Origin of the sequence: Paraburkholderia tropica (genome assembly GCF_900109265.1) — a bacterium.
Lineage (GTDB): Bacteria > Pseudomonadota > Gammaproteobacteria > Burkholderiales > Burkholderiaceae > Paraburkholderia > Paraburkholderia tropica.
On sequence record NZ_FNZM01000019.1, the window covers coordinates 57,672 to 115,342 of the forward strand.

Genomic DNA, 57,671 nt, shown 5'->3' on the forward strand with positions numbered 1-57,671 from the left:
CAGATGATCGACCACGACCACACGCGCATGCCTGAGCACGTCGTCGATATAAAAATCGACCGACGCGTTCTGGCGCAGATAGGTGACGTTCGCGAGCCGCACGCCCGGAAAACCTTCGGGCAGGCGCGGCACGACGCTCGCCAGCAGCGCGAGCGTGGTGTCCGCCGAACTCAGTACGACGATCTCGGCGGGCTGTTGATCGATGCGGATCACGCCCTGCGTGTCGTCGACGAAACCGCCCGGCGTGGTGCGCAGCAAATGCATGGGTGTCGCTCGTTGAACTGCGTGCTCGGTGTTATTGCGCGGATGCGGTTTGCGCCGCGGCCAGCGCCGCGTCGAACGCGCCTTGCAGCGCGGCGGCGTCGAGCTCCTCGCCGATCAGCACGAAGCGGCTCGCGAGTGGCTGCGCCGCGCTTTCCTGCACGTTCCAGCGGCGATCGAAATAGCTGTCGAAGCGGCGGCCCACGCCCTGAATCACGAGGCGCATCGGCGCGCCCGGCAGCGCGGCGAAACCCTTCACGCGATAGATCGTGTGCGTATCGACGAGCGTTTGCAGCGCCGCGACCGCCGCGTCGCGCGACGACACCTGCGCCTCGACCACGACGGAATCGAACTCGTCGTGATGATGATCGGCGTCGTCGGCGGAACCGTGGTGATCGTGGCGCAGATGAATGCTTTCCTCCGACGCGGCTTCGAGACCGAGCAGCGTGTGCAGGTCGAGCTTGCCGTGCTGCGCGCGCACGATCTTCACCTGCGGCGGCAGTTCTTCGCGCAGCTCCTCGATGAGCGCGTCCTGCGCGGCGGCGTCGATCAGATCGGTCTTGTTCAGGATGACGAGATCGGCGGCCGACAGCTGGTCTTCGAACAGTTCGTGCAGCGGCGATTCGTGATCGAGATTCGGATCGGCCTTGCGCTGCGCATCGACGGCTTGCGGGTTGTCCGCGAACTGGCCGCTCGCGGCGGCGGGACCGTCGACCACCGTCACGACCGCGTCGACGGTGAAGGCGTTGCGGATCGACGGCCAGTTGAACGCCTGCACGAGCGGCTTGGGCAGCGCGAGGCCCGAGGTTTCGATCAGCACGTGGTCGATGTCGGCGCGGCGTTCGAGCAGTTGCTCCATCACCGGGAAGAATTCTTCCTGCACGGTGCAGCAGAGGCAGCCGTTGGCGAGTTCGTAGAGCTGGCCTTCCGTTTCGTTGCCGTTCTCGTCGCAACCGATGCCGCAGCCGCGCAGGATTTCGCCGTCGATACCCAGTTCGCCGAATTCGTTGACGATGACCGCGACGCGCAGGCCGCCTGCGTGCTGAAGAATGTGGCGCAACAGCGTGGTTTTGCCGCTGCCGAGGAAGCCCGTGACGATGGTGACGGGGATTTTGCGCATCTGCATGAGGAAGCTCCTTCGGCGCATGGGCCGCAGGTGAGGTGCGCCGCGCCGTGCGCGTCGCGCGTGAGCGTCCTGGCGGGTGGGTCGTCGCGTGGCGTGCATGACGGCACATGCAATCAGCGTAGTTCGCGACGTGCGCGAAGCACAGGATCGCGGCGCGCTGCATGACGCCATCGGTAACGATACGGACGATACAACCGGTCTGGACGCGCCACGGGCGAGGCCCGGCATGACGCAGAAATCATGGACGCGGCGCCGCAACCCCGCAGCGCGCGTCCCGCGTATCTGGCCGGTATCCGGACTGACGAGTCACGCCGCTTCGCCTTCCCGCGCGGCGCGCCATTCAGGCGCGCGTCGCACAGTGGCCATGCATGCGGCGCATGCGATGAAGCGGCTTGCATCGACCTTGCGGACGATGCGCTCGTTGTACCGTTGCGGGTGCAGTTCAGGTTGGCCGTGCCCGTGGCGGGATGGCTCCCTGATTCCCGTTTAACTGCGTGCGAAACGTACGCGCACGCGAGCACCAGAGTGCGTGCGAGTGTAGGCGCGGGTGCGCTGCGCGTCAACCTGGACGGGCGACGGGCGCGGGCCGTTGCGGCGATGGGCGGTGTCCGTGCGGTGTCCTTGTGGCATGCGGGCGGCGCCGGTTCCGAGCGCATTCCGGATCGTTTCGCCCAGGCCGGCTGGAGCCGCGAGGCCGCCTGTCCGAGCCGCGAGGCGCGAAATGCCTGTGCTATCGTATGCGCGAATTTACGCCGTTTTCGGCCGATTTCCGCTTTTTCCACGCATTACGCCCCCGACTTTCCGCGCTCCGTGACTCCCGCCCCGCCCGCCGACTGCTTGCCCGATGCCGCCCCGGCAGCGGACAATGCGGCGCCGCTCGCCCAGGCGATCGCGATCGGCATCGGCTGCCGCCAGGGCGTCTCGGTTGCGCAGATCGAGGCCGCCGTGCAAGCCGCGCTCGGCGCGTGGCCGCTCGCGCACGTGCGCGCCGTGGCGACGCTCGATGCGAAAACCGCCGAGCCCGCGTTGCGCGCGTTTTGCGCGGCGCACGGGCTGCCGTTGCGGGGATTCACGCGCGAGCAGGTGCAGGCGACGGCGCGGCAAGCGGCATCGGCATCGGCATCGGCATCGGCATCGGCATCGGATTCGATGGCGGATTCGGCTCCGAGCGCGGCGGCGCTGGCGCGTTTCGGCGTGCCGGGCGTGTGCGAACCGTGCGCGCGTCTCGCGGCCGATGGCGGCGCGCTGCTACGCGGCAAGCTCGCGCTCGACGGCGTGACGGTGGCGCTCGCCGCCATCGCGCCCGATACACGACGCTGATGCAGGACGCCCGACGCCCGCATCGCAAGAACACGCATCACCCGACACTCATTGCATTCACAACAGGACGCTTCGCGACGATGAAAACCGACCCGGAATCGCACCAACGCATGACCCAGCGCCGCCGCGAAGGCCACGAAAAAAAGCAGGCCGCCGCGACGCACGAAAAAGGCCTCTTGATCGTCAATACCGGCAACGGCAAGGGCAAGAGCACGGCGGCCTTCGGCATGGCCGTGCGCGTGCTCGGCCACGGCATGAAGCTCGGCGTCGTGCAGTTCATCAAGGGCGCGCTGCACACGTCCGAACGCGACTTTCTCGCCAGCGTCGCGCACTGCGACTTCGTCACGATGGGTGACGGCTACACCTGGAACACGCAGAACCGCGACGCCGATATCGCCACCGCGCGCAAGGGCTGGGACGCCGCGAAGCGCATGATCGAGAGCGGCGAATACGGCATGGTGATCCTCGACGAACTGAACACCGTGCTCAAGTACGAATATCTGCCGCTCGACGAAGTGCTCGGCGTGCTGACCGCGCGCGGGCCGATGCAGCACGTCGTCGTCACGGGCCGTCACGCCGCCGACGAAATGATCGAAGCCGCCGACCTCGTCACCGAAATGCGCCTCGTGAAGCATCCGTATCGCGAGCAGGGCGTGAAGGCGCAAAAGGGCGTGGAGTTCTGACGCGATGAACGCGACGGCGACGAAGACGAAGACGGCGGCGCGCGTGGCCTGCCCCGCGCTCTTCATCAGCGCGCCCGCCTCGGGCCAGGGCAAGACCACGCTCACGGCAGGGCTCGCGCGTCTGCACCGGCGTGCCGGGCGACGCGTGCGCGTGTTCAAGACCGGCCCCGACTTTCTCGATCCGATGATTCTCCAGCGCGCGAGCGGCGCGCCCGTGTTCTCGCTCGACCTGTGGATGGTCGGCGAAACGGGCTGCCGCGCGCTGCTCGCGCAGGCCGCGCAGGAAGCCGACCTGATCCTGATCGAAGGCGTGATGGGGCTGTTCGACGGCACGCCCAGCAGCGCCGATCTCGCCGCCACGTTCGGCGTGCCGGTGGCCGCCGCGATCTCCGCGAAGTCGATGGCGCAGACCTTCGGCGCGATTGCGTTCGGCCTCGCGCGCTTTCGCGCCGACGTGCCGTTTCACGGCGTGCTCGCCAATCACGTCGGCTCGCCGCGCCACGCACAGATGTTGCAGGAAGCGCTGCCGGCCGATATCCGCTGGCTCGGCCACGTCGCCAGCGACGCGGCCTTCGCGCTGCCCGAGCGTCATCTGGGCCTGCATCGCGCCGACGAAATCGGCGACCTCGACGCGCGCATCGAACGCGCCGCCGACGCGCTCGAAGCCACCGCGCTCGCCGCCCTGCCGCCCGCCGTCGAATTCGCGCTGCCCGACGTTGCGTCCGACGTTGAATCCGATGCCGACGCCAACGCCGCGTCCGCCCGTGCGCCGCGCCTGCTCGACGGCCTGCACATCGCGATCGCGCGCGACGCCGCGTTTTCGTTCATCTATCCCGCGAATCTCGCGCTGCTCGAAACGCTGGGCGCGCGCCTGAGCTTCTTCTCGCCGCTCGCCGACGAAGCCGCGCCCACCGACGCCGACGCCCTCTATCTGCCCGGCGGCTATCCCGAACTGCACGCGGCCACGCTCGCGGCCAACGCGCGCTGCGCGCAGTCGCTGCGCGCGCACGTCGCCGCGCAGCGACCGCTCGTCGCCGAATGCGGCGGCATGCTTTATCTGCTCGAAACGCTCACGTCCGCCGACGGCGCGTGCACGCCGATGCTCGGCCTGCTGCCCGGCGCGGCGGTCATGCAAAAGCGCTTCGCCGCGCTCGGCATGCAGCGTCTCGACAGCGCGCGCCACGGCACGCTCACGGGCCACACGTTCCACTACTCGCGCGTGAGCACGCCGCTCGACGCCGAGCTGCACGCGCGCCACGCGCACACCGGCGCGGCGGGCGAGCCGGTCTATCGGCACGGCACGATCGTCGCGACTTATATGCACGCCTACTGGCCTTCCAATCCGGCCTTCGCAGCCGCACTTTTCCATGGCACAGCCCTTTGACGAAGCCGAACGCGCGGCGGTCTACCGCGCGATCTACGAACGGCGCGACATGCGCCACTTCGCGCCCGGTCCCGTCGATCCGGCGACGCTGACGCGTCTGCTCGACGCCGCGCATCACGCGCCGAGCGTCGGCTTCATGCAGCCGTGGCGCATCGTGCGCATCACCGACGCGGCCGTGCGCGCGCAGTTGCAGGACGCCGTCGAGCGCGAGCGCCTCGCGACCGCCGACGCGCTCGGCAAGCGTCGCGAAGAGTTCATGAAGCTCAAGGTCGAGGGGATGCGCGAGTGCGGCGAACTGCTCGTCGTCGCGCTGATGGATCGGCGCGAAGCGCATATTTTCGGCCGCCGCACGCTGCCGGAAATGGACCTCGCGTCGGTGGCCTGCGCGATCCAGAACATGTGGCTCGCGGCGCGCGCCGAAGGGCTCGGCATGGGCTGGGTGTCGATCTTCGACGTCGACGAAGTGCACGCGCTGCTCGGCATGCCGCCCGGCGCGAAACCGGTGGCGATTCTTTGCGTCGGCCACGTCGCGGAGTTCTATCCACGGCCGATGCTCGAAATGGAGCGCTGGGCGCAGCGCAAGGCGCTCGGCGAGTGCGTCTACGAAAACCGCTGGCCGGATGCGGCTCAGGCGGGCGACGCGCCCGGCGACTCGCAAAACAAGGGCTAAAGTCCGAAGCAGACCGCCTCGACGTTGTTGTTGTCGGGGGTGATGAGAAAGGCGCCGTCATAATCGGGCGCGGAGTCGCGCCGCAATCCGGGCCGCAATCCGGGCCGGCCGTCGCCGATACCGCACGCTGTCCGTTGCCGCAGCACGCGAAAGCAGATTCGCGTGCGCGGCGGTCTTACGTCACTGCGCTTGTGGCTTTACCGAGATCACGTCGGGCATCGCCTGATTCGCGTGTTGCGCGTCGTTTTGCGCCCCCTCATGCGGTTTCATCGTCACGCGCCATTGCGCCGCGCCCGCATACGGCAGTTGCGCCAGCGCGCTCGCGACGAGATACGGCAGCGCCTGTTGCGCATCGGCGTTACGGTCGCGTTTGACCGCGCTCACCTTGTAGGCTTCGTGACCGTCGGGCAGCGCGAAGAAGCGCAGCGTCAGCGAGTGCACATAAGGATGGCCGAACCACGGGAGCGACGGCGCTTGCGCCGGCACGCAGCCGCCCACGCAATGACCGTCCGCGACGGTGACATCGGCGGGCCGCGACGCCCATGCCGCCGACACCAGATAGTGCGCCGTATCGGACGCACCCGCCTGAACCGGCGGCGCTTCTTTGAAACCGCGCTGCGCCAGCGCCGCGCGCAGCAGCGGCTCGGCGGACAGCGGCGCATCGGCGCCGGATTGCGCGGTCCTGGCCGCCTGCTCGTCTTCAGCGGGCGTGTGCGCGAAACGGTAGCTCGCGCCCGGCGCACCGGTCTCGGCGAGGCCGCCTTGCGCGCGCACGTCGGCGCTCGGGTTCGCGCAACCTGCCAGCGCGCCCGCCATCGTCAGGGCGCAGATCGTCATCGGGATCTTCACGGGACATACTCCATCGGAATCCTGGCCGGCCAACGCCGGCGGCATCTCATCGCATCTCATCGTCCGGACGCGGCGCACGGCGCTGCGTTCCGGCAAAACGCGCGCACATTGCGCGCTCCATCCGGGCTGACTTCCGTGTGACTTCGCGTAACTTCGCTGCTTATTCCGGCGCATCGAGCGCAGGCAGCGACATCGTCAACGTGGTGCCCTTGTCGGGCTCGCTTTCGACGTGGACCTCGCCGCCGTGGCGCGTCACGACCGTCTTCACGAACGCCATGCCCAGCCCCGCGCCGCTCACCTCGGGCCGCTTGCCCGCATGAAAACGCCGGAACGGCTCGAACAGCTTCGCCTGATCTTCGAGCGGAATGCCGTAGCCGTGATCGCGGATCGAGCAGATCACGCGCGGCGGCCGGCTCTGCGCGATCGCGATACTACAGACAATGCGCGTGTCCTGCGGGCTGTACTTCACCGCGTTGTTCAGAATGTTCACGAGCGCGCGCGTCATCAGCGAGCGGTCGGCGTTGATCCAGCCCATTTCGTCGCCCTCGAACGCCGTCTCGATCTGGATGCGCTTCGCCCTCGCCTGCGGCCACACTTCGTCGCTGGCGTCGATCATCAGTTCGGCGAGGCTCGTCGGCTCCAGCGCATAGACCTGCGATTCCGCGCGCGCGAGCTGCACGAAGTCGTCGGCCAGCGTGAGCGAGCGGCGCGCGTAGCGCTCGATGCGGTCCATGACCTCGCGCACCGGCGCGGCCGCCAGCGTGCCGCGCTCGCGCTCGGTTTCGACCAGCGCGACGATCGACGCCTGCGGCGAGCGCATGTCGTGCGAAAGCAGACGCAGCGCATCTTCGCGCTGACGCTCGGCGTCGTGCAGCGCCGTCACGTCGACGAGACCGGCGATCCAGCCTACCGCCTGGCCCTGCGCATTGGTGCAGCTCGCGTAGCGCAGCAGATAGTCGCTGCCGTCGCGCGCGCGCACTTCCACGCCGCGCTCCATCAACTGCGCGAATTCGCCGCGCGCCGGATCGAGCGGCGCGGGCCAGTGCGCATGCGCGAACGCGAGCGTCTCCGGATTCGGATCGATCGGCTTGACGAGCGCGAGGTCGCCGAACACGTCCTGCACCCAGCGCCCCTCGAACGCGCCCACGTTCAGGCGCGCGAAATAGGCACGCGCCGCGTGATTGGCGATCAGCACGATGCCGCGCAGGTCGGCGACCAGCAAGGGCTCCGGCACCGAATCGAGACTGTCCCAGACGAAGCGGCGCATGTCCTGCAAGCGCTGCGCGGCCTGCGCCATCAGGGCCATTTGCTGCGCCAGCGCGTCGCCCGCGTACTCGCGTCCGGGCGCGGGCGCCTCGGGCAGCAGGTAGGGTTCGTCGGCGAGCTGCTGCAACTCCTTGCGCAGATACGACATCGTCATTTCGAGACGCCGCCAGCTCCAGAGCGGATACGCCACGGCCAGCGCGACGATGGCCGGCACGGGCGTGAGCCAGATGCGCGCGCCGTAGAGCAGCGCCGCGCTCGCGGCCAGCGAAAGCAGCGCGAGCAACGGCAGCAGCAGCAGCGTGCGCAGCGGCGCGAACACCAGAAAGCCGGCCAGCAGCAGCGCGAGCGGCAGCAGCGAAGCCAGCACGACGGTCGGCGGTCCGGCCGGTTCGATGGCGGTGCCGTTGAGCAGCGTATCGAGCACGAGCGCGTGGATATCGACGCCCGGCAGCGGCCCGAGCGTGCCCGAGAGCGGCGTGGCGAAGCGGTCGTAGAGCCCCGACGCCGTCACGCCCACGAGCGCCACGCGCCCGCGCAGCAGGCCGGGCGGCACGCGTCCTTCGAGCAGATCGGCGAACGACACCTTGCGGTAGTGCTCGACGCTCGCGCTGAACGGCACGAGGAAACGCGCCTCGCTGTGCGGGCCGCCCGCGTGCAGCAGGCTGGCGTCGCGGCGCGCGGCGTCGGCGGGATAAGCGGCGTGCGCGAGCGTGACCTGGCCGCTGCGCACCGCGCGCCACAGCGGCACCATGAGTTGCGGCCAGCGCTGCCGGGCGTCGCCCTCGAACAGTGCGACGCTGCGCACGATGCCGTCCGTATCGACTTCGAGATTGATGTGGCCGATCCCGGCCGCCGCCTGCGCAAGCTGCGCGACGGGCTGGTCGACCGTGCGGCGGCCGCCGTCGGTCTCGTCGGCGGGCGACAGCAGCACGGGGAGATACGCGGGCCGCTTGCGCAGCGCCTCGCCGAAGCGCACGTCGTCGATCGACGGCTCGGTGAACAGCACGTCGTAGACCACGGCCGCCGCGCCCGCCTGCGCGAGCCGGTCGACCACCTGCGCGTGCACGCTGCGCGGCCAGGGCCAGCGGCCGAGCGCGGCCACGCTCGCATTGTCGATTTCGACGATCACGATGTCGGGCGAAACCGGCCGCTCACGCAGCGTCAGCAGGCGGTCATAGACGAGATGATCGGCGCCCAGCGTCCACTGCCCCAGCACGCTCAGCAGCACGACGAGAATGCCCGCGCACGCCACGCCCGCCCATTCGAACAGAAAGCGCCGCCCGACCGGACGGCCGAGCGGCGTGGGCGGGCTCACGCTCATGCGCGTCTGCGTCACCAGTCGAGCCGGAACGACTGGACCGGACTGGCTTTCTGGTAGTAGCGGCCGCCCTCGAACTGCTCGGCGATCACGGTCCAGTAATAGGTGCCCTTGGGCAGATCGCGCACCACGGCCTCACCGTCCTGGAGATCGGTGCGGTCGACGAGCGGCGCGCGCAGATCTTCCGTTTTCGCCAGCACGAAGCGAAAACGCGTGCTCTGCGCGCCGCGGTCGACGAACCAGCGGAACGCGTAGTCGCGCGAGTCGTCGACGCGGCCAGCCGTGGCGTCGAGCGAGAGGCGGCGGCGCTCGAACGCGTAGGTGGACGGCATGCCTTCGAGGCCGTTCGCGTCGATCGCGGACAGGCGCACGAAATACGTGCCGTCGTCGAGCGCGCCCGCGTCGACGCGCGGCGAGTCGCTGCGCTGATCGCGGATCATGTCGTACAGACCCGCATCGCGGCCGATCTGCACGCGATAGCCGTGTGCGCCGTCGAATGGCGCGATGTCGAAAGCGACGTGGGCCTCGTCCTGCACCCTGGCGGGATTGCGCAGATCCGGCGCGCCGAGCAGCGCGACGGGCGCGCCGGCCGCACCGCCCGCCTGCGTCAGACTGCCGTGACCGGCCGCGACCAGTTGCGTGGACGCGGCGAGCGGCGTGCCCGGCGCAGGCGCGACGGCGGCGGCGTGACCGCGCGCCGAGGCGTCGACGCCCACCGCGCCGTCGAGCACTTCCACCGCCGTCGAGCCCTTGTCGCCGTTGTAGTTCACGCGAAAGCGCGTGCCGCGCACGCCCGCGACCACCGAAGGCGAGCGGATCTGGAAGCGGTCGTCCTTCTTCGTGGCGTGCGTGACTTCGGTATCGACTTCGCCGCCGCGCAGATTGACGACGCGATCGGTCGCGCCCGTCAGCGCGGTCTGGCGCAGCGTGGCGAGGTCGAGCGAGGTGTTGGGCGGCAGGATCAGATGCGAGCCGTCGCCGAGTTCGAGCGTGGCGAAACCTTCGTTGCCCGTCTGCACGCGGTCGCCTTCGACGAGCTTCGTGCCGACCGCGAGCGGCAGCAGCGGCGCCTGGCCGAAAGCGTGGCTCGCGGGGCCGCTGGTCGCGATCACGCGCGCGCTCAAGCCGTCCTGGCGCAGCAGCGCGACCGGCACGCGCAGTTGCACGCCCGCCTGGAGACGGCGCGGCGCGCTCACGCCGTTCAGGCGCGCGAGCTGGCTCCAGTCGGCGGGATCGCGCAGATAACGCGCGGCGATGTCATAGAGCGAGTCGCCGGCACGCGTGACGTAGATGGCCATCGCGACGGGCCGCGGCTGCGCGAGCGGCGCGCCCGGCTGACGCGCCTGCGCGCCGCGCATGACCGGCAGCAGGCTCAGCGCGAGCGCACAGGCGAACAACGGCCGCGCCAGCGCCAGGCTTGCGCCCGCAACGGGGCGACTCGCGCGGGCGCCCCTCACGCGGCGTCCCCCTCGATGCGCTCGAGGCGGTAGCCGTAGCCGTAGATCGGCGTGAGGCGATAGCCGTTTTCGGGACGCAGACCGAGCTTCGAGCGCAGCATCGACACGTGGGTGTCCATGGTGCGCGACGGGATGTCGTCCGATTGCTTCCAGATCACGTCGAGAATGTGCGCGCGCGACAGCGGGCGGCTCAGGTGCTGGAACAGCAGCAGCGCGAGGTCGAATTCCTTCTGCGTGAGCGCGACCGCCTTGCCGGTCACCGTCACCTGACGCGACTTCAGATCGAACTCGTATTCGCCGAAGACTTCCTTCTGCGCGGGCGGTTGCAGTTGATACGCGCGACGCAGCAGCGAGCCGACGCGCGCGAGCAGCACCGGCGCGGACACCGGCTTGACGACGTAGTCGTCGGCGCCGCTGTTGAGCATCAGCGCGATGTCCACCTCGCGGCTGCGGCTCGTCATGAACAGGACGGGCAGACGCGTGGACAGGCTTTGCCGCACCCAATGAAGAACTTCGTCGCCGGCCATGTCCGGCACGTTCCAGTCGAGCACGAGCAGGTCGAAAGTCTGCCGGCGCAGTTGCCGGACCAGTTCGCCGCCCTTGGCGAACGCGTGGCAGACGTGACCTGCCGCCATCAAGGTTTGACAGACGAAGTCGGTCTGTGCCGGATCGTCATCCAGTACTGCAATTCTCATAGTGCCCCGCACCCAGTATCGTTTTTCATGTTCTCGGGATGGATCCACCCTGCGGTCCCGCCAGCGTTGCCGACGGCGCTGGCGAAATCCCTCCCCAACCCCGTTGCGCGCGACCCGCGCCGCGCGCGCAAACCGCCACTTTCGCAGCGTCTCGAAATAAACGGGAGCGGCAAGCGCGCCTCCGGACCGGGGATGCGGAATCCGCTCATGGTAGACGAAAACGCTCGCATCCGACGCGCGGCCTGTGATCGTCCCGATTACCGACTATCTCGGCGCCGGACGCTGGCCCAAAGGCACGAACACATCGTCGGCCGAGGGCGCGCCCGGTTTTGCGTCCGTTTTTGCGTCTGGCTGTGCATCCGTTTGTGCGCGCCGGGCGTGATCGCCGGGCTGGCCGTGGTGTCCCTCATGCTCCGCGGCGGCCGGCGGATCGCCCGACAGCAGCGCGGCCAGATGGATGCGTACGTGCTCCCATGCGGCATGCGCATAGTCGGGCTGCGCGGCGGCGCGCGCCTGCGCAAGCACAAATGCGCGCAGCACAGTCGCGGAACATTGCGTCAACTTGTCCGAACGGCCATAGCGCGACTGACGCAGCGCCTCGCTCAGCCAGGGCAATTCGGCCTCGCACGAATCGGCGTAAGCCTCCATGGCGGCGCGCGCATGGCGGTCGCGGGCGAGGTCCAGCTCGACGCGGTCGAGATCGCGACTGCCACCCGAAGCGTTGACGCGGGAAGCGGGCGGAAACCGGGTGCTGCCGAAGCGGAAAAACATGAAAACCTCGTGTCGCTAACGCTTGTCGCCGACCAACGCCGCCGTTCGCGCACCGCCTGGCCGCTCATCGAAGCCGCCGGCGCTACCGGACGTCGTGTGTCATGTGATGCCAGGGCGCGCCCGTCCCGGACGTACTTGAGCGTGCTCAAGCGTGCGCGCGTGCCTGTTTGAAAGATTGAAAAACGAGTGACGATGGCCGCAGTCGCGCACCGCGTAGTCTCCGGCAGCCCTCGCCCCCGGACCAGGACCACCGGCGCGGGCGCCGACGCCACCTCGACGGCGCGTCGCACGCGGGCGGACATCACCGCCCGACGTCCGCCTGCTGGCCGCAACCGATCTCACTGCATGGCGTCATGCTCACCGCCATCGCCACTCCTACTACCAGGCGCTGTTTCCAGCGTTATGCGGCGAACTCGAGTCCGCTCTGCCTTCCACGCACCGGCGCGTCGCCGTGTCCCGATCGCGCCAGCCCCCGTAGCCGAATTCCGTGTATGTCGTGCGTGACGGGCATGGCGCCCATGCCGTCGTATCGTGCGCGTCGATCCACTCGGGCTCGATGCCGGCCGTCATGCGGATCATGCCCGCGATGACTTGTTGGGCCGCGACGGCCTATTGTCGTCGCAAGCGGAAAAACCTACTGTCAGGGATTGTTAAATCTGTCGGAATCGACGCAGGAAGGCGTAGGGAAAAGACGCAATGAAGCGCGATGGACGGGCGTGGTCGTCGATTGTGGGCGTGAAGGAGGCGAACGTGCTGGACGGGCGCTATTTGGCAGTTCGAACGAGCTTTCCGCGATGATGAAAGCGCACGAAATAGCCGCTTGAAAGTGCGATGGAAAGTCGGATTGAAAGGCCGATTGGAAAGCCGATTGGAAGTCAGAACGGAAAGACAGAAAGCCCGCCGTATAAGACGGCGGGCGCGTGGGCGCATGCGCAGGTCGCCGCGAACTGCGGACACAGGAGCGAATGCGCCGACTTGCTGCGCAGAACTTATCGCGCGGCGGCCTGTGCGCCTGACGACTTGCGCGCGATCGAAAGCTCGACCCGGCGATTGGGCGCAAGACAGGCAATCAAGGCTTCGCGGTCGCGCTCATTGCACTGCACGACCGGGTTCGCCTTGCCGCGGCCCACCGCGCTCATCGCAATATTCGCCTCGCTGCGCTCGCGCAGATACCCGGCGACGGTTTCCGCGCGCTGCCGCGAAAGCCGCATGTTGTAACTGTCGCTGCCCAGCCGGTCGGTATAGCCCTCCGTGCGGACCGCCGTGACATCGCCCGCTGCGGCAAGATCGCGCGCCAATGCATCGAGACTCGCCCGGCCCTGCGGCAACAGACCGTTGAGATCGCCACGATCGAAACGGAACAGCGTGTCGGTCGGCAACGTGATGCTGCTCGGCAGCGGCGGCGGCTCCTTTCGCGGCGGCTGGCAGGCGTTCAGCACGGCGGGAAGATCGGCGATCTTGTGCTGCACTTCGGCAACGCGCTGCGCGCTCGCGTCGAACGAATGTGTCCACGCCTCATGACCGGCGTGCGTCAGTTCAACCTCGGCGCAGGCCACGCGCTCCTGCGCGGGCTGACACGACGCGAACGCCGGCGACGACTTCGCCGCCATCAGCCGCTGCCACAGATCGGGTCGCACGATGGCCGCGGTTCGCAGCTTCGGATTCTCGACGGACGCCTGCCCGCGCCCCTCGAGCGCGCCGATCAACTGGTCGGCCTGATGCGCCGCTTCTTCGACGAATCCCCAATGGTTGTACTGCGCGTGCTCCTCGCGCGCGGCGTAAATCCAGCACTGCGCCTTCGCGCCGAAATAGCCGGCCTGCTTCGCGCCGAGCGCCTGGAGGCGGTGCTGTTCGTCGTCGAGTTGCGCGCGGCCCACGCTGGCCGGATAGGCGCCGACCCAGGCGTCGGTGGCCGCGCCGGCCTGCTCGCTCTGCGACGCTCTGAGCCCCTCTTCGAGCACGGTGGGGTCCTGAATCTGCAAGGAATCGCGCGTCGCCTGCGACGCGCATCCGGCGAGCACGGCGGAAGCCGCGATCGCCATGGCGATGATTTTCATGTTGGTTGTTGCCCATGGAAAGGCCCGCACGGTCCGCCCGTGCGGTTGGAAAGCGCGGGGCGTGCCGCGTGAGGTGCGCGGCCGGCATTGCGCCGGCCGCGCCGCCAGGGTCGCTGCCCGCTGCGTCAACCGCCGAACACGATGCCAAGACCCGCGCGGACGATGGTGCTGTTGCCACCCGCCGACGAGACGCCGAGGTTGTAGTTGACGCTGCCCTTCTCGTTCCAGCGCGAGACGCCGATGCCGAGCGCCGCCTGGCCGCGATACGCCGCGACGCCCGCGTTCATGGTCGTGCGTCCGGGCAAATACGGCGTGACGACGTTGAGCGCCGACGCCGCCGCAATGCCGCGCCGCGCGTCGCGATCGACGTCGTCGATACGGCTGTTGACGCCGCTGAACGCGCTGTTGAGCTGGCCCAGATTCACGGCGTCGGTGGGCGCCGTGCCGTTCGCGACGTTGGTGATCTGCCGCTCGTTGCCGATGCTGCCCACCGACACCGAGTTGGCGCGGTCAGCCACCGAATTTGCGCCGAGCGCCACGGCATTCGTGCCGGTGGCGTGCGCCTGGTCGCCGATCGCCGTCGACGCGGTGCCGCTCGCGACAGCGCCGCCGCCGGCCGCCAGCGTGTTCGAACCGCTGGCCGTTGCCGCGCCGTTCGGCGAGTTGGCGGCCACGTAGATCGAGGCACTCGCGGCCACGTTCTGCACCGCCTGCTCGATGCTCGCGACCTGCATGTTGGTCGCGAAGAGCTGCGAGCCCGTGACCGCGTCGGTACTGCTCGCGCTCAGCACGGCGTCGGCGAGATTGCTGAGCTTCACGGCCTCGCCGGTCCCGCCCAACGTGACCGAGTCATGCGCCGACGAGTCGTACTGCACCGCGTTCGCGACGGAGCCCGCCATGTTGGTGACCGACTTCTGCAGATTCGTGATGTCGGTGGTGTTCTGCGTGACGCGGCCGTCGAGATTGGTCAGCGCCGAGCCGACGTTGTTGAGCGTCGTGCCGCCGATGGTGTAGGACGGCGCGGCAAGCGTGCCGTCTGCGCTCACGCTCGCGCCGCCGCCCAAGGCGGCTGCCGCATGCGCGACGCTGGCGTAGAGTTGCGCGCCGTTGACCGCGTCCGCGCTCGCGGCATTCACCGCGCCCGCCGCCACGCCCGTGAGCGTGCGGTTGCCCGCCGTGCCCGCGAAATTGACGACCGTGCCGTTCGTGCCCGCGCCGACGTTGATCGCACGGCTGGTGGCATCCTGTGTCACCAGGTCGAGGCCCGAATCCGAAATCTTCTGCTGCAGCGAATTCAGGCCGGTGTCGAGCGTATCGAGCGCGCTGCCGACGGTCGTCTGCGTGCCGCCCTGCATGTGATAGCTCGGCGCAAGGATGCTGCCGTCCGACGCGAGGCCCGCGCCGCCGCCGAGCGTGCCGGCGAGTGCGCGCAACTGGCCCGCGTTCACTGCGTCCCCGGACGCGGAGCCCGCGGCGAGATTCGTGATCTTCGTGCCGTTGGCGCCGCCGAGCGTGACCGTGCCGCGCGAGGTGTCGTCGTAAGCGACGAAGCTGTTCGTGGCGTTGCCGTTGCCGTCCACGTCGAGACCCGCCGCCTTCAACTGGCCGAGGTTGACCGCGTCGCGGTCCGCCGTGCCTTTGGCCACGTTCGAGAGCACCGTGCCCGTCTCGCCGCCGTCGAACGTGACGCGCGCGTGCGCTGGCGTGTCGTACTTCACGCCATCTACAGGGCCTGACGCAGCCGTGTTCTCCACCGCCTTGAGCGCGCTGCCGACGTCGGAGTAGGTCGAGCCGCCCAGCACATAGCCGGGGCCGCTCAGGGAGCCGTCTGCGTTGACGCCCGCGCCGCCGCCCAGCGCCTTTGCCGTGCCGCTGGCGACGCCGTAGAGTTGCGCGCCGTTCACGGCGTCGCTGCTGCCCGCCGCCACGTTGCCGGCGACGAGATTCGTGATGCGCGTGCCGCTCGCGCCGCCGAGCGGTCGTAAGCGACGAAGCTGTTCGTGGCGTTGCCGTTGCCGTCCACGTCGAGACCCGCCGCCTTCAACTGGCCGAGGTTGACCGCGTCACGGTCCGCCGTGCCTTTGGCCACGTTCGAGAGCACAGTGCCCGTCTCGCCGCCGTCGAACGTGACGCGCGCGTGCGCTGGCGTGTCGTACTTCACGCCATCTACAGGGCCTGACGCAGCCGTGTTCTCCACCGCCTTGAGCGCGCTGCCGACGTCGGAGTAGGTCGAGCCGCCCAGCACATAGCCGGGGCCGCTCAGGGAGCCGTCTGCGTTGACGCCCGCGCCGCCGCCCAGCGCCTTTGCCGTGCCGCTGGCGACGCCGTAGAGTTGCGCGCCGTTCACGGCGTCGCTGCTGCCCGCCGCCACGTTGCCGGCGACGAGATTCGTGATGCGCGTGCCGCTCGCGCCACCGAGCGTGACCGTGGCGCGCGACGTGTCGTCGTAAGCAACGAAGCTGTTCGTGGCGTTGCCGTTGCCGTCCACGTCGAGGCCCGCCGCCTTCAACTGGCCGAGGTTGATCGCGTCGCGGTCCGCCTTGCCATTGGCGACGTTCGACAACACCGTGCCCGCGTCGGCGCTATCGAACGTAATGCGCGTATGCGCGGACGTGTCGTATTTCACGCCGTCCACCGAACCCGTGATCGCCGTGCTTTCCACCGCCTTCAACGCCGTGCCGACGTCGCCATAGGTCTGGTTGCCCAGCACATAGCTCGGCGCCATGACCGAGCCGTCGCCGCCCACGCCCGCGCCGCCGCCGAGCGCGCTCGTCACGCCCTTGAGCTGCGCGACGTTCACGGCGTCCGTGTCGCCCTGGCCCGCCGCCATGTTCACGATGCGGCGCGTGTTCGCGAGGCTCGGCAGCGTGGTCGCAACATTGTCCGCGTCGTAGACGACGTGCGTTTGCGTACCGTCACTGCCAACCGATACGGTATTGGCCTGATTCGCCACGGAGCCCGCGCCCAGCGCCACCGAATCGTTGCCCATCGCACGCGACTGAATGCCCAGCGCGAGGCTGGCGTTGCCGTCGGATTGCGTGTTCGAGCCCATGGCGATACTGCCTGCGCCATTCGCCCGCGCCATATCGGTTGGCCCCGTCGACCCCGACGCATTGGCAATACCCCTGACCTGCGCGTACCAGGCGGCGGTCCTGAATGCGGTGGTCAGGCCGGTCGTGTCGACGCCGGAATTGGCGGCCGTTGCCATCAGCGAAGCGCCTTGCGGAGCGGCCGCGGCCATTTCGACCGGGCTCGCAGGAGCCGACGACGACGCAGCGGCCAACGCGGCAGCCCCTGTGCCCTGAACGCCCAGCGAGGCGAGCAGCAGGGCGTTCTGCACGTCGCTCGTGCCAGCGGGCGCGAGCGCGCCGAAGTTCGAACTGATGTTCGCGTTCTCGCTCCCCCTCGCGGCCTGCTCGTTCGCCGCCATGCCGAGCAGCGCCGTGGCGCCTTCCGGCTGCGCGTCCGCAGCGTTCGCCGCGAGCGCGATGCCACCCAGCCCGAGCAACGCAACGGCCTGCGCCGCGTTCACCACGCCTGCCTTCACGCCGCCGCTGCCATGACTGCGTGCGTTTTCCTGCACGGCCACCCACGCGCCAGCCGACTCGTTCCAGACAGATCGATAAGCCTTGTTCATACGCTTCCTTGGTCGTTTCAATGGGGCTGACGTGGAACCGCCTCAATCGGGCAACTCCACGCCTCTTTACTTCGGAATCCAAAACGTATAGCTGTGACCTGGCCGCACACGACGAACCGACGTGTGCCAGACACACTCATTCTTGCTTCAACCGACGCGGGAAATCACCTGGCCGAATGGCTAATGTTGCCGACACCCTGAGCACGAACACGCGAACGGCCAATCAGGCTCGACGAGGGAAACGTCGCCGGACAGGCCATTCAACGGTTGCCGGATCAAGCCAGATCAATCCAGATCAATCGCATGCCTAACTGATTTGACTTGAATCCGGACACCGGCGACTTCGTGCACCGCCAGCGTATGAGATAAAAATCACCCGTCTAAGGTATTCGGCCCCAATCGGGCGGGCCACACGAAAACTCTTAAAAAGCATCTCGAACGAGATAAAACGCGCCCCGCCTTGCGCCGATAAAGCAAAACGGGCGCTCACATCGAGCGCCCGTTGCAGGGTGAAAAGCGTTGGCGGATCAGTTCTGCTTGCGTTCGTCGCCGTGTCCGCCGCCCTGGCCGGACGGATGACCGCCTTGCGGCGCTTCGGGCCGGCCGGCGGGCGGACCGGACGGACGGCCCCCGCCCTGCGGCGGACCGCCGGGACCCGGCGCGCGATTGAACGCAGGCTCGGGCGGACGCCCCGCATTGGGCTGCTGCATTTGCGGACGCGGCGGCTCGGCCGGACGCGCTTGCGCGGGACGCGGCGCTTGCGGAGGCATCTGCGGCGCCTGCTGAGGCGCCCGCGGCGCTTCGGTGCGCTCGCCCCCGTTCATGGGCGGACGGCCGGCATTCGGCGGCGGCGCGCCATTCTCCGGCGGGCGCGCATTCCCTGGCGGCGGGCCGCCTTGCGGACGGCCACCGCCCTCGGGCATGCCACCCGGCGGCCTGGCTCCCGGCGGCGGACCGCCGTTGCCGGGCGGACGCCCCCCGCCAGCCTGCGGCGGCGGCAACGGCCGCGCGGGGCCGCCAGGCCAGTTCGGCGCGGGCGGACGCGGACCATAGCCCGGCGGCCGCGCATGCGTCCAGCGATCGCGCTCGCCGTACCACGGACGGTCGCGATAGAAGCTGCCCCAGTACGCGCCAATCGAAAAACTCACGATCGGCAGCCCGATGGCCGCGCCATAACCGGCGAGCGGCACGTAGCTGCCCTGATACGGATATGTCAGATAGCCGCCGTAGACCCAGCCACGCACGCCCTCGGCGCCGATATCGCACCAGGAGTAATCGCTTACGCAGCCGAACACCACGACCGGCTCGCTCGGCCCGACTTCGCTCACGACGGGATAGTCGCCGGACGGTCCCGCGTAGAGATCGACCGGCTCGCTGGTGTAGGCCTGGGACTGCGCCTGGGCGGCGGGCGCCGCGATCGCGAGGCCGGCGGCCACGCACAGCGCCATCTTCATTGGAATGGTGGACATGCTCCCCCCTTTTTGTTTCGACTCATGCCGAGCGGAGAGCATATTCCGTTCCTGAAATTCGTGCCTTACTCGTTTTCTTCGAAGTAATGCCCGAATTTCACCTGCTTCGTGCGGATATAGCGCTCGTTTTCCTCGCGCATCGGAATCGCCAGCGCGACGCGTTCGATCGTCGGAATACCGTGCTTCGAGAGCGTGTCGAACTTGTTCGGATTGTTGCTCATCAGGCGCACCGACTTGACCTTCAGCAGGCGCAGGATCGCCGCCGCCGAATCGTATTCGCGCGCGTCGTCGGGCAGGCCGAGATCGAGGTTCGCTTCCACCGTATCGCGGCCCTGCTGTTGCAGCTGATACGCGCGGATCTTGTTCGACAGGCCGATGCCGCGCCCTTCGTGGCCACGCAGATACAGCAGCACGCCGCGGCCTTCCGCCGCGATGTAGCGCAGCGCGAGATCGAGCTGTTCGCCGCAGTCGCAGCGGTAGGAACCGAACACGTCGCCGGTCAGACATTCGGAATGCAGGCGGGCGAGCACCGGCTCGCCGCTGCCCACGTCGCCCATCACGAGCGCAACGTGCTCGGCGCCGCCATCCTTTACCCGATAGACGTAGGACTCGAAGGTGCCGTAACGGGTCGGCAGGGTCGCGCTCGCGTCAAGCACGACGCATTCGTTGGCGTTATCGCCGTCCGCGCAGGACGGCTCTTGAAGCGTAGGCATGATGTGGAACAGAGGTCTGGCAAAAACCGGCGCGAAGCCGGACTGGAGTTAGGAACCGGAGTGTACCGCCAATTGCGGCGCGCCGCCCCGCATGGCCGCGCCCGCGCCAGTCGGCTGAAGGGCTCGCCTGCGGGCGGCATCCGTGCGTGCGCCGGGCCGTCCGCGCGAACGGAGGCGCGCAAGGCGCCGCAAAACGCTCTGCGCCCTGCCTCAATCCGTCGCGCATCGCCGCCGGGCCGCACGGCGGGCGGGCGCACACTTCGCGCATACCCCGACGGCTCCGCCGCGCCCATCCGCCTATACTGGAATGGCTTTCATGGCTTTCGACGAAGGCACGCACGGCGCAGCTCTCTCGCCTGCGCCGCACCAGGCAATGACCGAAGACAAGAAGGACGAACTGGAGTCGCCCTATGACGAGCGTTGCACAGGTACTCAAATCCAAGCCGGAACAGGTGGTCTACACGATTGCCGCTGACGATTCCGTCTACGACGCCATCCGCCTGATGGCCGACAAGCAGATTGGCGCGCTGGTCGTCACCGACGGCCCCGATATCGTCGGCATCGTCACGGAGCGCGACTACGCGCGCAAGATCGTGCTGATGGACCGCTCGTCAAAGACGACGGCCGTGCGCGACATCATGAGCCCGCACGTGCGATTCGTGGAACTCGATCAGACCACCTACGACTGCATGGCGCTGATGACACAGCGACGCATGCGCCACCTGCCGGTGTTGGCGGACGGCGAGCTCGTGGGCATGGTGTCGATCGGCGACCTCGTGAAGGAGATCATCGCCGAGCAGCAGTTCACCATCGAGCAGCTCGAGCACTACATCACCGGCGGTCCCGGCACCTGACGCCTTACAGCGCTTCACCCCGCCCTTGCGCGCAAACGCACGCAAACGCGCATGCGAACGCGCACGCAAACGCAGGCGAACGCACACCGACGCACGCAGCAAAAAAAGCCCAATCCTTCGCGGGTTGGGCATAAGCCACCTTGCGGCGGCGGAGGTTCCACGCATGAAAAAACGCGCGATCTCTCGCGGGTCGGCGCGGCGGCTTGTTGCGCCGCGCCGGCTCGCCGGATTGGGGTGCTGGACACTTATCCAGTCATACGGCTCGACGCACCACCGCGCGCCGGATCAATCCCGGCGCCGCGGCGTGGCGATCTGAACGGCTTGCGTCGATGAATCGACGTGACTGAGGGGAGGTTTACCGCTCAGTTACAACTCAATTCCCGAAGTAAATCGACTGCGACGGCGCCAGATGGGCCGGTTGACCCGACTGCGTCGAACCCGCGGGCGCGCCGCCATAGCTGGTATCGGCAACCGGCTGCTGAGTCCGGGCCACGTCCTGCTGCTGCGCGACGCGCGCTTCGGCGGCCTGAATGTCACGCGGATAAGTGGCGTCGTTCGACGTCGCCGGGTTATAGCCTGCCTGCTCGATCTGGATGAGTTCCTGACGGACTTCCGCGCGCGTCTTCGACGCGTTGGTCTGGTCTTGAGCGAACGAGAGTGCCGGAGCGGCGAGAAGGGCGGCGATAGCCGCGGCTTGAATGAGCGTACGGGTATTCATGGTTACTAACCTCCGTCACTTGTTTTCAGGTCGGCGTCTAACGGCACATCTCGCGTTCGCCGACCAGTGACTTCAGTTTATTGAGACAGCAGATCAGGGGAAATACCTATTTCCCCAAAATACAGTTTCGCTCCTGACAACAATACAGGCCGCGCAACAATCCTCGAAAACGGGGTGGAATCCTATCTTTCCGGTCCGACTTTCGGATTCCATACGGAACCGCGTCACGCCGGTACAAGCAGCTTGCGCGGCCCGCTCACATACGGGCTGCCGATGGCATAAAAGCGCAGCGGAAGGTGCATCTCGCGCGACAGCCCGATGCGCGTCGTCGCACCGATGGCGAGCGATGCAGCCGCGTGCGCCGCGTCGCGGTCGCGGCCGATCCACAGCCCCTTGCCGCCGCACAGATCGACGCCGTCGAACGCCGCGCCGACGCCGAACGCCTGCGTGAGCCGTCCCGGCCCGCGCGCGAGTTCGCGCAGCGGCGCATCGGCGCGCCGCGCGGCCATCGACGCCAGCCCTTCGAGGGGCTCCACGGCGCGAAACAGCACGCCCGCGCCCACGCCGGCCGCCTCGCTCGACATGTTGAGCATCCACGAGACGCCGTACGTGAGCCGCACGTACGCGTGCCCGCGCGCGAGAAACAGCGACGCGTTCCAGCCGCGCGGACCGATGAACGCGTGCCCCGTCGAATCGCCGACCGGATACGCCTCCACTTCCACGAGCCGTCCGCTCACGCGGCCTTCGGGCAGATCGTGGACCAGATACTTGCCGACCATGAAACGCGCGAGCGCCACGGTATCCACCGGCAGTTCGTCGCGCGCGAGCGCCACGATGGAACGCGCGGGCGGCGCGGCGTCGCTGACACCGCCCGCGCGCCGCGTCACCGCGCCGCCTCGCTCGACTGCGTCGCGCCGCGCAATTTCGCGACATCCGCCGCGCCCACCGCGCCGCGCTTGTTGTTCCAGCCCGCGCGGATAAAGCTCAGCACGTCGGCGATCTGCTGGTCGCTGAGCTGGTCGCGATACGCGGGCATCGGATACGGCGCCGGGATGCCCTGGATCACGAGGTCGCCGGTGCCGTTGAGCGTGACATTGATGAGCGACGACGCGTCCTTTTCCAGCACGTTCGGATTGCCCGCCAGCGGCGCGAACATCGGCGCGAAACCGCGTCCGTCGACGCCGTGGCAGTGCATGCAGAACGCCGTGTAGACGCGCGCGCCCGCATCGTTCGCGGGGCGTCCGAGCGACACCTTCGTCGCCTGCGGATCGTACGCATAGGCGGGCGCGCCGTCGCCGCCCGCGGGCGGCAGCGATTTCAGATACGCGGAGATCGCCTGCACATCCGCGTCGTTCATTGCCTGCGTGCTGTTGTTGATGACGCTCGTCATCGCGCCGAACGCCGACGCGTGCTGGTTCGCGCCCGTCTTGAGGAACTGCGCGAGATCGGCCTCGCTCCAGCGCCCGAGCCCGGTGTTGTGCTCGCCCGTCAGATTCGACGCGTACCAGTTGTCGAGCAGCGCGCCGGTAAGGAACGCGTTGCCGCTCTCGTCGAGCGCCTGCTCGTTGAAGCCGACGCCGCGCGGCGTGTGGCACGAGCCGCAATGGCCGAGCCCTTGCACGAGATACGCGCCGCGATTCCATGCGGCGTCCTTGCCCGGCTTGTCCTGGTACGGGCCCTTCTTGAGGAAGAACACGTTCCAGATCTTGAGCGGCCAGCGCATGTTCATCGGCCACTTGATGTCGCTGTCGCGGTTGTCCTGCTTCACGGGCTGCACGCCGTGCATGAAGTACGCGTAGAGCGCGGCCACGTCGTCGTCGCGCACCTTCGCATAGGACGGATACGGCATCGCCGGATAGAGATTGTGGCCGTCCTTCGCCACGCCCTCGCGCAGCGCGCGCGCGAAATCTTCCTGCGTATAACCGCCGATGCCCGTATCCGGATCGGGCGTGATGTTGGTCGTGTAGATGTGGCCGAGCGGCGTGCTCATCGGCAGGCCGCCCGCGAACGGCTTGCCGTGCGGCGCGGTGTGGCAGGCCGCGCAGTCGCCGGCCGCGGCGAGGTAAGCGCCGCGCTGGATCAGCGCGCTGTCCGCGGACGTTGCGTTGTCCTGCGCATGCGCGAACTGCGGCGCGAGCGTGCAGGCGAGCGCGGCAAAGGCCATGCGCGCGACGGAGCGCACGGTCGAACGGACAGCGGAGCGCACGACGGGCGTCATCGAGGCGGTGTGGATCGTTTTCATCGTCGTCGCCTCCTCAAGCCGTTTTCGTGTTCATGAGCTGACGGCCCACCGGCAGCTTGCGCAGCCGCGTGCCGGTCGCCGCATAGATCGCGTTCGTGACCGCGGGCGCGAGCGCCGCCGTGCCCGGTTCGCCGATCCCGCCCGGCGCTTCCGTGCTCGGCACGATATGCACCTCGATCACGGGCGATTCGTCGATGCGCAGAATCCGGTAGTCGGTGAAATTGGTCTGCGTGACGCGGCCGCGCTCGATCGTGATCTCGCCATACAGCGCCGCCGTGATGCCGAACACGATGCCGCCCTGCACCTGCGCCTCGATCGTGGTCGGGTTCACGACCATGCCGCAATCGACGGCCGCGACCACGCGATTCACGCGCACCTCGCCGTCGGTCACGGTCACGTCGGCGACCATCGCGAAGAAGCTGCCGAACGCGTGCATCACCGAGACGCCGCGCCCTTGCCCCTTCGGCATCGGCGGTCCCCAGTTGGCCGCGCGCGTGGCGACGTCGAGCACGCCCAGCGCGCGCGGCGACTTGCCGAGCAGATTGCGCCGATAGGTCACGGGATCGGTTTTCGCGGCCGCCGCGCATTCGTCGACGAAGCTCTCGACCACGAAGGTGCCGCGCGTCGGGCCAACGCCGCGCCAGAACGCGGTCGGCACCGTATGCGGCTCCTGGCGCACGTATTCGATCAGCTGATTCGGCAGGTCGTACGGCAGATCGACGGCCACTTCCACCGCGTCGGGATCGACGCCGTTCTTGAACGCGGGCGGCGCAAAACGCGCCATGATCGACGAGCCGACGATGCGGTGCTGCCACGCCGCCGGCTTGCCGTTCGCGTCGAGCCCCGCCGAGATGCGGTCGTAGTAATACGGCCGGTACATATCGTGCTGGATGTCCTCCTCGCGCGTCCAGAATACCTTGACCGGCGTGCTCACCTGCTTGCCGACCTTGAGCGCCTGAGTGATCGCATCGACTTCCAGACGCCGCCCGAAACCGCCGCCGAGCAGATAGTTGTGCAGCACGATCTGCTCGGGCTTGAGACCGGTGACGGCCACGCCCGCATCGACCGCGCGCGTGGGCACCTGGGTGCCGACCCAGATCTCGCAGGCATCGGCGCGCACGTGCACGGTGCAGTTGATCGGCTCCATCGTGGCGTGCGCGAGAAACGGCTGCTCGTACACGGCGTCGACGCGCGTTTTCGCGCCGTTGAACGCCTGCTGCACGTCGCCGTCCTTGCGCGCGACCGCGCCCGGCTGCTGCTGCGCCGCGTTCGCCAGATCGCCGACGATCTGCCGCATCGACAGATTCGCCGCCGCGCCTTCGCTCCATTCGATCACGAGCGCCGCCGCGCCGCGCTTGGCGGCCCACGTGTGCGCGCCGATCACGGCCACGCCGTTGTCGATCTTGACGATCTGCGTGACGCCCGGAATCTTGCGCGCGTGCGTGTCGTCCACGCGCACGAGCGTGCCGCCGAACACCGGACAATTGACGATGGCCGCGTAGACCATGCCGGGCAGCCGCACGTCGAGGCCGAACAGCGCCGAGCCGTCCACCTTCTCGGGCGAGTCGAGGCGTCGGGTCGGCTTGCCGATCAGCGTGAAATCCTTCGGGCTCTTGAGCGCCACGTTCTGCGGCGCGGGCAGCTTCGCGGCAGCGTCCACGAGTTCGCCGTAGGCGGCGCGGCGGCCGCTCGCGTCGTGCAGCACCTGGCCGCTCTTCGCGTGGCAACTGGCCGGATCGACCTGCCATTGCTGCGCCGCCGCCGCGATCAGCGCGGCGCGCGCGGTCGCGCCCGCCTGGCGCATCGGCTCCCACGCATAGCGGATCGAGGTCGAGCCGCCGGTGAGCTGACCGCCGAGCAGCGGATCGGTGAACAGTTTCGCGTCGGGCGGCGCGTGATCGAGCGTCACGCTGTCGAGCGGCACTTCGAGTTCTTCGGCGATCAGCATCGGGATCGACGTGTACACGCCCTGCCCCATCTCCACCTTCGGGATGATCAGCGTGACCTTGCCCGCGCGGTCGATCTGGATGAAGGCGTTCGGCTCGAACACGCCCGACTGCGGCGTCTCGTTGCCGTCGCCGCCGACCACCGAGCGGCGCGCGGCGCTATCGCCCTGCGCGCCCGCCGAGAAGCTGAAACCGAGCAGCAAACCGCCGCCCGCCGCCGCGCCGAGCTTGAGAAACGCGCGGCGCGAAACCTGCGATTGAGCGGCGCGCGCGTGCGCCGCGCCGTTTTGCGCGTCGAGAAGACCTTGTGACATCTCAGGCCTCCTTCGCGGCTTGTTTGATCGCCGCGCGGATGCGGCTATAGGTGCCGCAGCGGCAGATGTTGCCGGTCATGGCGGCGTCGATGTCGGCATCGCTCGGGTTGGGATTCGCCGCCAGCAGCGCCGCCGCCGACATCACCTGCCCGGACTGGCAGTAGCCGCACTGCACCACGTCGATCACGCGCCACGCCTTCTGCACTTTCTGGCCCGCGGGCGTCGCGCCCACGGCTTCGATCGTCGTGATCTTGCGGCCTTCGAGCGCCGCGACGGGCAGCACGCACGAGCGCACCGCGACGCCGTCGAGATGCACGGTGCACGCGCCGCATTGCGCGATGCCGCAACCGAACTTCGTGCCGGTCAGGCCGACGATGTCGCGCAGCACCCAGAGCAGCGGCATGTCGGGTGGCGCGTCGATCGTGTGGGTTTCGCCGTTAATGGTTAACGTCGTCATGGGGGCGGCTCTCCGGTGTGGGGATTTGTCGGTTATCGTCGATCAATCGAAGGCCTGGCGCGCGCGTTGTTCCGGTGCGCCGCGCAAATCGCGCGGACGTGGCACCGAATGCACGCCCTGCGGCCTGGCGAGGATTCGCGGAGTGTAGCGCCGACTTTAAAGACCTGCCGACAAGCGTGTCGTCGAGACGTCGGAGCACCGGCGGCCGGCAAGCGTCGGCGCATGCGCGCCGCATCATCACGACACGCAGGCGGCCCTTGCGCTACCATCGATTAATTCAAGATTGCGACGGCGCCTGCGCGCCGTGTCGCCCACTTTCGAAGGAGCCGCCACGATGGACGAAGCCCGCGCGATTCAATTTCTCAACGAGATCCGCAAGCCCCTGCTCACGCTGCACAAGGCCATCCTCGACCACGAGCGCGCCGAGTACGAACGCGAGTTCGGCGCGACCACGCCCGCGGCCTTCTTGCAGGCGCTGATCAACGGGACGGGCTATCGCTGGCTGACGCCGTTCTCCACGGTGATCGCCAACGTGGACGAAACGCTCGACGCCAAGGACGCCAAGCCCGAGGACCGCGTGGGCGCGGTGGAAGGCGTGTCCGGGCTGTTCTCGGGCGAGGAATCGAAGGAGTTCTACGAGCGCTATCAGGCGCTGCTGCAAAAGAGCCCCGAGGTGCTGCATCTGCACGGCGCGGTCGCGCAACTGCTCAACGGCATCAAGAACTGAGGCCGCGCGGCGCGCCTGGGTTGCGCGCGTCAGTTAGCGCACACGATCAGCGCTTCGCGGCCCGCAAGCGCCGCCACAGCGTGGTCTTGCTGATGCCGAGCTGTTCGCACACGCGCTCGCGGTCGCCGTCGCAAGCGTCGAGCGCCGCGCGAATTTCGTCGGCCTGCGCGCTCAGGGTGCGCTCGCGCAGCGTCGGCGGTGCGTCGCCGGATTCAGGCGGCGTATCGATGCCGACGTCGCGCGACGCGTCGCCCGCCGACGCCTCGCGCGGCGCGGCCAACACTTCCGGCGCGATCGCGCGCAACACCTCGGGCGTGATCACGTCCACATCGGAATCCGCGAGTTCCACCACGATCCGCTCGACCACGTTCTGCAACTCGCGCACATTGCCGGGCCACGCATGGCGTTCGAGCGCGCCGCCGATCGGCGCCAGCGCGCGCGCCGCATCGTCCTGGGTGCGGATTCTGAGCGCCACGCGCGGTTCGCGTCGCGCCGATTGCAGCAGCAGTTCGGCGGCGAGCGGCTCGATATCGGCATGCCGTTCGCGCAGCGGCGGAATCGCCAGATTCAGAATGTTCAGCCGATAAAACAGGTCCGCGCGAAACGCGCCGGTCTCGATCTGCTCGGTCAGCGCGCGATGCGTCGCGGCCACCACGCGCACGTCGACGCGCGTCGGTTCCGTCGCGCCCAGCCGCACCACTTCGCGCTCCTGCAACACGCGCAGCAAGCGGCTCTGCAATGGCAACGGCATCTCGCCGATCTCGTCGAGAAACAGCGTGCCGCGATGCGCCGCCTCGATCAGCCCGACCTTGCCGCCGCGCCGCGCGCCCGTGAACGCGCCCTCCTCGTAGCCGAACAGCTCACTCTCCAGCAGCGCCTCCGGAAACGCGCCGCAATTGATCGCGACGAACGGAAAATCGCGCCGCGCGCTTTCGCGATGCAGCCCCTGCGCGACCACCTCCTTGCCGGTGCCGCTTTCGCCGCGGATCAGCACGGTCGCATCCGATTTCGCGTAACGCTGCGCCAGTTGCCGCACGCGCGCGATGCCGGGCGTCGCGCCGCTCAGATCGGCGATGCGCCAGCGCGCCACGAATTGCTGCGTGCGCTGCCGCGAGCGCAGCGTGCGGTCGAGCCGCTCCACCGCGCGCGATTCCTGAAACGTCAGCACCGCGCCCGTGGTCACGCCGTTGTCGACGAGCGGCCCGCGATGCACGACATAGCTCACGCCGCGCACGGTTTCGAGCGATTCGCCGTCGGCGTCGGGCAGCGTGAAGGCGATGTCGGGCGCGAGCGCGGCGAGCGGCTGCCCCGCCGCCGCCGACGGATCGATGCCCAGCACGCCCGCGAGACGCTGATTGATCGCCTCCACGCGGCCGCGCGCGTCGAGCGCGACCACGCCGTCGCGCAGATGCTGCAACACGCTGTCGAGCCGCTGACGCCGCTGCGTCTCGCGCCACGTGGCCTGCACGACTTCGAGCGCGTTATCGAACGCCGCATGCACCGACGAGCGCGAATAGACGAAGAACGGCACCAGCCCGAGCCGCGCCGCGAGATCGTTGACGAGACCCGGCCCGACCACCGCGCCCACGCCGCGGTCACGCAGATCGAGCACGCAGGCCTCGGCGTCCTGCACAGTGCGATACGAGGCGAACACCACGTCGATGCCATAGGCGCTCGCGAAACGCCGCACCTCGCTGGGCGTCTCGCCATACGTGACGAGCGCGACCAGATCGGCCTCGCGGCGCGCGCGGGCGAGCGCCTGCATCACGTCGAAACCGGTGGGTTGCACGAGCACGACGGGCAAATCGACGCGCGACTTCAGATACGTGCCGTTCGAGCCGGCCGCCACCACCACGTCGGGGCGCTGGCCCGGAGCGGCGGCGGCGATCTCGGCAGCGGCCTCCTCGAAGCCGCGCGGCACCACGCGCAGGTCGGCGCGGTCGTCGTATTCGCGCGCGATGTCGCGGAACAGGTCGCGCAGGCGGCTGATACCCATCGCCCAGACGCGCGGGCGGAATTCCGAAGGTGCGGGAAAGCGGTTCATGAGTGGGTTGCGGCGGATTTCACGAGATTCTTTTCATTATTGCGCTTCGATTTCAAATTTGAAATCGACATTTCACTTGCGAAATCGGGGCGTGAGCGACACGCGCGGCGATCCGGCGCAAAATCAACGCGTTAGCGGCAGGCCTTCGCGCTGGCACGGTATCTGCAGTATCTGCGCCCGTTCCCTCGGAGAATCAACACATGAACAGCAAATCCCCCTCGAGCGCCGGCGCGAAATTCCGCGCCGCCGTGGCTACCGAACACCCGCTGCAAGTCGTCGGCGCGATCACCGCCTACGCCGCGAAGCTCGCCGAGCAGACCGGCTTCAAGGCCGTCTATCTGTCCGGCGGCGGCGTGGCCGCGAACTCGCTGGGCGTACCGGACCTCGGCATCAGCACGATGGACGACGTGCTCATCGACGCGCGCCGCATCACCGACGCGGTCGACATTCCGCTGATGGTCGACATCGACACGGGCTGGGGCGGCGCCTTCAACATCGCGCGCACGATCAAGTCGTTCATCAAGGCGGGCGTGGCGGCCGTGCACCTCGAAGACCAGGTGGGCCAGAAGCGCTGCGGTCATCGCCCGGGCAAGGAAGTCGTTTCCACCGACGAAATGGTCGACCGCGTGAAGGCCGCCGTGGACGCGCGCACCGACGACCAGTTCGTGATCATGGCGCGCACCGACGCGGCCGCCGTGGAAGGCATCGACGCCGCGATCGAGCGCGCCATCGCCTACGTGGAAGCGGGCGCGGACATGATCTTCCCCGAAGCGATGAAGACGCTCGACGACTACCGCCGCTTCCGCGCGGCCGTGAAGGTGCCGATCCTCGCGAATTTGACCGAGTTCGGCTCGACGCCGTTTTTCACGACCGACGAGCTCAACAGTGCGAACGTGGACATCGCGCTCTACTGCTGCGGCGCGTATCGTGCGATGAACGCGGCGGCGCTGAACTTCTACGAGACGGTCAAGCGCGACGGCACGCAAAAAGCCGCCGTGTCGACCATGCAGACGCGCGAGGATCTCTATAAGTACCTCGGCTATCACGCTTACGAAGACAAGCTCGACGCGCTGTTCGCGGCGAAGAAGTAAGCGGCGCGCGCCGCCCCCAATCATTCGAGACATCCAGAAAGAGGAAGACATCATGAGCGAAACGGACAACACCACGCAGGCCGCAGGCGGTTTCAAGCCCAAGAAGTCGGTCGCGCTTTCGGGCGTGGCGGCGGGCAACACGGCGCTGTGCACGGTCGGCCGCACCGGTAACGACCTGCACTATCGCGGCTACGACATTCTCGACCTCGCCACCGCGTGCGAGTTCGAGGAAGTCGCGTATCTGCTGGTGCACGGCAAGCTGCCGAACACGGCCGAACTCGCCGCGTACAAGACGAAGCTCAAGGCGCTGCGCGGCCTGCCCGCGAACGTGAAGGCGGCGCTCGAATGGGTGCCGGCCTCCGCGCATCCGATGGACGTGATGCGCACGGGCGTCTCCGTGCTCGGCACGGTGCTGCCCGAGAAGGACGATCACAACCTGCCGGGCGCGCGCGATATCGCCGACCGCCTGATGGCCTCGCTCGGCTCGATGCTGCTGTACTGGTATCACTATTCGCACAACGGCAAGCGCATCGAAGTGGAAACCGACGACGACTCGATCGGCGGCCATTTCCTGCATCTGCTGCACGGCGTGGAGCCGTCGAAGTCGTGGGTCGATGCGATGCACGTCTCGCTCAATCTGTACGCCGAGCACGAGTTCAACGCCTCGACCTTCACGAGCCGCGTGATCGCGGGCACGGGCGCGGACATCTACTCGGCCATCACGGGCGCGATCGGCGCGCTGCGCGGTCCGAAGCACGGCGGCGCGAACGAAGTGGCGTTCGAGATCCAGTCGCGCTACGACGACGCCGATCAGGCTGAAGCCGACATTCGCGCGCGCGTCGAGAAGAAGGAAGTCGTGATCGGCTTCGGCCATCCGGTCTATACGATCTCGGACCCGCGCAACAAGGTGATCAAGGAAGTCGCGAAGAAGCTCTCGAAGGAGCAGTCGAATCTCAAGCTGTTCGAGATCGCCGAGCGCCTCGAATCGACGATGTGGGACGTCAAGAAGATGTTCCCGAACCTCGACTGGTTCAGCGCCGTCTCGTACCACATGATGGGCGTGCCGACCGCGATGTTCACGCCGCTGTTCGTGATCGCGCGCACCGCAGGCTGGAGCGCGCACATCATCGAGCAACGCATCGACAACAAGATCATCCGTCCGAGCGCCAACTACACCGGCCCGGAAAACCTGAAGTTCGTGCCGATCGGCAAGCGCTGATCCGCTCCGCCAGTCGTCCGGACGGCATAGACCATACGGACGACTGCACGACGGCGGCGCGCATGCGTAGAGTGATGGCGTGAAGTCGTCGCCTGCGCCGCGCGCCGCGGCAATCCGCTGCAACCCTACTCAAACCATTGGTCCCCAAGCCGTGAATACCGCCCATCGCAAAGCCCTGCCCGGCACCCGGCTCGATTACTTCGACGCGCGCGAAGCCGTCGAGGCCATCCAGCCCGGCGCCTGGGACACGCTGCCGTACACCTCGCGCGTGCTCGCCGAAAATCTCGTGCGCCGCTGCGACCCGGCCACCCTCAACGCCTCGCTCGCGCAGCTCGTCGAACGCAAGCGCGACCTCGATTTCCCGTGGTATCCGGCGCGCGTCGTCTGCCACGACATTCTCGGCCAGACCGCGCTCGTCGACCTCGCCGGCCTGCGCGACGCCATCGCCGATCAAGGCGGCGACCCCGCCAAGGTGAATCCGGTCGTGCCGGTGCAGCTGATCGTCGATCACTCGCTCGCCGTGGAGTGCGGCGGCTTCGACCCGGACGCGTTCAAGAAGAACCGCGCGATCGAAGACCGCCGCAACGAAGACCGCTTCGACTTCATCAACTGGACGAAGAAGGCCTTCAAGAACGTCGACGTGATCCCGCCCGGCAACGGCATCATGCACCAGATCAATCTGGAGAAGATGTCGCCGGTGATCGGCACCCACGACGGCGTGGCCTATCCGGACACCTGCGTGGGCACCGACAGCCACACGCCGCACGTGGACGCGCTCGGCGTGATCGCCATCGGCGTCGGCGGCCTCGAAGCCGAGAATGTCATGCTCGGCCGCGCCTCGTGGATGCGCCTGCCCGACATCGTCGGCGTGGAGCTCACGGGCAAGCGCCAGCCCGGCATCACGGCCACCGACATCGTGCTCGCACTGACCGAATTCCTGCGCAAGGAAAAGGTCGTGGGCGCGTATCTGGAATTCCGCGGCGCGGGCGCGTCGAGCCTCACGCTCGGCGACCGCGCGACCATCTCGAACATGGCGCCCGAGTACGGCGCCACGGCCGCGATGTTCTTCATCGACGACCAGACGCTTGCGTATCTGCGCCTCACGGGCCGCGATGAAGAACAGGTGAAGCTGGTCGAGACTTACGCGAAAACGGCGGGCCTGTGGGCCGATTCGCTCGCGCACGCGCGGTACGAGCGCACGCTCACGTTCGATCTGTCGAGCGTGGTGCGCAACATGGCGGGGCCGTCGAATCCGCACAAGCGCCTGCCCACGTCCGACCTCGCGGCACGCGGCATCGCCGGACAATGGGAAGAAACGCCGGGCCAGATGCCCGACGGCGCGGTGATCATCGCGGCCATTACGAGCTGCACGAACACCAGCAATCCGCGCAACGTGATTGCGGCGGCGCTGCTCGCGCGCAATGCGAACGCGCGCGGCCTCACGCGCAAGCCGTGGGTCAAGAGCTCGCTCGCGCCGGGATCGAAGGCCGTGGAGCTGTATCTGGAAGAAGCGAAGCTGCTGCCGGATCTGGAGAAGCTGGGCTTTGGCATCGTCGCGTTCGCGTGTACCACGTGCAACGGCATGTCGGGCGCGCTCGATCCGAAGATCCAGCAGGAGATCGTCGACCGCGATCTGTACGCGACCGCCGTGCTGTCGGGCAACCGCAATTTCGACGGCCGCATTCATCCGTACGCGAAGCAGGCGTTTCTCGCCTCGCCGCCGCTCGTGGTGGCGTATGCGATCGCGGGCACGATCCGCTTCGACATCGAGAAAGACGTACTCGGCACCGACCCGCAAGGTCAGCCGGTGTTTCTGAAGGACCTCTGGCCGAGCGACGAGGAAATCGACGCCATCGTGGCGCAGAGTGTGAAGCCCGAGCAGTTCCGCAAGGTCTACGAACCGATGTTCGCGGTCACGGCGGCGAGCGGCGAAACCACCGACCCGCTTTACGACTGGCGCGCGCAAAGCACCTACATCCGCCGTCCGCCGTACTGGGAAGGCGCGCTCGCGGGCGAACGCACGCTGCGCGGCCTGCGTCCGCTCGCGGTGCTCGGCGACAACATCACGACCGACCACCTGTCGCCGTCGAACGCGATTCTGCCGAATAGCGCGGCGGGCGAATACCTCGCGAAAATGGGCTTGCCCGAAGAGGATTTCAACTCGTACGCGACGCACCGTGGCGATCACCTGACGGCGCAGCGCGCGACGTTCGCGAATCCCACGCTCGTCAACGAAATGGCCGTGGTCGACGGCGCGGTGAAGAAAGGTTCGCTGGCGCGCATCGAGCCGGAAGGCCAGGTCGTGCGCATGTGGGAAGCAATCGAAACGTACATGGACCGCAAGCAGCCGCTCATCATCATCGCGGGTGCGGATTACGGCCAGGGATCGTCGCGCGACTGGGCGGCCAAGGGCGTGCGCCTTGCGGGCGTGGAGGTGATCGTGGCGGAAGGCTTCGAGCGCATTCACCGCACCAACCTGATCGGCATGGGCGTGCTGCCGCTGGAGTTCAAGGCGGGCACGAACCGCACGACGCTCGGTATCGACGGCACGGAGACGTTCGACGTGCGCGGCGAGCGCACGCCGCGCGCCGAGCTGACGCTGGTGATCAACCGCAAGAACGGCGAGCGCGTGGAGGTGCCGGTGACGTGCCGCCTGGACACGGCGGAGGAAGTCTCGATTTACGAAGCGGGCGGTGTACTGCAACGCTTTGCGCAAGACTTCCTGGAATCGACGCAAGCCTGACACGCCCCTCTCCCCCGGCCCCTCTGCCAGGGGAGAGGGGGGCACAATTCGACACGGGATTTTTATGAGCCATCAACCCCAGATCAAGATTCCCGCCACCTACCTGCGCGGCGGCACCAGCAAGGGCGTGTTCTTCCGCCTGCAGGATCTGCCCGCGTCCGCACAACAACCCGGCGTCGCGCGCGACCGGCTGCTGATGCGCGTGATCGGCAGCCCCGACCCCTACGGCAAGCAGATCGACGGCATGGGCGGCGCCACCTCCAGCACGAGCAAGACCGTGATCGTCGCGAAAAGCGAGCGCGCCGGCCACGACGTCGACTATCTGTTCGGCCAGGTCGCCATCGACAAGGCCTTCGTCGACTGGAGCGGCAACTGCGGCAACCTCTCGGCGGCAGTCGGTCCGTTCGCGATCAGCAGCGGTCTCGTCGATCCCTCGCGCGTGCCCGACAACGGCGTCGCCGTCGTCCGCATCTGGCAAGCCAACATCGGCAAAACCATCGTCGCGCACGTGCCCGTCACGAATGGCCAGGTGCAGGAAACCGGCGATTTCGAACTCGATGGCGTGACCTTCCCCGCCGCCGAAGTGCAGCTCGAATTCCTCGACCCCGCCGCCGAGGAAGAAGGCGCGGGCGGCGCGATGTTCCCCACCGGCCATCTCGTGGACGACCTCGAAGTGCCCGGCGTCGGCACGCTCAAGGCCACCATGATCAACGCCGGCATTCCCACCATTTTCGTGAACGCCGAAGCCATCGGCTACACGGGCACGGAATTGCAGGACGCAATCAACAGCGACGCCGAGGCGCTCAAGAAGTTCGAGACCATCCGCGCGTACGGCGCGCTGCGCATGGGCCTCATCAAGCAGCTCGACGAAATCGCCACGCGTCAGCACACGCCGAAGATCGCCTTCGTAGCGAAGCCGGCGGCGTACACGGCGTCGAGCGGCAAGCGCGTCGAAACTGCCGACGTCGATCTGCTGGTGCGCGCGATGTCGATGGGCAAGCTGCATCACGCCATGATGGGCACGGCTGCCGTGGCCATCGGCACGGCGGCGGCCATTCCGGGCACGCTCGTGAATCTCGCGGCGGGCGGCGGCGAGCGCAACGCGGTGCGCTTCGGCCATCCGTCGGGCACGCTGCGCGTGGGCGCCGAAGCCAGCCAGCACGAAGGCGAATGGACCGTCACCAAGGCCATCATGAGCCGCAGCGCGCGCGTGCTGATGGAAGGCTGGGTGCGGGTGCCGGGCGACGCGTTCTAAGTCGCGTTTGCCGGAAGCGCACGATCACCGTTCGCGGCAATAAAAAAACCGCCCTGATGCAGCAACGCATCAGGGCGGTTTGTGTTTTTCGGCGCGACGCGCGATTTCAGCTCTGCGGCGTCGGCAGATACGGCATCGGATCGACCGGCTTGCCGTCGCGGCGCACCTCGAACAGCACCGCCACGCGGTCGTTGTTCTCGTTGCCCATTTCGGCGATCTGCTGACCCTGATGCACCATGTCGCCCGTCTTCACCAGCAGGCGGCGATTGTGCGAATACGCCGTCAGAAAGTCCTTGTTGTGCTGGACGATGATGAGGCTGCCGTACTCGTTCAGACCGGTGCCCGCATACATGACCTTGCCGTCGGCGGCGGCGATCACCGGATCGCCCGCCTTGCCTGCGATCTCGATGCCGCGCGTCGTGCCCGCCGCGAACGGCTCGACCACACGGCCCTGCGCGGGCCACACGAGCGTCACGCTGCTCGCGTGGCGCGCCACCTCGGCAGCCACGGCGCGGCTTTGCACGGTGTTCGCGGGTGCGGCGTTGCCCGGCGCGGCGGCCTGCACCGTGATCGTCTGCTTCGAGACGATCTTCAGCGACTGGCCCGCACGCAGGCGGCTATTCGACTTCAAACGGTTCCACGCAGACAGGTCCCGGACCGAGACGTTGTGGCTCGACGCAATGCGCTGCAGCGTGTCGCCGCGGCGCACGCGCACGTAGGTGGTCTTCGTGACGACGCGCGTGACCGGCGCGCTGGCGGCGGCTTGAGCCGCCTGGGCGGCGCTGGCTGCCGCGCCAGACGCGGGCGTGGCCGAAGCCGACGGGGCGGGTTGCGGCTGCGACGTCGGCGGGGTTTGCTGCTGGTCAACGTTTGCGCAGGCGCCCAGCAAAACGGCCAGGCCCACACCGGCGAGACCGGCACGCAAGCGAGACAGACCGTAGGTCCACTGACCCTGACGATCTTCGAACATGTTTTAGCTCCTTGTGCTGCGCGGCGGCTTGCGTCGTCCGGGTGGCATCGTGCGGTTTGCAGCGTCGTCGCGCGCTCCCGCCTCTCCTGGCCAACCCCGGACGCTCGCGTCCAGCCCGCTTCCATCTGCATTCAAATTACGTGCTTCTTCAAGCAAAACGCTCCAACCGTCGTACAAAAGTCGCACTACGGCTCAATAGCGTCCTTCCCGAAACACCCGGCATTGTAAAGTGCGCTTCACATATATCAGGGCTGCGACAACACTCTGATACCTCTGATACAACTCGCCCGACCCAGCGTCGTCGAAGCCGCTCGCGCGGCGACGCAAAAAACCGGGCATTCCCCAGCCAACGCCCGTCAGACGGCCTTCTCCGCCTTCTGGACTCACAACGGGGGCGCACAAATAGCGCCAGTTCACGGTGTAATCTCTTTTGCATATCGGCAGGAAATTCGAGAACTTGAACCGGCTTGCACGCTGAAAGCCCTTTGAAAATTAAGGTAGTATTGCCTTCAACGAGCGTCAGCGCGCCTGTCACGGGAACCCTGAGGCGTCCATCCGGTCTTTTCCTGGGACTCGCGCGTTGCCGCGCCCTCCCGGTTTGCGCCGCGACGGCCCTGGCGGCCGCCGTCAACGAGGCGAACTGGCCCCGCCAGGCTGACCAGGCTGTTCTCCGCCCGGCGCGCCAACGAGGCCACCGCTTGCGGGTGCCTGCCGTCGCTCATCAACGCTTGCCGCCGGTCTCGCCGCGCCTCGCCGTTTTTTTTCGCAGCACCTATTTTTTGCATGCGCCAGTCCGGCCGTGCGCGCCGTCCGGCGGCTCCGGACCCCGCGCCGCTCGCGTCTGGCGCCGGATCCATGTCACAGTCATCCAATCGTCTCGTCGAACTCGACTTTTTTCGCGGACTCGTCCTGCTCATCATCGTCGTCGACCATATCGGCGGCAGCATCATTTCGCGCGTGACGTTGCACGCCTACGCGCTCTGCGACGCCGCCGAAGTGTTCGTCTTCCTCGGCGGCTACGCCACGGCCACGGCCTGGGCCGCGCTCTGCGCGCGCCGCACCGAGGCCGCCGCGCGCCAGCGCTTCGTCAAGCGCGCCTTTGAGATCTATCGCGCTTTCGTGGTCACGGCCTTGCTGATGCTGCTCGTCACCGCCATCCTGACCGCACTGAACGTCGACGCCCCCAATCTCGCGACCACCGATCTCGACGACCTCATGCTCGCGCCCGGCACCGCGCTGCGCGACATCGTGCTGCTGCGCCGTCAGCCTTATCTCGCGGGCGTGTTACCGATGTATGCGTGCTTCGCGCTGGCCGCGCCGCTCGCGTTGCCGCTCGCGCGCACGCGCCCCTGGCTGCTCGCGGCGATCAGCCTCGCGCTGTGGGGCGTCGCGCCGCATTTCACGCCATATCTGCCGCATGTCGCCGACGTGCACTGGGACTTCAATCCGCTCGGCTGGCAACTGATGTTCATGGCCGGCGTGATCGCCCAGGCGCAGCCGGTGTTCCAGAGCGTGACCGCGCGGCCGAAGCTCGGCACCGTCGTCACGATGCTCGCGCTCGCCGTGGTCGGGGCGGCGGCCATCTATCGCCTGCACCTCGGCAACACGCCGCTCGACGGCGATTTCAAGCGCAATCTCGCCTGGTTCCGCGCGCTGAACTTCTTCGGCATCGCGTGGCTCGTCGCGCACATGATCCGGCTCGGCTGGGCGAAGCGCCTCGCGACCTCGCTGCCGTGGGTGGGCCTCGTGGGCCGCAAGGGCATGCTCTCGTTCGTGGCGGGCGCCGTGATCTCGCTGACCGTGGACTCGGTGCTCTACTGGTACACCGACGGCTATCTCGACGTGCCGCTCGGCCTCACCGCCGACGCCGTGGCGCTCACCGCGCTGTTCATCGTCGTGCGCGCCGCCGATCCGCTCAAACGGCTGCTGCCCTCGCGCGCGAAGGCGTCGGCCTGAGGCGGGCGGCGGCCGGGCGCGTCGTTCACGCGCCGTCGGCCGTCACGCGAATATCCTCCGCTTCCTGGCCGCGCACACCGCTGCTAGCATGATCACCCCGCGCCGCAGGCGTGCCTTCGAGACCGGCTTTCCCGTCATGCGCAGCTCCTTCCGCCCCGCGCCGTTCGGCTCGCTGTTCAATGCACGCTTTGATGCGGCCACCGCTGCGAACTCCAACGCGCGCGCCGATACGCCATCGGCCTCGCTCCGTGCCGCGCAAGGCGTCGCTTGCCGAGCGACGCGCCGCCTGACGCGCGCCCTCGCCCGCATGGCGACGACGACGGGTTTCGTCGCAATGACGTCGTCAGCGGCGTTCGCGGCGCTGGCCGCCACGCCGACCCTCGCGGCGGCCAGCACGATCGCGGTGCGCACTTTCCACGCCGCTGCGCTCAATCGCGAGTGGCCGTACGTGGTCTATCTGCCGAGCGGCTATCGCGCCGACACCGCGCGCTATCCGGTGCTCTACCTCCTGCACGGCAACAATGGCGACGCGATGGACTGGATCACCCAGGGCGACCTGCAAACCGCCGCCGACGCGCTGATCGCGCGCCACGAGATTCCGCCCGTGGTGATCGTGATGCCGCAAGGCGGCACCGACTGGTACGTCGATCGCAAGGAAAAGATGGAGACGGCGTTCTTCAACGACCTGATGCCCGAGATCGAACAGCATTTCGCAGTCGAGGACGACCGCGGCGGCCGCGCGATCGGCGGCGTATCGATGGGCGGGTTCGGCGCGCTGCGCTACACGCTCGAGCATCCCGAGATGTTCTGCGGCGCGTTGCTGCTCTCGCCCGCGATCTATTCGGGCGATCCGCCGCCTTCCTCGTCGGCGCGGCGCGTGGGTGTGTTCGGCGATCACCAGTTCGATCCGCACATCTGGCGCACGCTCAACTATCCGGCGCTGTGGAGCGGCTATTTCGGGCGGCCGTGGCGCGTGCCCTTCTTCATCGCCTCGGGCGACGACGACCTCGTGATCCAGGCCGAATCGTCGCTGCTCTACACGCGGCTGCGCGAGGCGGGCAATCCGGCGGCGCTGCGCATCGTCGACGGCGGACACGTCTGGCCGGTCTGGCGGCAGTTGCTGCCCGCCGCGCTCAAGTACGCGCTCGCCTGCGTCCACTGAGGACGGCCAAGGCGCGATCGACGGATCCGGCGCGTGACGCGCTCATCGCTCGCCCGCCGCGCCTTCACGCGTCGCCCAAACCTCACTCCGCCCAGTTCGCCCACAGCACCATCAGCACGGTCATCAGCGCCGGGCCGATGAAGATGCCGATCAGGCCGAACGTGGTCGCGCCGCCCAGAATGCCGAACAGCACGAGCAGAAACGGCAGGCGCGTGGAATTGCCGATCAGCACGGGCCGCACGAAATGCTCGGCGACGAACACCACCACGAAGCCCCACACGGCCAGCGAGACCGCCGCGACCACCGAGCCCTGCACGACGAGCCAGAGCGCCGCGAGGCAGAACACCACGGGGGCGCAGAACGGCAGCATGGCCGCGACCGCCGTCACGGTGCCGAGCAGCGCCGCATGCGGCACGCCGCCGATCAGATAGCCGGCCCCGAGCAGCACGCCCTCGCCGAGCCCCACCACCACGAGCCCCGTGACCGTCGCGCGCACCGCGGAGGCCATGCGCTGGAGCAGTTGCGCGCCGTCCGCGCCGAACGCGCGGCGCGCGCCGCGCATCACCGTGCCCGACAGCCGCGGTCCGGCCTGGAAGATCACGAACAGCGTGACGAGCATGAAGCCGAAGGTCACCGACGCATGCAGCGCGCGCGCGCCGAAGTGACGTCCGAACGAGACGATCGCGTCGCCGTGCAGGTTCTTCATCGCGGGCGACGCCTTCAGCGGCTGCGCCAGGTTCGCCTGCCACCAGTCGCTCACCTGATGGCTGCCGAACGGCAGACGCGAGACGACGTCGGGCACCGGCACGCCGTTCTCCTGCGCGGTGCGCAGCCACTGGTAGAGGTCGTGCGCCTCGCCGCCGGCCTGGATCGCCGTGATCGTGATCGGCAGGACGACCAGCAGCGCGACGGCCAGCGTCAGCACGGTGGCGAGCGAAGTCGTGCGGCCCTTGAACAGACGGTGGCGCTCGACGGCCTGGTAGGCCGGCCACAGCACGATGGCGACGACGCCCGCCCACGCGACGGCCGGCACGAATTCGCGCACGACCCACAGGGCGACGAGGACAAGCGCGGCGAACAGGGCCGCCGAGGCGACGCGCTGGATTTTTTGCTCGTTTGCGGAGTTCGGAGCAGGCGGGCGATGAATCATGTAACCTCGGGGGCAATTCGACAGGACGGCTCTGGCAGCCATGCAAGCAAGGCCTGCGCCGCAAGCGGCAAAAAATCACCAGAACGCATAAAAGCGCGCGTAGAACAACGCGCCGCAGCAAGCCGCCAGCATAAGGGCGACAGACCAAAACACGAAATGAGGGCGGCCGGCGCGCAGGTCAAGTGCCCTTGGCGGCACCTCGAACGGTACGTCAAACGCCGCTTTCCAGTCTGATCCCTACGCCGCCCAGGCGTTCCACCCCCGCCTTTCTCGCGCATTTCGATGTCGCGCCACGCACAACACTGCGTTGCACAAATTCGAGATGTCGGACTTTGATCGCCCGCAAACCCCCATTCCTTCGTCAAACGCATGGTGTCGCAGGGCAATTGTTGCCGATTTTGGAATGGTGTTTCAACGCCGACACAATGGCACTTGGCGTCGCAGAGGACTACATTCGCGGCATCCCACTCACGGAGCCGACAATGAAAAAGAAAGCGTGTCTCGCGCTTGACGGTGCCAACGGTGAACGCATTGAAATCCTCGAGCAGACGGATTCAGCGCTCGTCATCCGCTGGGTCGAACCCGGCCGCTGCCATTATGGCGAGCAGCGCTGGCGACGCCGCTCGGCGCATACCTCGGGAACCTGCGCCGTGTCGCGTCGCAAGATACGCCGCGGTGACGCCGTGTTCAAGCCGGCTGAACGGCCGGCCCCGCTGAATGCGTCGGTGATGATCGCTGCGGAAGTGTTCGGCGACCTCGTGGCCAACGTGCCGTTCAGCGAAGCGGCCTGACGCGCCGCAAACGGTCGAAAGCCGACCGGAGGCGCGCGAAAGCGGACCAAGGCATTAGCAGTCATTATCGTAACAATCGCGCATCGATTGAATAACAATCGTGCACGGATCGACGAATCGACACGGCGCCACTCGCGCCATGCGGACTCACCGCTTCCCTGCGCACCGGCCGCGCTCACCGGTCGATTCAGGCCGATCGAGCTTCACCCCGCCGCGTGCTGCGGCGCCGCATCTCACGACGAGACCGCGGCCGCCCCGGGCGCCAGCGAAATGGACCGGCCGGCGTAACGCGCCACCCGCCCCACCGACTCGCCGCGCAGCGCAGCCACGCGCGCGAGCACGTCGGCATCGAAGGGCGCCGCCCGCGGACCCGCGCGATCGACGTGCAGCAACACCTGCTCGCTCGCAGACACGATCGTCTCCCTTTCGTCCCCGGCGAACATCTCCAGATAGACGCGCACGCGCTTCGCGTCGTGCTCCAGCACCGAGACCTCCACGCATACCGGCGTGCCCGCCTTGATCTCCCGCACGTAGTTCAGATGCGCCTCCAGCGTGTACATAGAGCGCCCGCGCGCCTCGCGCTGCGCCGCGTCGAGCCCGATGGCGTCGAGCAGCGCATCGGTCGCGAAGCTGTAAATCAGCATGTAAAAGGCGTCGCGCAGATGGCCGTTGTAATCGACCCATTCCGCGCGCACCTGGTCCCGATAGACCACGCCAGGCGCCGTCGTCTCCGTCATCGTTGCTCCTTGTTGCGGCAGTTTTCCGGTGTCGGCCAGTGTAACCGCATGGTCGGCGTGCGCACCCGCGCGCCAGCCTGGCCGCGTCGCGCTGACGCTGCGCACGCGCGCCGCCGCTGCGGTAAGGTGGACCTTATGCGCCTTTCCTGGTGACGCGATGCGGCACCGCTTCCGGACCGCCGAATCACGCGTGTCCGGACCGGCGTGCCGCTGCACCCCGCCCCGTAACCGCAAACGCGCCCGGCACGCCGCGGCGCCCCGACAGGATCCGGTCATGGCAGAAAACACTCCGCCTCTCTCCCGCGCGGGCCGTCCCGCGCCACAGCCGTTCTCGCTCGACGTGATGCTCGAAAAGTACGCCAAGGGCGACGAGCAGAGCGCCGACGACATCTATCGCCGCGTCGCGCGCGGCGTCGCCCAGGCCGAGCCGCCCGCGCTGCGCGCCGAGATCGAAGCGCGCTTCCTCGACAATCTGCGCAACGGCGCGCTGGGCGCGGGGCGCATCATGAGCGCGGCGGGCACGGCCATCGAATCGACGCTCATCAACTGCTTCGTGCAGCCGGTCGGCGACAGCATTCAGGACACCGACGACGAAGGCCGCCCCGGCATCTACGTCGCGCTGTTGCAGGCCGCCGAAACCATGCGGCGCGGCGGCGGCGTGGGCTACAACTTTTCGGCGATCCGTCCGCGCGGCGCGCTGGTGAAATCGACCGGATCGAGCGCTTCCGGACCGTGCAGCTACATCGACGTGTTCGATGCCTCGTGCCGCACCGTCGAAAGCGCCGGGTCGCGGCGCGGCGCGCAGATGGCGGTGCTCGACTGCGATCATCCGGACCTGCCCGAATTCATCGAGGCAAAGCATTCGAAGGGACGCTGGAACAACTTCAACGTCTCGGTCGCGGTGACCGATGCATTCATGCGCGCCGTCGAAAACGACGACGTCTGGCAGCTCGTGCACCGCGCCGCGCCCTCGCCCGCGTTGCGCGCGGCGGGCGACCTCAAGCAGCGCGACGACGGTCTCTGGGTCTATGCCGAAAAACGCGCGCGCGCGCTCTGGGACACGATCATGCGTTCGACCTACGACATGGCCGAGCCCGGCGTGGTGTTCATCTCGCGCATGAACGAAGACAACAATCTGCGCGCGCAGGAAACCATCCGCGCGACCAATCCGTGCGGCGAGCAGCCCTTGCCGCCGTACGGCTGCTGCAATCTCGGCCCACTCGATCTGACGCGCTTCGTGAAGGCGCCGTTCGCGCAGTTGCGCGGCGCAAAGCATGCGAGCGCGAGCGCCGCCGACCACAACTTCGACTGGGACGCGCTCGCCGCGCGCACCGCCACGCAGGTGCGTTTTCTCGACGACGTGCTCGACGTCACGCTCTGGCCGTTGCCCGAACAACAGGCCGAAGCCGCTGCGAAACGGCGCATCGGCGTAGGCTTCACGGGACTCGGCGACACGCTCGTGATGCTCGGCATCCGCTACAACACCGAAGAAGGTTGCGCGTTCGGCGCGCGCGTCGCGCGCACGATGCGCGACGCGGCCTATCGCGCCTCGGTCGAACTCGCGCGCGAGCGCGGCGCGTTTGCGCTGTTCGACGCGAACACCTATCTCGCGCCCGGCACCTTCGCCTCGCGCCTGCCCGACACGCTGCAAGACGAGATTCGTGCGCACGGCATCCGCAACAGCCATCTGCTGTCGATCGCGCCGACGGGCACCGTGAGTCTCGCGTTCGCCGACAATGTCTCGAACGGCGTCGAGCCCGCGTTCTCGTGGACCTATCAGCGCACGCGCCGCATGGCCGATGGCGGCAGCGAAACCTTCGCGGTCGAAGACCACGCGTGGCGCGTGTATCGCGAACTCGTCGGCGAGACCGGCGACATGAATGCGCTGCCCGACTACTTCGTGAGCGCGCTGCAAATGAGCGCGCAGGACCACGTGCAGATGATGGCGGCCGTGCAGCCCTACGTGGACACGTCGATTTCGAAAACCGTGAACGTGCCCGCCGATTATCCGTTCGAGGACTTCGAAAATCTCTATCTCGATGCGTGGCGGCGCGGGCTCAAGGGTCTCGCCACCTATCGGCCGAACGAAACGCTCGGCGCGGTGCTCCATGTCACGCCCGCGACCACCGAGACGCCCGACGACGCGCAAAGCGATGCGTTGCACGACCCGCTGCGCGTGGCGATCGACCATCGGCCAAGGGGCGAGTTGCCCGCCGTGATCGAGAAGATCGAATACCTCACGCAGACGGGCAAGGTCTCGCTCTACGTGGCCGTATCGTTTCTCGAAGTGACGGGCCAGGTGGGCGGCGAACCGGTGACGATCGAGCGGCCCATCGAGTTCTTCATTCCGGTGGGCCAGCGCGACGAGTCGCAGCAATGGATCACGGCGACCATGCGTTCGCTGTCGCTCGCGGCGCGCGGCGGTTTCGTCGCGCGCAATCTGCAGGATCTGCGCAAGGTGTCGTGGGATCGCGGCCAGGTGCGTTACGGCGAGACGCAGCGTCTCGACGGCAAGCGCACGCCGCTGTGGCACGACTCGGAAGTCGCGGCGATCGCCTATGCAATCCAGCAGATTCTGCACCGGCGCGGTTTTCTCGATGCCGAGGGCCGCCAGGTGCCGACGCGTCTGCTCGCGCAGCGGCGCGCCGAAGCGCGTCTCGCGTCGCCGCCTGCGTCCGGCGCGGAGGGAAACGATGCAGCGGCGCGCGCCGGCGATCAGGTGCTCGACGGTCCGAATGCGCTGCCCGCCGACGCCTCGCTCGCCGCGCCGCACGCGATGCTCGGGCGCAAATGCGGATCGTGCGGCGCGAATGCCGTGATTCGCCGCGACGGTTGCGATTTTTGCACGGCGTGCGGGGAAATCGGGACGTGCGGATAACACGCGCGAGCGAAGGGCGCGGTCCGCTCAGATCGCGCCCGCTTTTTCTCCCGCTTTCTCTCCCGCCTCGCCGCCCAGATACCCCGCGAACCCCGCCACGATCCCGTTCGTCTCGCCCGCCCGCGCGAGCTTGAGCACCTGCGATTCATACGGATTGCTCGACAACGGACGAAACACCGCGCGCTCGCCGCCCATTTTCCCCAACGCGGCGGGCACGAGCGCGATGCCCATGCCGAACTCGACCATCGTCACCACGGTCTGCCAGAGCCGCGCTTCGTGGCGGATCTGCGGACTGAAGCCCGCCTCCACGCACGTCGCGATGATCTGATCGTGATAATGCGGCGACACCGAACGCGGAAACAGAATGAACGGCTCGCGCGCGAGCGCGGCAAGGTCGATACGCCGCCGCTTCGCGAGCCGGTGGCCCGCAGGCAAACAACACAGAAACGGCTCGGAAAACAGCGTCTGCGACTGCACCTCGGCCGGAAAGCGCCCCCAATGCGCGAAGCCCAGATCGATCTGCAAACGCTGCAACGCGTGCACCTGTTCGATGGTGTTCATCTCGCGCAGCACGACCTCCACGGCCGGATGATCGGCCTCGAAACGCCGCACCGCCTCGGGCAAGCCGCGATACAGCATCGAATTGACGAAACCGATGCGCAGCCGCCCCGCCAGCCCGTGCGCGGAACGCTCGGCGATGCGGCGCACTTCGTCGGCCTGTTCGAGCAGACGGCGCGCCTCTTCGAGCAGCACGAAACCCGCGTTGGTCAGCGCGACCGCCTTGTTGCTGCGTTCGAGCAGTTGCACGCCCAGTTGCTCCTCGAACTTGCGGATGTCGAAGCTCAGCGCGGGCTGCGAAATAAAGAGCCGCCGCGCGGCGCGGCCGAAATGCAGCTCTTCGGCCACAGCCACGAAATAGCGCAATTGCTTGAGTTCCATCGCGGTGTCTCCTCCGCTTGCCCGTGTTATCGATAGATGGCGCTTATCGTACAGGACATCGTTTGTATTGGACGGTTATCGTTGCTGCTCCTATTCTGGACTCACTACGGCGCCAGGCGCCCGTCCGAAGAACAGACAGGAGACATCGATGAGCGAATCCCCCGCCGCGCAAGCCAGCGGCGCGTCCAACATTCCCGACAGCCGCGGCATCAACTTCTTCAGCAGCGACCCCGGTCTGGCCCCGCTCCTGCGCAGCTATCTCGGCGACACGGCTTTCGCGGCCATCGAATCGCAACTCGCCACGCTCGGCCAGCGCGCCTCCGACGAACTCGACACGCTCGCGCTCTCCGCCGATCACCATCCGCCCACGCTGCAACACCGCACGCGGCGCGGCGAGGCGATCCAGCACATCGACAAGCATCCCGACTACGTCGCGCTCGAACGAGTGGCGTATGCCGAACTCGGTCTCGCGGCGATGAGCCATCGCGAGCACGCGCCCGCGCCGCTCGTGAAATACGCGCTCACGTACCTGTTCGTGCAGGCGGAGTTCGGCCTGTGCTGCCCCGTGAGCATGACCGATTCGCTCACGCGCACGCTGCGCAAATTCGGCACGCCCGACCTGGTCGCGCGCTATCTGCCGATGCTCGCCTCGCAGGATTTCGACACGCTGTTTCAAGGCGCGATGTTCATGACCGAGCAGGCCGCCGGTTCCGACGTCGCGCGCATCGCCACGCGCGCCGTGCCGGAACCGGACGCGAACGCGAACGGCACGCAAAGCTGGCGCCTCTACGGCGACAAATGGTTCTGCTCGAACGCCGACGCCGATCTTGCGATGGTGCTCGCGCGCGTCGACGGCGCGCCGGCCGGCATCAAAGGCCTCGCGCTGTTTCTGCTGCCGAAAACGCTGCCCGACGGCACGCGCAACGCGTATCGCATCGTGCGCCTCAAGGACAAACTCGGCAGCCGTTCGATGGCCAGCGGCGAGATCGTGCTCGACGGCGCGCAGGCCTACCTGATCGGCGAAGTCGGACGCGGCTTTCATCAGATGGCCGACATGATCAACATGTCGCGGCTGTCGAACGGCGTGCGCGCCGCCGGTCTCATGCGCCGCGCGCTCACCGAAGCGCTGCACGTCGCGCGCCATCGCGAAGCGTTCGGGCGCAAGCTCATCGACATGCCGCTGATGCAGCGTCAACTGCTCAAGATGATGCTGCCCGCCGAGCAGGCCCGCACGCTCTTCATGCGCATCGCCACGCTGTTGCCGCGCGCCGATCAAGGCGACGAACTCGCCGCGAAATGCGTGCGCATCCTCACGCCGCTCATCAAGTTCCGCGCCTGCCGCGACGCGCGCCGCGTCACCGGCGACGCAATGGAAGTGCGCGGCGGCGTGGGCTATATCGAGGAATGGAGCGACGCGCGGCTCGTGCGCGACGCGCATCTGGGCTCGATCTGGGAAGGCACGAGCAACATCGTGGCGCTCGACGTCGCGCGCGCGGCGAAACGCGAAGGCGCGCTCGATGCGCTGGGCCGCCACGTGCGCGCCGAACTCGCCGAAGCCGGTTTGCCCGAAGCCAGCGCGTCGCTGTTGCGCGCAGCGTTCGAGCGCGCGGCGGCGGCGCTGGAGAGCGTGGCCGAATGCGGCCGCGACGAGTCGGTGCGTCAAGCCGCGAGCGCGCTCTATCACGCCACCGCGGCGGCCTTCATGGCCTGCGAGGCGGTGCAGATCTCGCGCGGCGGCGCGCAGGATTATCGCCGTCTCGCGCTCGCGCATCTGATCGTGCAACACAAGCTGCTGCCGCGCGATCCGCTCGCGCTCGACGACCGCGACGCGCACGCCATGCAATGGCGCGCGCTCGTCGACGAACAGCCGCTGCCGCTCGCGGACGCAATGCAACTGCTGCCCGCGCAGTGAGGCGAACGTCATGACGACTCTCAACGTGAAAGGCGCGCTGCACGGTTTGCGCGTGATCGATCTGAGCCGCGTGCTGGGCGGCCCGTACTGCACCCAGGCGCTGGCCGATCACGGCGCCGACGTCATCAAACTCGAACCGCCCGATGGCGATGAAACGCGCGGCTGGGGGCCGCCGTTCGTCGGCGACACGGCGTCGTACTACGTGGGCGTGAATCGCAACAAGCAAGGCATCGCCGTCGATCTGTCGCGCGAGGAAGGGCGTGCGATTCTCTGGCAACTGCTCGAAGGCGCGGACGTGCTGGTCGAAAATTTCAAGCCCGGCACGCTCGCGCGCTGGGGCATGGATTACGCGCGCGATCTTCAGCCGCGCTTTCCGCGCCTGATTCATTGCGCGATCTCCGGTTTCGGCCCCGACGGTCCGCTCGGCGGCCTGCCCGGCTACGACGCCGTGATCCAGGCGATGGCCGGACTCATGAGTGTGAACGGCGAAAGCGACGGCCCGGCGCTGCGCATCGGCCTGCCGATCGTCGACATGGTAACGGGCCTGAACGCGCTTGCGGGCATTCTGCTCGCGCTCGCGGAACGCGAAAAAAGCAGCCACGGGCAATCGGTCGATATCGCGCTGTACGACTGCGGCGTGTCGCTGCTGCATCCGCATCTGCCGAACTGGTTCGGCAACGGACGCACGCCGCAACGCAGCGGCAACGCGCATCCGAACATCGCGCCTTACGACAGCTACGCCACTGCCGGTGCGCCGATCTTTCTCGCCGTCGGCAACGACCGTCAGTTCGCGAAACTGTGCGCGCATCTGGGCGTGCCCGATCTCGCCGACGATCCGCGTTTCGCCGACAACCGCAGCCGCTGCGCGCATCGTCCCGAGTTGAAAGCGGCGCTCGAAGCGCGGCTCGCGCAGCACGATTGCGCGCCGCTCGCGCGCGATCTGATTCAGGCGGGCGTGCCGTGCGGGCCGGTGCAGACCGTCGATGCGGTGGCGGCGCATCCGCATACGCTGCATCGGCAGATGCTGGTGGAGATGCCGGGCTACCGCGGCACCGGCGCGCCCGTGAAGCTCTCGCGCACGCCCGCGACCTATCGCAGTCCGCCGCCCGCGCTCGGCGGCGACACGCGCGCGGTGCTCGACGCGCTCGGCATCGACGTCGACACGCAGCGCAAGCTGTTCGAGGCGGGCGTGGTGAAGGGCTCGTAACCATCGCATCACGCGCACAAAACACGCGTAAAACAGGCGTAAAACAGTCGTAAAACAGGCGTAAAAGCGCAACCGATACGGATCAAGACCGGCCCAAGCCGGCGCAACCCGACTAATGGAACTGGAGAGAGACATGACGAGCCTTCCCGCGCGCCAACCCGCGCGCGCTTCGCTAGCCGCCTTCGTCGGCACCACCATCGAGTGGTACGACTTTTATATTTACGCCACCGCCGCCGCGCTGATCTTCGGCAAGCTGTTCTTTCCCGCACACGATCCGTTCTACAGCACGCTCGCCTCGTTCGGCACCTTCGCCGTGGGCTTTTTCGCGCGGCCCTTCGGCGGGCTCGTGTTCGGACATCTGGGCGACCGCATCGGCCGCAAGAAGGCGCTCGTCGCCACGCTCGCGATCATGGGCGTCGGCACCGTGGGCATCGGTTTTCTGCCGACTTACGAAAGCGCGGGCGCACTCGCGCCGGCCTTGCTCGTCGCGCTGCGCATCGCGCAAGGCATCGCGATCGGCGGCGAATGGGGCGGCGCGGTGCTGATGGCGGGCGAGCATGCGCCGAAGGACAAGCGCACATTTCTCGCGTCGTTCGCGCAGCTCGGCAGTCCCGCCGGTCTCATTCTCGCGCTGCTCGCGTTTCGCAGCGTCGCGCATCTCGATCACGCGGCGCTGTTCGCGTGGGGCTGGCGTCTGCCGTTTCTCGCGAGCGCGGTGTTGCTCGTGGTGGGTTTGCTGATCCGCTCGGGCGTAAGCGAATCGCCGGAATTCGAAGCGCTGAAGCAGCAGGCGCGCACCGCGGCCATGCCGATCGTCGAAGTGCTTCGCGACAGCTGGCGCGGCGTGCTGCTGTGTCTCGGCGCGAACGTGATCGGCGTGGCGGGCGCGTGGTTCGTCAACACCTTCATGCTCAATTACACGACGCAGACGCTCGGCCTCGACCGCACGCTGATTCTCGATTGCCTGTTCGTGGTCGCGTTCATCCAGTTCTTCACGCAACTGGCGTCGGCGTGGTTCGCGCAGCGCGTGGGCGCGGGGCGTTTTCTCACGCGCGCCGCCGCGCTGGCGATGCTCTCGCCTTATCCGATGTTCGTGCTGGTTGCCACGGGCAAGCCGGTGGCGATCGTGATCGGCATTGCGATTGCCGTGATGTGCATGTCGAGTTCGTATGCGGTGATGGCGGGCTTCATGACGAACGCGTTTCCGGTGCGCACGCGCTACTCGGCCATTTCGATTTCCTACCAGTGCTGCGCGGCGCTCGCGGGCGGACTCACGCCGCTCGTCGGCACCGTGCTCGCGCACGCCTATCCTGGCCAATGGTGGCCGCTCGCGCTGTTCTACAGCGCGCTCGCGGCGGTGTCGCTCGTGTGCATCGCGGTGCTGCAGCGTCGGCAATCGTCGTCCGCGCCCGCCGACGTGGCCATCGCGCTGCCGGAATAAGCGCGCGATGGTGACGGCCGTCACGCCGCCAGCGGCGCCGCCGAAATCGCGCGCATGAGGCGCGCGAGCGCCGCCTGCCACGCCTCGCTGTGCCGCCCGCCCTTCACGACCGCGTGCAGCATGTCGCGCTGCAAGGCGTCGCGCTCCGCGCCTGCCGGCAAGATGTCGCCGAAGCTGATGAGCGCATCGGCGAGCGCCGTGCGCGCGGCGGCGTCGTCCGAATCGAGCAGGCCGCGCGCCGCCTCGGGCAGCGTGGCGAGAATGAACGCGCGCTCCTCCCACACCACGAAGCGCGCGAGTCGCGTGAGCACGCTTTCGCCGACCGGCGCGACGGACACGCGCGCCGCGCCGCCGATCCAGCCGAGCAGTTCGTCGGCGGGCATCGGCCGCGCGATCTCGTAGCCTTGCGCGCCATCCACGCCGAGCAGCGCGAGCGCCTTGAGCAGATCGGCGGAATCGACGCCTTCGGCCAGCACGAGCTTGCCGAGCGAATGGCCGAGGCGCGTGATCTGATACACCACGCGCAGCGCGTCGAGCGCCGCATCGCCGGCGATATGCGCGATTTCGCGGTCGATCTTGATCCAGTCGAACGGCAATTCGCGCAACCGCGCGAGGCCGCTATGGCCCGAGCCCAGATCGTCCTGCGCGAGCAGCACGCCGAGCGCGCGAAACTTGCCGAGAATCGCGCGCTGTCCGTGGCTCAGCGAAATCGATTCGTTCTCCAGAACTTCGAGCGTGAGCCGCCGGCTCGGGCACGCGTGCGTTTCCAGCGCCTCGCGCGCCGCGTCGAAATAACGCAGATCGTTGAGCGCGGCGGGCGGCAGATTGACCGAAATCTCCAGATCGTGACCGGCCGCGAGCCAGCGCGCGCGGTCGTCGAGCGCCTGGCCGAGACCGCGCGCGAACAGTGCGAGCAAATCGTCGGACGACAGCGCGAAGAGGAACTCGTCGGGCGTGAGCAGACGCTCGCCGTCGCGCAGGCGCGCGAGCGCCTCGACCTTGCTCACCTGGCCGTTGGCGAGCGTGAGGAGCGGCTGGTAATGCATCTCCAGCGCGCCGGTGCGCACGAGCGCGGCCCAATGCTGGCGCACGCTGACGGGCACCGCGCCGCCATGCAGGCCGTCGTGGGTCTGCAACCGCGAGGCGACGCAGCTGAGCAGCGTCTGCAGCAATTCGATGAAAGCGACCTGGTCCGGTCCGACGAAACCGCCCGGATACGCGCTGAACAGCATGACGATGGCGATCGGCGCATGCCCCGGCGCGGCGATCGGAATCGCCACCGACGAGCGCAGGCCCTCGCGCGCGGCCACGTCGCGCCAGCGCTCGACGAGCGGATCGGTCTGATAGTTGACCACGCGCTCGGCGTGGCCGCTGCGCCAGGCGCGCCCCACCGCGCCCTGCCCGTCCGGATGATCGGCGCGCACGCTGATCTCGTGGCCGTGCGCGGTCAGCACGGCCACCAGGCCGCCTTCGCCGCTGCCGCCCGCGCCCGCTTCGAAATGGAAGATGCCCGCTTCGTCGGGCCGCCCGATCGTGCAGGCGGTCACCTCGTCGTGGCCGCCGAGCACACTCACGAGCTGATCGATGAAATGCGTATAGCTGCCCGCCTCCCAGACGATGCGCGTGATGCGCTGAAGCACGTCCTGCTGCGAATCCTCGACGGCCTGATAGGCCTTGAGCTGCCAGGCCGTGTCGCTGGTGAGGCGGCGCGCGTAGAGCGACAGCGCCTGGCCGCCCACATCGCGGCCAATCAGCTTGTAGAGCAGTTCCTGGAGAATGCCGCGGCTGCGCACGAGCTCTTCCTTGTCGAGCCCGACGACGGCATGAATGCGGCCGATGCGCATCGCCATCGCGGCGTGCTCCTTCGAGCTCAGGCCGGGATCGGCGAGTGCGAGCAGATTCTGGATCTGCCGGTCCTTGAGGTGCGCGAGTTCTTCCGCCGACAGCATTTCGAGGATGCGCCGGGACTTGGGCAAGCGCGCCAGCTCCTCGTAGAAGCGGTTCACCACGAGGACGGCTGATTTCCGCAACGCCTCGATCAAAGTTTGCATGCGCCCTTCTGCCTGTTGGATCCCTGCCGGGAAGTCGGCCCTCCGCGCGGCGCGCAAAGCGGCGAGCGAAGAAAGTTACCGCTCCAGGCTGAATCATAAGGCATGCATCGCCGGCCGGCCGTGGCCTGCCGTACATAGCACGTGGCGCGAGCGCACCGCCGATGGCGTTTTCCGCCGCGAGTTTGGCGGAGCATGACGCAAATTCCGGCGTTGCGCGCCACATCGCGCGGGGCGCCGTGCGCCGCGCTCGCCTACTTTCCGAAGGTCATGTTCAGACCGGCGAAGATCTGCCATTTCGGCACGCCCGCCCCCGAATGCGCGACGGAATATTGCGGTTCGACGAACACGTTGTAGATCGTGCCGCCCGCCTTCCACGCCTTGCCGCCGCCGAGGCCCACGGGAATGTACCAGGCGCCGTGCTGAAGATCGAACGTCCAGATGCCGGTCGAGCGGATGTACCAGCCGCCCGGCAGATTGAAGATGCCGAAGGGCTGCGCCGTGAGCGACTGCACCGTGGGCCGTCCGCTTTGCCCAGCGAACGAATGTTGCCACTGCACCAGCGCACCGACGAGCCGCGCGCGCGACGCGTTCACGACCACCGCCGCGAGCCCCGCCTGCCACTTGCCGGTGCCGAGCGTGGGATCGGTGGCCGTGGGCGCGGTGACGAGCGGACCGATGCCGATCTGCGTCGCGCCCTGGCTGACGAGAAAGATGTCGAACAGGTTGATATCGCCGAGACCGGTGTTGTAGCCGCCGGACGGATCGGGCCGCGTGCTGACCGGCGCGGTCAGCCGGAGGATCTGCGGCACCGGCACGAGGCCATTCGGCCCGATCGGCAGCGTGCCGCGCAGCAGCAGATCGTTCGTCACGGCGCTCGAGCCGTAGAGCGACGGCGCGAACATGTTCTGCACATTGAGCGATGCGGCGAGGTTCAGCGGGTTGTTGCTCTTGTTGGCGTCGTCGGCGGTGTTGCTCGGCGGGCTTTGCGCGTATGCCGGCATCGAAGCCTGCGCGGCCGCGAGCGTCATCGCCAGGGTCATCACCAAGGTCGGGCCGAGCGCCGCCGAGCGCCGCCGCGCCTCGAATAACGTGCTGCGTTTCATCTGTCGTCCCCCAGAGTCGTGCGCCGCGGCCGTTGCGCGGCGCTTCGTGTCCTTCTTGTCCTTCGTGTCGCTACCTGCGTCATGCCGCTGCGGTGTCCCGCGCGGCTCGTGGCGTTCAGCCCGCCGCAAGCGCATCGGGCAGCGTCCGGCTACGGTCGAACCACGGCTGCAACGGCCCGCATAGACGGAAGATCGTGAAACGCGCGTTGCCCGGGATCGTCTGCGCCCGCTTCGACTCGCGACGCGCAAGGGCGACGCGATGCCGAGCCAGTATGACGGAAAAGGCGAAAAAACAAGTCGGAGTATGTCGCCCGATGGGGCGGACGGCCATGCGCTCAGTCAAGCACCGGAACGCCCGGCGCAGCGCGCACGCGACTTTATGCGGTGCACATGCACAGGCGCACGATGCCGCGCATCGGCGACGCGGTTCAACCCAGCGAAGGCGAAGGCAAAGGCGAAGGCGGGATCAGAGCGGCGTCACGAGCGCCTCGCCCGCGAAATGGCGCGTGGCGTTATCGATGAAATTGCGCACGGTGGCCGCGCGCACGTCGGGCGACGTGCCGGCCGTGTGCGGCGTGAGCACGATGTTGTCGAGCGCGATCAGCGCCTGCGGCGGCTCGGGCTCGCCTTCGTAGACGTCGAGGCCCGCGCCCGCGAGACGGCCTTCGCGCAATGCCGCGGCGAGCGCGGTCGTATCGACCACGCTGCCGCGCGACACGTTGACGAGAAAACCTTGCGGCCCCAGCGCGTCGAGCACCGCGCGATCGACCAGATGTTCGGTCGACGCGCCGCCCGGCGTCGCGACCACGAGGCAGTCGCTCCATTGCGCGAGCGCCAGCGTCGAATCGAAATAGCGCGCGCTCACGCCGTCGCGCGGCGAGCGGCTGTGATAACCGACCGGCATGTCGAAACCCGCGGCACGCTTCGCGATCTTCGCGCCGATATGCCCATAGCCGAGGATGCCGAGCTTGCGCCCCGTGAGCGTGGGCCGCATCGGCAGCGCGTCGCGCCAGACGCCTGCGCGGCAGGCGGCGTCGAATTGCGGAATCGCGCGCAACGCGGCGAGCAGCAGCGCGATCGCGTGGTCGGCGACGCAATCGGCGTTCACGCCCGCGCCATTGCTCAACGCGATGCCGCGAGCGCGCGCGTGATCGAGTGCGAGGTTCTCGTAACCCGCGCCCAGCGCCGCCGCGAATTCGAGCTGGGGCATCGCGTCGATCTCGTCCGCCGTCAGTCCCGTGGTGCCGTTCGTGAGCACCGCGCGCACCGTGGCGCCCTCGCGCGCGAGCGTGTGTTCGCGCTGCGGCGCATCGGGCGCGTACAGCACCTCGAAGTGCGCGGCGAGCGTGGCGCGGTCGGTGTCGGTGAGCGGGATCAGCACGAGCAGGCGCGGCTTCGAGACGGCGTTCATATCGACCTTGGGGTTCGTTACGTCAGGTTAATTACGCTAAGTTTTTGTGCGGCAGTTTCAGATCATTCGATATCCGAATCAATTTCCGGCATCAAAGCGCCGACACGTACCGTTGCACCACTTCCACGCGCGGCGCGACCGCTTCGGCGGCCACGCGCGCGCGGCGCATTTCGTCGGCGGGCGTGCAGCCGAACAGGCGCTTGAATTCGCGGCTGAACTGCGAGGCGCTTTCATAGCCCACGCGCACGGCTGCCGCGCTCACGTTCATGCCGTCGTGCGTAATCAGGAGACGCGCGTGATGCAGGCGCGTGGTCTTCACGTATTGCATCGGCGAGGTGGACGTCACCGCCTTGAAGTGCGCATGAAACACCGCGAGGCTCATGCCCGCCTCGGCGGCGAGCGTCACCACGTCGAGGTCGCCGCGATAGTCGGTGTGAATGCGGCGCAGCGCCTTGGCGATGCGGCCGAAATGCTGCTGATGCGTGAGCGCCGCGCGAATCGCGTCGCCCTGCTCGCCCGTGAGCACGCGATAGCAGATCTCGCGCACGATCGACGGCCCGAGAATGCGCGCGTCCGCGGGCTGCGCGAGCGCTTCGAGCAGACGCAGCACGGCGTTCGACAGCGGTGCGTCGAGCGGCGTGGCATAGATGCCCGCCGGCTCGGAGACGGCGCTGCCGCGCGTGTCGTTGAGCGCCATCAGCAGCTCGGCGACCATCGTCAGATCGACGCGCACCGAGATCGCGAGAATCGGCTTCTCGGGCGAGGCTTCGGTCTCGCATTCGAACGGCAGCGGCACCGAGAGCACGAGATATTGCTGCGCGTCGTAGATGAACACCTGATCGCCGAGAAAGCCGCGCTTGCGGCCCTGGCAAACGATGAAAATGCTCGGCTCGTACATGACCGGCTGGCGCGGATGGCTCTGGCTGCCGCGAAACAGGCGCACGCCGTCGAGCGGCGTCTGATGCGCGCCGTCGCGCTGCGTGAGCTGCATCATCAGCTCGACCACGCGGCGCTGCGTGGCGTCGTCGGCGTGCACCACGGGCGCGGCGCTCGCGCGCGAGACCAGCGGCGTCGAAATGACCGGCACGACCGGCGCGGTCGCCGCGCCGTCCGGCGCGACGGGCTCGATTTGTGCTGTTTTCATGGCAGTTGCGCCCCAAAATTCATCGGGACGGAAAGAGAATCAGGCTTGCCAATCTATCACCGAATGCGCACGCGCGTGGATCGCCAGGAGAATCAGGCAAGTCTTCGATAGATTCAGGTATTCCCTGGGTGGGGCGCGATCCTTACGATGGGAACCCTGCCGCAACACCCCCGAGCGTGACGCCATGAGCGTTGCGCTTTGGCGTTTGCGCCTGCCTAGCCACTCAGTCTCAGGAGTCACCTCACTATGTACCAGACCTACGGATACGCCGCACAGGACGCCGGTTCGCCGCTCGCCCCGTTCGAATTCCAGCGCCGCGACCTGCGCGAACTCGACGTGCGCATCGACGTACTGTACTGCGGCGTGTGCCACTCCGATCTGCACCAGGCGCGCAACGAATGGCGCAACACGATGTTCCCGGTGGTGCCGGGCCACGAAATCGTGGGCCGCGTCGCCGAAGTGGGCACGGGCGTCACGAAGTTCAAGGCAGGCCAGCTCGTGGGCGTAGGCTGTCTCGTCGACTCGTGCCGCACCTGCGCGAGCTGCGGCGAAGGCCTCGAACAGTATTGCGAAAACGGCTTTGTCGGCACCTATAACGGCAACGACCGCGTGAGCGGCGAAGTCACCTACGGCGGCTACTCGACGCAACTCGTGGTCGACGAAGCCTTCGTGCTGCGCGTGCCGGAGAACCTCGACGCCGCCGCCGCCGCGCCGCTGCTGTGCGCGGGCATCACCACCTATTCGCCGCTGCGCACGTGGGGCGCCGGTCCTGGCAAGAAGGTCGGCATCGTCGGTCTCGGCGGCCTCGGCCACATGGGCGTGAAGCTCGCCCATGCGATGGGCGCGCACGTGGTGCTGTTCACCACCTCGCCCTCGAAGATCGAAGACGGCAAGCGCCTCGGCGCCGACGAAGTCGTGATCTCGAAGGACCCGGAGCAGATGAAGGCGCATCTGAACAGCTTCGACCTGATCGTGAACACGGTCGCCGCGCAGCACGACCTGAATCCGTTCATCGAACTGCTCAAGCGCGACGGCACGCTCACGCTGGTGGGCGCGCCCGAGCACGATCACCCGTCGCCGCAAGTGTTCAACCTGATCTTCAAGCGCCGCCGTCTTGCGGGCTCGCTGATCGGCGGCATCGCTGAAACCCAGGAAATGCTGGACTTCTGCGGTCAGCACGGCATTACGTCCGATATCGAAATGATCAACATGCAGGACATCAACGACGCCTACGAGCGCATGCTCAAGAGCGACGTGAAGTACCGCTTCGTGATCGACCTCGATTCGCTGCGCAAGTAAGCGCGCATAGACGTTACGCCTTGCCCCGCCGGGCCGTCCGTTCGGACGGCCCGCCAGCCCTTCCGCATCGAGGCTTTCGCGCCTCACGCAGCACCTGGCCGCACCTGCGGCACCGCATTCGAGCCGGCGCAGTTTTACGCCGACAAACCGGAATCGTCCTGCAACCGCCGCGCGTCTGATCCGCGAGACGCCGGCTTCGCGACGCCTTTGGCCGCACGACTGTGGCGACCAGGG

44 protein-coding genes and 1 riboswitch (1 of these 45 only partly in view) are annotated in these 57,671 nt (G+C 67.9%); of the genes, 18 read left to right on the forward strand and 26 right to left on the reverse strand.

Annotated features, from left to right (window positions below):
- Positions 1-264, reverse strand: the beginning of a protein-coding gene (gene cobN, locus BMY06_RS28575; protein WP_074986660.1) for a cobaltochelatase subunit CobN. The gene continues 3,525 nt to the left of window position 1, outside the view; the window shows 264 of its 3,789 coding nt (coding positions 1-264); its start codon is at positions 262-264; its stop codon lies beyond the left edge, outside the window.
- 31 nt (positions 265-295) lie between these two features.
- Complete coding sequence (cobW, locus tag BMY06_RS28580; protein ID WP_272904512.1) at positions 296-1,381, reverse strand: cobalamin biosynthesis protein CobW; 1,086 nt, start codon at positions 1,379-1,381, stop codon at positions 296-298.
- A 273-nt stretch (positions 1,382-1,654) separates the two neighbouring features.
- Positions 1,655-1,927, reverse strand: a riboswitch (cobalamin riboswitch).
- Positions 1,928-2,275: 348 nt separating this feature from the next.
- Here cobW and BMY06_RS40265 point away from each other — a divergent pair.
- From BMY06_RS40265 to bluB, 4 genes are all read left to right on the forward strand, one after another.
- A complete protein-coding gene (locus tag BMY06_RS40265; protein ID WP_074986718.1) occupies positions 2,276-2,707 on the forward strand; it encodes a cobalamin biosynthesis protein in 432 nt (143 codons plus the stop codon).
- Positions 2,708-2,787: 80 nt separating this feature from the next.
- Complete coding sequence (gene cobO / locus BMY06_RS28590; protein ID WP_065059618.1) at positions 2,788-3,390, forward strand: cob(I)yrinic acid a,c-diamide adenosyltransferase; 603 nt, start codon at positions 2,788-2,790, stop codon at positions 3,388-3,390.
- A 4-nt stretch (positions 3,391-3,394) separates the two neighbouring features.
- A complete protein-coding gene (locus BMY06_RS28595) occupies positions 3,395-4,774 on the forward strand; it encodes a cobyrinic acid a,c-diamide synthase CobB (RefSeq protein ID WP_074986662.1) in 1,380 nt (459 codons plus the stop codon).
- Complete coding sequence (gene bluB / locus BMY06_RS28600) at positions 4,758-5,444, forward strand: 5,6-dimethylbenzimidazole synthase (RefSeq protein WP_065059492.1); 687 nt, start codon at positions 4,758-4,760, stop codon at positions 5,442-5,444. Before BMY06_RS28595 ends, bluB begins: the two co-directional genes overlap by 17 nt.
- Positions 5,445-5,624: 180 nt before the next feature.
- Here the strand turns inward: bluB and BMY06_RS28605 are convergent, their stop codons facing one another.
- The 10 genes from BMY06_RS28605 to ribA form a co-directional block, all read right to left on the reverse strand.
- Entirely contained in the window at positions 5,625-6,293 is a 669-nt protein-coding gene (locus BMY06_RS28605; RefSeq protein ID WP_074986663.1) for a DUF4136 domain-containing protein, read from the reverse strand.
- 160 nt (positions 6,294-6,453) lie between these two features.
- Positions 6,454-8,880, reverse strand: coding sequence for a CHASE2 domain-containing protein (locus BMY06_RS28610; protein ID WP_065059617.1), 2,427 nt, complete (start codon positions 8,878-8,880; stop codon positions 6,454-6,456).
- A gap of 11 nt (positions 8,881-8,891) precedes the next feature.
- Positions 8,892-10,334: a FecR family protein gene (locus BMY06_RS28615; protein WP_244144442.1), complete on the reverse strand. Its 1,443-nt coding sequence runs from the start codon at positions 10,332-10,334 to the stop codon at positions 8,892-8,894.
- Entirely contained in the window at positions 10,331-11,029 is a 699-nt protein-coding gene (locus tag BMY06_RS28620; RefSeq protein ID WP_065059616.1) for a response regulator transcription factor, read from the reverse strand. Before BMY06_RS28620 ends, BMY06_RS28615 begins: the two co-directional genes overlap by 4 nt.
- 264 nt (positions 11,030-11,293) lie before the next feature.
- A complete protein-coding gene (locus tag BMY06_RS28625) occupies positions 11,294-11,800 on the reverse strand; it encodes a hypothetical protein (RefSeq protein ID WP_074986664.1) in 507 nt (168 codons plus the stop codon).
- Positions 11,801-12,789: 989 nt separating this feature from the next.
- Entirely contained in the window at positions 12,790-13,857 is a 1,068-nt protein-coding gene (locus BMY06_RS28630) for an OmpA family protein (protein WP_074986665.1), read from the reverse strand.
- 125 nt (positions 13,858-13,982) lie between these two features.
- Complete coding sequence (locus BMY06_RS28635) at positions 13,983-15,761, reverse strand: YadA family autotransporter adhesin (RefSeq protein ID WP_143064442.1); 1,779 nt, start codon at positions 15,759-15,761, stop codon at positions 13,983-13,985.
- Positions 15,758-17,494, reverse strand: coding sequence for an ESPR-type extended signal peptide-containing protein (locus BMY06_RS28640; protein WP_074986667.1), 1,737 nt, complete (start codon positions 17,492-17,494; stop codon positions 15,758-15,760). The genes BMY06_RS28635 and BMY06_RS28640 overlap by 4 nt, the downstream gene beginning before the upstream one ends.
- 527 nt (positions 17,495-18,021) lie before the next feature.
- The gene (locus tag BMY06_RS40520; protein ID WP_074986668.1) at positions 18,022-18,963 is read right to left on the reverse strand and encodes an SH3 domain-containing protein; all 942 of its coding nucleotides are present in this window, start codon (positions 18,961-18,963) and stop codon (positions 18,022-18,024) included.
- 65 nt (positions 18,964-19,028) lie between these two features.
- Complete coding sequence (gene ribA / locus BMY06_RS28650; protein ID WP_065059486.1) at positions 19,029-19,676, reverse strand: GTP cyclohydrolase II; 648 nt, start codon at positions 19,674-19,676, stop codon at positions 19,029-19,031.
- Between the two features lie 410 nt (positions 19,677-20,086).
- Between ribA and BMY06_RS28655 the strand changes: the two genes are divergently transcribed.
- Positions 20,087-20,530 carry a CBS domain-containing protein gene (locus BMY06_RS28655; protein WP_065059485.1) on the forward strand — a complete coding sequence of 148 codons (444 nt, stop codon included), beginning with the start codon at positions 20,087-20,089 and terminating at the stop codon, positions 20,528-20,530.
- A 373-nt stretch (positions 20,531-20,903) separates the two neighbouring features.
- Here the strand turns inward: BMY06_RS28655 and BMY06_RS28660 are convergent, their stop codons facing one another.
- The 5 genes from BMY06_RS28660 to BMY06_RS28680 all read right to left on the reverse strand — a co-directional run bounded on the left by BMY06_RS28660 (position 20,904) and on the right by BMY06_RS28680 (position 26,207).
- Positions 20,904-21,248 carry a DUF4148 domain-containing protein gene (locus BMY06_RS28660; protein WP_074986669.1) on the reverse strand — a complete coding sequence of 115 codons (345 nt, stop codon included), beginning with the start codon at positions 21,246-21,248 and terminating at the stop codon, positions 20,904-20,906.
- Between the two features lie 224 nt (positions 21,249-21,472).
- Positions 21,473-22,135, reverse strand: coding sequence for a DNA-3-methyladenine glycosylase (locus BMY06_RS28665; RefSeq protein WP_074986670.1), 663 nt, complete (start codon positions 22,133-22,135; stop codon positions 21,473-21,475).
- The gene (locus BMY06_RS28670) at positions 22,132-23,412 is read right to left on the reverse strand and encodes a c-type cytochrome (RefSeq protein WP_124263251.1); all 1,281 of its coding nucleotides are present in this window, start codon (positions 23,410-23,412) and stop codon (positions 22,132-22,134) included. Before BMY06_RS28670 ends, BMY06_RS28665 begins: the two co-directional genes overlap by 4 nt.
- 91 nt (positions 23,413-23,503) lie before the next feature.
- Complete coding sequence (locus BMY06_RS28675) at positions 23,504-25,750, reverse strand: xanthine dehydrogenase family protein molybdopterin-binding subunit (protein WP_074986671.1); 2,247 nt, start codon at positions 25,748-25,750, stop codon at positions 23,504-23,506.
- A 1-nt stretch (position 25,751) separates the two neighbouring features.
- A complete protein-coding gene (locus BMY06_RS28680; RefSeq protein WP_065059480.1) occupies positions 25,752-26,207 on the reverse strand; it encodes a (2Fe-2S)-binding protein in 456 nt (151 codons plus the stop codon).
- Positions 26,208-26,541: 334 nt separating this feature from the next.
- On the opposite strand from BMY06_RS28680, the gene BMY06_RS28685 reads away from it, so the two are divergent.
- Positions 26,542-26,934, forward strand: coding sequence for a hypothetical protein (locus BMY06_RS28685; protein ID WP_065059479.1), 393 nt, complete (start codon positions 26,542-26,544; stop codon positions 26,932-26,934).
- A gap of 46 nt (positions 26,935-26,980) precedes the next feature.
- Here BMY06_RS28685 and prpR read toward each other — a convergent pair whose 3' ends face one another.
- Positions 26,981-28,978 (reverse strand): propionate catabolism operon regulatory protein PrpR, encoded by a 1,998-nt coding sequence (gene prpR, locus BMY06_RS28690; protein ID WP_074986672.1) that lies wholly within the window; start codon positions 28,976-28,978, stop codon positions 26,981-26,983.
- Positions 28,979-29,178: 200 nt separating this feature from the next.
- Here prpR and prpB point away from each other — a divergent pair, with 200 nt between their 5' ends.
- From prpB to prpF, 4 genes are all read left to right on the forward strand, one after another.
- Entirely contained in the window at positions 29,179-30,069 is an 891-nt protein-coding gene (gene prpB, locus BMY06_RS28695; protein ID WP_065059477.1) for a methylisocitrate lyase, read from the forward strand.
- A 52-nt stretch (positions 30,070-30,121) separates the two neighbouring features.
- Positions 30,122-31,288 (forward strand): bifunctional 2-methylcitrate synthase/citrate synthase, encoded by a 1,167-nt coding sequence (prpC, locus tag BMY06_RS28700; RefSeq protein ID WP_065059476.1) that lies wholly within the window; start codon positions 30,122-30,124, stop codon positions 31,286-31,288.
- 151 nt (positions 31,289-31,439) lie between these two features.
- A complete protein-coding gene (gene acnD, locus BMY06_RS28705; protein ID WP_074986673.1) occupies positions 31,440-34,031 on the forward strand; it encodes a Fe/S-dependent 2-methylisocitrate dehydratase AcnD in 2,592 nt (863 codons plus the stop codon).
- A 64-nt stretch (positions 34,032-34,095) separates the two neighbouring features.
- Positions 34,096-35,286, forward strand: a complete 1,191-nt coding sequence (gene prpF / locus BMY06_RS28710; protein WP_074986674.1) for a 2-methylaconitate cis-trans isomerase PrpF — start codon at positions 34,096-34,098, stop codon at positions 35,284-35,286.
- A gap of 106 nt (positions 35,287-35,392) precedes the next feature.
- Here prpF and BMY06_RS28715 read toward each other — a convergent pair whose 3' ends face one another.
- Positions 35,393-36,256: a peptidoglycan DD-metalloendopeptidase family protein gene (locus BMY06_RS28715; RefSeq protein ID WP_074986675.1), complete on the reverse strand. Its 864-nt coding sequence runs from the start codon at positions 36,254-36,256 to the stop codon at positions 35,393-35,395.
- Between the two features lie 855 nt (positions 36,257-37,111).
- Here BMY06_RS28715 and BMY06_RS28720 point away from each other — a divergent pair.
- Entirely contained in the window at positions 37,112-38,212 is a 1,101-nt protein-coding gene (locus BMY06_RS28720) for an OpgC domain-containing protein (protein WP_065059615.1), read from the forward strand.
- Between the two features lie 334 nt (positions 38,213-38,546).
- Positions 38,547-39,374 (forward strand): alpha/beta hydrolase, encoded by an 828-nt coding sequence (locus BMY06_RS28725; protein ID WP_074986720.1) that lies wholly within the window; start codon positions 38,547-38,549, stop codon positions 39,372-39,374.
- Between the two features lie 82 nt (positions 39,375-39,456).
- Here BMY06_RS28725 and BMY06_RS28730 read toward each other — a convergent pair whose 3' ends face one another.
- Entirely contained in the window at positions 39,457-40,524 is a 1,068-nt protein-coding gene (locus tag BMY06_RS28730) for an AI-2E family transporter (RefSeq protein ID WP_065059472.1), read from the reverse strand.
- A gap of 482 nt (positions 40,525-41,006) precedes the next feature.
- Here BMY06_RS28730 and BMY06_RS28735 point away from each other — a divergent pair, with 482 nt between their 5' ends.
- Positions 41,007-41,315, forward strand: coding sequence for a DUF3331 domain-containing protein (locus BMY06_RS28735; RefSeq protein ID WP_065059471.1), 309 nt, complete (start codon positions 41,007-41,009; stop codon positions 41,313-41,315).
- Positions 41,316-41,548: 233 nt separating this feature from the next.
- Here the strand turns inward: BMY06_RS28735 and BMY06_RS28740 are convergent, their stop codons facing one another.
- Positions 41,549-42,052, reverse strand: coding sequence for a thioesterase family protein (locus BMY06_RS28740; RefSeq protein ID WP_065059470.1), 504 nt, complete (start codon positions 42,050-42,052; stop codon positions 41,549-41,551).
- A 274-nt stretch (positions 42,053-42,326) separates the two neighbouring features.
- On the opposite strand from BMY06_RS28740, the gene BMY06_RS28745 reads away from it, so the two are divergent.
- The gene (locus tag BMY06_RS28745) at positions 42,327-44,930 is read left to right on the forward strand and encodes an adenosylcobalamin-dependent ribonucleoside-diphosphate reductase (RefSeq protein WP_074986676.1); all 2,604 of its coding nucleotides are present in this window, start codon (positions 42,327-42,329) and stop codon (positions 44,928-44,930) included.
- Positions 44,931-44,957: 27 nt separating this feature from the next.
- Here BMY06_RS28745 and BMY06_RS28750 read toward each other — a convergent pair whose 3' ends face one another.
- A complete protein-coding gene (locus tag BMY06_RS28750; protein ID WP_074986677.1) occupies positions 44,958-45,869 on the reverse strand; it encodes a LysR family transcriptional regulator in 912 nt (303 codons plus the stop codon).
- Between the two features lie 148 nt (positions 45,870-46,017).
- On the opposite strand from BMY06_RS28750, the gene BMY06_RS28755 reads away from it, so the two are divergent.
- The 3 genes from BMY06_RS28755 to BMY06_RS28765 all read left to right on the forward strand — a co-directional run bounded on the left by BMY06_RS28755 (position 46,018) and on the right by BMY06_RS28765 (position 50,429).
- Positions 46,018-47,781: an acyl-CoA dehydrogenase family protein gene (locus BMY06_RS28755; RefSeq protein WP_074986678.1), complete on the forward strand. Its 1,764-nt coding sequence runs from the start codon at positions 46,018-46,020 to the stop codon at positions 47,779-47,781.
- 10 nt (positions 47,782-47,791) lie between these two features.
- Positions 47,792-48,988: a CaiB/BaiF CoA transferase family protein gene (locus tag BMY06_RS28760; protein WP_074986679.1), complete on the forward strand. Its 1,197-nt coding sequence runs from the start codon at positions 47,792-47,794 to the stop codon at positions 48,986-48,988.
- 133 nt (positions 48,989-49,121) lie between these two features.
- Positions 49,122-50,429 carry an MFS transporter gene (locus BMY06_RS28765; protein ID WP_065059613.1) on the forward strand — a complete coding sequence of 436 codons (1,308 nt, stop codon included), beginning with the start codon at positions 49,122-49,124 and terminating at the stop codon, positions 50,427-50,429.
- Between the two features lie 20 nt (positions 50,430-50,449).
- Here BMY06_RS28765 and BMY06_RS28770 read toward each other — a convergent pair whose 3' ends face one another.
- From BMY06_RS28770 to BMY06_RS28785, 4 genes are all read right to left on the reverse strand, one after another.
- Complete coding sequence (locus BMY06_RS28770; RefSeq protein WP_074986680.1) at positions 50,450-52,480, reverse strand: EAL domain-containing protein; 2,031 nt, start codon at positions 52,478-52,480, stop codon at positions 50,450-50,452.
- Between the two features lie 251 nt (positions 52,481-52,731).
- The gene (locus BMY06_RS28775) at positions 52,732-53,583 is read right to left on the reverse strand and encodes a hypothetical protein (RefSeq protein WP_244144443.1); all 852 of its coding nucleotides are present in this window, start codon (positions 53,581-53,583) and stop codon (positions 52,732-52,734) included.
- Between the two features lie 466 nt (positions 53,584-54,049).
- Positions 54,050-54,994, reverse strand: coding sequence for a 2-hydroxyacid dehydrogenase (locus tag BMY06_RS28780; RefSeq protein WP_074986681.1), 945 nt, complete (start codon positions 54,992-54,994; stop codon positions 54,050-54,052).
- Positions 54,995-55,085: 91 nt separating this feature from the next.
- The gene (locus BMY06_RS28785; RefSeq protein WP_234775109.1) at positions 55,086-55,988 is read right to left on the reverse strand and encodes an AraC family transcriptional regulator; all 903 of its coding nucleotides are present in this window, start codon (positions 55,986-55,988) and stop codon (positions 55,086-55,088) included.
- A gap of 396 nt (positions 55,989-56,384) precedes the next feature.
- On the opposite strand from BMY06_RS28785, the gene BMY06_RS28790 reads away from it, so the two are divergent.
- Positions 56,385-57,437: an NAD(P)-dependent alcohol dehydrogenase gene (locus BMY06_RS28790; RefSeq protein WP_065059463.1), complete on the forward strand. Its 1,053-nt coding sequence runs from the start codon at positions 56,385-56,387 to the stop codon at positions 57,435-57,437.
- Positions 57,438-57,671 lie beyond the last annotated feature (234 nt).

What these genes read in the sequence shown, in the direction of transcription:
- cobW (WP_272904512.1), bottom strand. Translation starts at nt 1,381, where the DNA reads ATGCGCAAAATCCCCGTCACCATCGTCACGGGCTTCCTCGGCAGCGGC.
- cobO (WP_065059618.1), top strand. Translation starts at nt 2,788, where the DNA reads ATGAAAACCGACCCGGAATCGCACCAACGCATGACCCAGCGCCGCCGC.
- BMY06_RS28595 (WP_074986662.1), top strand. Translation starts at nt 3,395, where the DNA reads ATGAACGCGACGGCGACGAAGACGAAGACGGCGGCGCGCGTGGCCTGC.
- bluB (WP_065059492.1), top strand. Translation starts at nt 4,758, where the DNA reads ATGGCACAGCCCTTTGACGAAGCCGAACGCGCGGCGGTCTACCGCGCG.
- BMY06_RS28610 (WP_065059617.1), bottom strand. Translation starts at nt 8,880, where the DNA reads ATGAGCGTGAGCCCGCCCACGCCGCTCGGCCGTCCGGTCGGGCGGCGC.
- BMY06_RS28620 (WP_065059616.1), bottom strand. Translation starts at nt 11,029, where the DNA reads ATGAGAATTGCAGTACTGGATGACGATCCGGCACAGACCGACTTCGTC.
- BMY06_RS28625 (WP_074986664.1), bottom strand. Translation starts at nt 11,800, where the DNA reads ATGTTTTTCCGCTTCGGCAGCACCCGGTTTCCGCCCGCTTCCCGCGTC.
- BMY06_RS28630 (WP_074986665.1), bottom strand. Translation starts at nt 13,857, where the DNA reads ATGAAAATCATCGCCATGGCGATCGCGGCTTCCGCCGTGCTCGCCGGA.
- BMY06_RS28640 (WP_074986667.1), bottom strand. Translation starts at nt 17,494, where the DNA reads ATGAACAAGGCTTATCGATCTGTCTGGAACGAGTCGGCTGGCGCGTGG.
- BMY06_RS40520 (WP_074986668.1), bottom strand. Translation starts at nt 18,963, where the DNA reads ATGTCCACCATTCCAATGAAGATGGCGCTGTGCGTGGCCGCCGGCCTC.
- ribA (WP_065059486.1), bottom strand. Translation starts at nt 19,676, where the DNA reads ATGCCTACGCTTCAAGAGCCGTCCTGCGCGGACGGCGATAACGCCAAC.
- BMY06_RS28655 (WP_065059485.1), top strand. Translation starts at nt 20,087, where the DNA reads ATGACGAGCGTTGCACAGGTACTCAAATCCAAGCCGGAACAGGTGGTC.
- BMY06_RS28660 (WP_074986669.1), bottom strand. Translation starts at nt 21,248, where the DNA reads ATGAATACCCGTACGCTCATTCAAGCCGCGGCTATCGCCGCCCTTCTC.
- BMY06_RS28670 (WP_124263251.1), bottom strand. Translation starts at nt 23,412, where the DNA reads ATGGCCTTTGCCGCGCTCGCCTGCACGCTCGCGCCGCAGTTCGCGCAT.
- BMY06_RS28675 (WP_074986671.1), bottom strand. Translation starts at nt 25,750, where the DNA reads ATGTCACAAGGTCTTCTCGACGCGCAAAACGGCGCGGCGCACGCGCGC.
- BMY06_RS28680 (WP_065059480.1), bottom strand. Translation starts at nt 26,207, where the DNA reads ATGACGACGTTAACCATTAACGGCGAAACCCACACGATCGACGCGCCA.
- BMY06_RS28685 (WP_065059479.1), top strand. Translation starts at nt 26,542, where the DNA reads ATGGACGAAGCCCGCGCGATTCAATTTCTCAACGAGATCCGCAAGCCC.
- prpR (WP_074986672.1), bottom strand. Translation starts at nt 28,978, where the DNA reads ATGAACCGCTTTCCCGCACCTTCGGAATTCCGCCCGCGCGTCTGGGCG.
- prpB (WP_065059477.1), top strand. Translation starts at nt 29,179, where the DNA reads ATGAACAGCAAATCCCCCTCGAGCGCCGGCGCGAAATTCCGCGCCGCC.
- prpC (WP_065059476.1), top strand. Translation starts at nt 30,122, where the DNA reads ATGAGCGAAACGGACAACACCACGCAGGCCGCAGGCGGTTTCAAGCCC.
- prpF (WP_074986674.1), top strand. Translation starts at nt 34,096, where the DNA reads ATGAGCCATCAACCCCAGATCAAGATTCCCGCCACCTACCTGCGCGGC.
- BMY06_RS28715 (WP_074986675.1), bottom strand. Translation starts at nt 36,256, where the DNA reads ATGTTCGAAGATCGTCAGGGTCAGTGGACCTACGGTCTGTCTCGCTTG.
- BMY06_RS28720 (WP_065059615.1), top strand. Translation starts at nt 37,112, where the DNA reads ATGTCACAGTCATCCAATCGTCTCGTCGAACTCGACTTTTTTCGCGGA.
- BMY06_RS28725 (WP_074986720.1), top strand. Translation starts at nt 38,547, where the DNA reads ATGACGTCGTCAGCGGCGTTCGCGGCGCTGGCCGCCACGCCGACCCTC.
- BMY06_RS28730 (WP_065059472.1), bottom strand. Translation starts at nt 40,524, where the DNA reads ATGATTCATCGCCCGCCTGCTCCGAACTCCGCAAACGAGCAAAAAATC.
- BMY06_RS28735 (WP_065059471.1), top strand. Translation starts at nt 41,007, where the DNA reads ATGAAAAAGAAAGCGTGTCTCGCGCTTGACGGTGCCAACGGTGAACGC.
- BMY06_RS28740 (WP_065059470.1), bottom strand. Translation starts at nt 42,052, where the DNA reads ATGACGGAGACGACGGCGCCTGGCGTGGTCTATCGGGACCAGGTGCGC.
- BMY06_RS28745 (WP_074986676.1), top strand. Translation starts at nt 42,327, where the DNA reads ATGGCAGAAAACACTCCGCCTCTCTCCCGCGCGGGCCGTCCCGCGCCA.
- BMY06_RS28750 (WP_074986677.1), bottom strand. Translation starts at nt 45,869, where the DNA reads ATGGAACTCAAGCAATTGCGCTATTTCGTGGCTGTGGCCGAAGAGCTG.
- BMY06_RS28755 (WP_074986678.1), top strand. Translation starts at nt 46,018, where the DNA reads ATGAGCGAATCCCCCGCCGCGCAAGCCAGCGGCGCGTCCAACATTCCC.
- BMY06_RS28760 (WP_074986679.1), top strand. Translation starts at nt 47,792, where the DNA reads ATGACGACTCTCAACGTGAAAGGCGCGCTGCACGGTTTGCGCGTGATC.
- BMY06_RS28765 (WP_065059613.1), top strand. Translation starts at nt 49,122, where the DNA reads ATGACGAGCCTTCCCGCGCGCCAACCCGCGCGCGCTTCGCTAGCCGCC.
- BMY06_RS28770 (WP_074986680.1), bottom strand. Translation starts at nt 52,480, where the DNA reads ATGCAAACTTTGATCGAGGCGTTGCGGAAATCAGCCGTCCTCGTGGTG.
- BMY06_RS28775 (WP_244144443.1), bottom strand. Translation starts at nt 53,583, where the DNA reads ATGAAACGCAGCACGTTATTCGAGGCGCGGCGGCGCTCGGCGGCGCTC.
- BMY06_RS28780 (WP_074986681.1), bottom strand. Translation starts at nt 54,994, where the DNA reads ATGAACGCCGTCTCGAAGCCGCGCCTGCTCGTGCTGATCCCGCTCACC.
- BMY06_RS28785 (WP_234775109.1), bottom strand. Translation starts at nt 55,988, where the DNA reads ATGATGCAGCTCACGCAGCGCGACGGCGCGCATCAGACGCCGCTCGAC.
- BMY06_RS28790 (WP_065059463.1), top strand. Translation starts at nt 56,385, where the DNA reads ATGTACCAGACCTACGGATACGCCGCACAGGACGCCGGTTCGCCGCTC.